General features: G+C 66.8%; 49 protein-coding genes and 1 pseudogene (1 of these 50 running past the window's edge). 33 read left to right on the top strand and 17 right to left on the bottom strand.

Annotated features, from left to right (window positions below):
- Positions 1–373: 373 nt before the first annotated feature.
- The 8 genes and pseudogenes from LRH25_RS14360 to LRH25_RS14400 form a co-directional block, all read right to left on the bottom strand.
- Positions 374–1429, bottom strand: a complete 1056-nt coding sequence (locus tag LRH25_RS14360; protein ID WP_141288153.1) for a hypothetical protein — start codon at positions 1427–1429, stop codon at positions 374–376.
- Positions 1430–1468: 39 nt separating this feature from the next.
- The gene (locus tag LRH25_RS14365) at positions 1469–2035 is read right to left on the bottom strand and encodes an XAC2610-related protein (protein ID WP_141288152.1); all 567 of its coding nucleotides are present in this window, start codon (positions 2033–2035) and stop codon (positions 1469–1471) included.
- Positions 2032–3864, bottom strand: a complete 1833-nt coding sequence (locus LRH25_RS14370) for a hydroxyethylthiazole kinase (RefSeq protein ID WP_231011432.1) — start codon at positions 3862–3864, stop codon at positions 2032–2034. Before LRH25_RS14370 ends, LRH25_RS14365 begins: the two co-directional genes overlap by 4 nt.
- A 427-nt stretch (positions 3865–4291) precedes the next feature.
- Positions 4292–4822, bottom strand: a pseudogene (locus tag LRH25_RS33310) (type VI secretion system Vgr family protein); the annotation flags it as partial.
- Between the two features lie 192 nt (positions 4823–5014).
- Positions 5015–5596: a hypothetical protein gene (locus LRH25_RS14385; RefSeq protein ID WP_141288150.1), complete on the bottom strand. Its 582-nt coding sequence runs from the start codon at positions 5594–5596 to the stop codon at positions 5015–5017.
- A complete protein-coding gene (locus tag LRH25_RS14390) occupies positions 5593–7842 on the bottom strand; it encodes a M23 family metallopeptidase (protein ID WP_141288149.1) in 2250 nt (749 codons plus the stop codon). Before LRH25_RS14390 ends, LRH25_RS14385 begins: the two co-directional genes overlap by 4 nt.
- A 13-nt stretch (positions 7843–7855) precedes the next feature.
- The gene (locus LRH25_RS14395) at positions 7856–10735 is read right to left on the bottom strand and encodes a type VI secretion system Vgr family protein (RefSeq protein ID WP_231011436.1); all 2880 of its coding nucleotides are present in this window, start codon (positions 10733–10735) and stop codon (positions 7856–7858) included.
- 26 nt (positions 10736–10761) lie between these two features.
- Positions 10762–11736: a hypothetical protein gene (locus LRH25_RS14400; RefSeq protein WP_231011438.1), complete on the bottom strand. Its 975-nt coding sequence runs from the start codon at positions 11734–11736 to the stop codon at positions 10762–10764.
- Positions 11737–11900: 164 nt separating this feature from the next.
- Here LRH25_RS14400 and LRH25_RS14405 point away from each other — a divergent pair, with 164 nt between their 5' ends.
- The 6 genes from LRH25_RS14405 (at position 11901) to LRH25_RS14430 (ending at position 20503) form a co-directional block, all read left to right on the top strand.
- Positions 11901–12869: a M15 family metallopeptidase gene (locus tag LRH25_RS14405; RefSeq protein WP_310742427.1), complete on the top strand. Its 969-nt coding sequence runs from the start codon at positions 11901–11903 to the stop codon at positions 12867–12869.
- A gap of 88 nt (positions 12870–12957) precedes the next feature.
- Positions 12958–13224, top strand: a complete 267-nt coding sequence (locus LRH25_RS14410; protein WP_141291996.1) for a PAAR domain-containing protein — start codon at positions 12958–12960, stop codon at positions 13222–13224.
- Positions 13225–13278: 54 nt separating this feature from the next.
- Positions 13279–14715, top strand: coding sequence for a hypothetical protein (locus LRH25_RS14415; RefSeq protein ID WP_231011440.1), 1437 nt, complete (start codon positions 13279–13281; stop codon positions 14713–14715).
- 54 nt (positions 14716–14769) lie between these two features.
- Positions 14770–18624, top strand: coding sequence for a type VI secretion system membrane subunit TssM (tssM, locus tag LRH25_RS14420; RefSeq protein WP_141290002.1), 3855 nt, complete (start codon positions 14770–14772; stop codon positions 18622–18624).
- Complete coding sequence (gene tagF, locus LRH25_RS14425; RefSeq protein WP_231011445.1) at positions 18621–19610, top strand: type VI secretion system-associated protein TagF; 990 nt, start codon at positions 18621–18623, stop codon at positions 19608–19610. The genes tssM and tagF overlap by 4 nt, the downstream gene beginning before the upstream one ends.
- Before the next feature lie 5 nt (positions 19611–19615).
- The gene (locus LRH25_RS14430) at positions 19616–20503 is read left to right on the top strand and encodes an OmpA family protein (RefSeq protein WP_231011446.1); all 888 of its coding nucleotides are present in this window, start codon (positions 19616–19618) and stop codon (positions 20501–20503) included.
- 20 nt (positions 20504–20523) lie between these two features.
- Here LRH25_RS14430 and tssA read toward each other — a convergent pair whose 3' ends face one another.
- Complete coding sequence (tssA, locus tag LRH25_RS14435; protein WP_231011448.1) at positions 20524–21612, bottom strand: type VI secretion system protein TssA; 1089 nt, start codon at positions 21610–21612, stop codon at positions 20524–20526.
- A 314-nt stretch (positions 21613–21926) separates the two neighbouring features.
- Here tssA and LRH25_RS14440 point away from each other — a divergent pair, with 314 nt between their 5' ends.
- Entirely contained in the window at positions 21927–23051 is a 1125-nt protein-coding gene (locus tag LRH25_RS14440) for a hypothetical protein (protein ID WP_141289295.1), read from the top strand.
- 60 nt (positions 23052–23111) lie between these two features.
- On the opposite strand, the gene LRH25_RS14445 is transcribed toward LRH25_RS14440, so the two are convergent.
- The 3 genes from LRH25_RS14445 to ychF all read right to left on the bottom strand — a co-directional run bounded on the left by LRH25_RS14445 (position 23112) and on the right by ychF (position 25969).
- On the bottom strand, positions 23112–23834 hold the full coding sequence (locus tag LRH25_RS14445; protein ID WP_141289296.1) for a site-2 protease family protein: 723 nt from the start codon (positions 23832–23834) through the stop codon (positions 23112–23114).
- Positions 23835–23853: 19 nt separating this feature from the next.
- Entirely contained in the window at positions 23854–24774 is a 921-nt protein-coding gene (locus LRH25_RS14450) for a DUF2167 domain-containing protein (protein ID WP_231011452.1), read from the bottom strand.
- Positions 24775–24877: 103 nt separating this feature from the next.
- A complete protein-coding gene (gene ychF, locus LRH25_RS14455; protein ID WP_141289297.1) occupies positions 24878–25969 on the bottom strand; it encodes a redox-regulated ATPase YchF in 1092 nt (363 codons plus the stop codon).
- 162 nt (positions 25970–26131) lie between these two features.
- On the opposite strand from ychF, the gene LRH25_RS14460 reads away from it, so the two are divergent.
- From LRH25_RS14460 to LRH25_RS14490, 7 genes are all read left to right on the top strand, one after another.
- Positions 26132–27247: an FAD-dependent monooxygenase gene (locus LRH25_RS14460; protein WP_231011454.1), complete on the top strand. Its 1116-nt coding sequence runs from the start codon at positions 26132–26134 to the stop codon at positions 27245–27247.
- Between the two features lie 18 nt (positions 27248–27265).
- On the top strand, positions 27266–28012 hold the full coding sequence (locus LRH25_RS14465) for a DsbC family protein (protein ID WP_141290716.1): 747 nt from the start codon (positions 27266–27268) through the stop codon (positions 28010–28012).
- Positions 28013–28125: 113 nt separating this feature from the next.
- Positions 28126–28599, top strand: coding sequence for a DUF3429 domain-containing protein (locus LRH25_RS14470; protein ID WP_141290714.1), 474 nt, complete (start codon positions 28126–28128; stop codon positions 28597–28599).
- 36 nt (positions 28600–28635) lie between these two features.
- A complete protein-coding gene (locus tag LRH25_RS14475; protein WP_231011455.1) occupies positions 28636–30363 on the top strand; it encodes a M61 family metallopeptidase in 1728 nt (575 codons plus the stop codon).
- Positions 30364–30452: 89 nt separating this feature from the next.
- Positions 30453–31571, top strand: coding sequence for a DUF3108 domain-containing protein (locus LRH25_RS14480; RefSeq protein WP_231011457.1), 1119 nt, complete (start codon positions 30453–30455; stop codon positions 31569–31571).
- A gap of 175 nt (positions 31572–31746) precedes the next feature.
- Positions 31747–32535 (top strand): enoyl-CoA hydratase, encoded by a 789-nt coding sequence (locus tag LRH25_RS14485; protein WP_141287012.1) that lies wholly within the window; start codon positions 31747–31749, stop codon positions 32533–32535.
- Positions 32536–32651: 116 nt separating this feature from the next.
- Entirely contained in the window at positions 32652–33239 is a 588-nt protein-coding gene (locus tag LRH25_RS14490) for a protein phosphatase CheZ (protein ID WP_141287014.1), read from the top strand.
- Positions 33240–33266: 27 nt separating this feature from the next.
- Here LRH25_RS14490 and LRH25_RS14495 read toward each other — a convergent pair whose 3' ends face one another.
- Entirely contained in the window at positions 33267–33923 is a 657-nt protein-coding gene (locus LRH25_RS14495) for a pyridoxamine 5'-phosphate oxidase family protein (RefSeq protein ID WP_141287016.1), read from the bottom strand.
- Between the two features lie 86 nt (positions 33924–34009).
- Positions 34010–35530, bottom strand: coding sequence for a lysine--tRNA ligase (lysS, locus tag LRH25_RS14500; RefSeq protein ID WP_141287018.1), 1521 nt, complete (start codon positions 35528–35530; stop codon positions 34010–34012).
- A 191-nt stretch (positions 35531–35721) separates the two neighbouring features.
- Between lysS and LRH25_RS14505 the strand changes: the two genes are divergently transcribed.
- From LRH25_RS14505 to LRH25_RS14520, 4 genes are all read left to right on the top strand, one after another.
- On the top strand, positions 35722–37005 hold the full coding sequence (locus LRH25_RS14505) for a nucleotide sugar dehydrogenase (RefSeq protein WP_141287020.1): 1284 nt from the start codon (positions 35722–35724) through the stop codon (positions 37003–37005).
- Between the two features lie 163 nt (positions 37006–37168).
- Positions 37169–38116: a Gfo/Idh/MocA family protein gene (locus LRH25_RS14510; protein WP_141287022.1), complete on the top strand. Its 948-nt coding sequence runs from the start codon at positions 37169–37171 to the stop codon at positions 38114–38116.
- 12 nt (positions 38117–38128) lie between these two features.
- On the top strand, positions 38129–38560 hold the full coding sequence (locus LRH25_RS14515) for a hypothetical protein (RefSeq protein WP_141287024.1): 432 nt from the start codon (positions 38129–38131) through the stop codon (positions 38558–38560).
- Between the two features lie 52 nt (positions 38561–38612).
- Complete coding sequence (locus LRH25_RS14520; protein ID WP_141287026.1) at positions 38613–39209, top strand: acyltransferase; 597 nt, start codon at positions 38613–38615, stop codon at positions 39207–39209.
- On the opposite strand, the gene LRH25_RS14525 is transcribed toward LRH25_RS14520, so the two are convergent.
- From LRH25_RS14525 to LRH25_RS14535, 3 genes are all read right to left on the bottom strand, one after another.
- Positions 39210–40298, bottom strand: coding sequence for a S41 family peptidase (locus tag LRH25_RS14525; protein WP_141287028.1), 1089 nt, complete (start codon positions 40296–40298; stop codon positions 39210–39212). It lies immediately after the preceding gene.
- Positions 40299–40367: 69 nt separating this feature from the next.
- Positions 40368–41078, bottom strand: coding sequence for a response regulator (locus LRH25_RS14530; RefSeq protein WP_141287030.1), 711 nt, complete (start codon positions 41076–41078; stop codon positions 40368–40370).
- Positions 41079–42452, bottom strand: a complete 1374-nt coding sequence (locus LRH25_RS14535) for an ATP-binding protein (RefSeq protein ID WP_170200815.1) — start codon at positions 42450–42452, stop codon at positions 41079–41081.
- Between the two features lie 75 nt (positions 42453–42527).
- Between LRH25_RS14535 and LRH25_RS14540 the strand changes: the two genes are divergently transcribed.
- The 15 genes from LRH25_RS14540 to rfbH form a co-directional block, all read left to right on the top strand.
- Positions 42528–43622 carry a DegT/DnrJ/EryC1/StrS family aminotransferase gene (locus LRH25_RS14540; protein WP_231011458.1) on the top strand — a complete coding sequence of 365 codons (1095 nt, stop codon included), beginning with the start codon at positions 42528–42530 and terminating at the stop codon, positions 43620–43622.
- Positions 43623–43632: 10 nt separating this feature from the next.
- Positions 43633–44889 (top strand): lipopolysaccharide biosynthesis protein, encoded by a 1257-nt coding sequence (locus tag LRH25_RS14545; protein WP_231011459.1) that lies wholly within the window; start codon positions 43633–43635, stop codon positions 44887–44889.
- Positions 44886–45485 (top strand): acyltransferase, encoded by a 600-nt coding sequence (locus LRH25_RS14550; protein ID WP_141288545.1) that lies wholly within the window; start codon positions 44886–44888, stop codon positions 45483–45485. The genes LRH25_RS14545 and LRH25_RS14550 overlap by 4 nt, the downstream gene beginning before the upstream one ends.
- Entirely contained in the window at positions 45482–46576 is a 1095-nt protein-coding gene (locus LRH25_RS14555; protein ID WP_375140589.1) for a glycosyltransferase, read from the top strand. The genes LRH25_RS14550 and LRH25_RS14555 overlap by 4 nt, the downstream gene beginning before the upstream one ends.
- The gene (locus LRH25_RS14560) at positions 46573–47889 is read left to right on the top strand and encodes a glycosyltransferase family 4 protein (RefSeq protein WP_141288547.1); all 1317 of its coding nucleotides are present in this window, start codon (positions 46573–46575) and stop codon (positions 47887–47889) included. Before LRH25_RS14555 ends, LRH25_RS14560 begins: the two co-directional genes overlap by 4 nt.
- On the top strand, positions 47886–49055 hold the full coding sequence (locus LRH25_RS14565) for a DegT/DnrJ/EryC1/StrS family aminotransferase (protein WP_141288548.1): 1170 nt from the start codon (positions 47886–47888) through the stop codon (positions 49053–49055). The genes LRH25_RS14560 and LRH25_RS14565 overlap by 4 nt, the downstream gene beginning before the upstream one ends.
- Before the next feature lie 13 nt (positions 49056–49068).
- Positions 49069–49662, top strand: coding sequence for a sugar transferase (locus LRH25_RS14570; protein WP_141288549.1), 594 nt, complete (start codon positions 49069–49071; stop codon positions 49660–49662).
- 22 nt (positions 49663–49684) lie between these two features.
- A complete protein-coding gene (locus LRH25_RS14575) occupies positions 49685–50815 on the top strand; it encodes a glycosyl hydrolase family 18 protein (protein ID WP_141288550.1) in 1131 nt (376 codons plus the stop codon).
- 22 nt (positions 50816–50837) lie between these two features.
- Positions 50838–52715 (top strand): polysaccharide biosynthesis protein, encoded by a 1878-nt coding sequence (locus tag LRH25_RS14580; protein WP_231011460.1) that lies wholly within the window; start codon positions 50838–50840, stop codon positions 52713–52715.
- Positions 52716–52861: 146 nt separating this feature from the next.
- Entirely contained in the window at positions 52862–53596 is a 735-nt protein-coding gene (locus LRH25_RS14585; RefSeq protein WP_231011463.1) for a sugar transferase, read from the top strand.
- Positions 53597–53706: 110 nt separating this feature from the next.
- Positions 53707–54078 carry a MarR family EPS-associated transcriptional regulator gene (locus LRH25_RS14590; protein ID WP_231011466.1) on the top strand — a complete coding sequence of 124 codons (372 nt, stop codon included), beginning with the start codon at positions 53707–53709 and terminating at the stop codon, positions 54076–54078.
- 19 nt (positions 54079–54097) lie between these two features.
- Complete coding sequence (locus LRH25_RS14595) at positions 54098–55087, top strand: FAD-binding oxidoreductase (RefSeq protein WP_141284129.1); 990 nt, start codon at positions 54098–54100, stop codon at positions 55085–55087.
- Between the two features lie 33 nt (positions 55088–55120).
- Positions 55121–55894 (top strand): glucose-1-phosphate cytidylyltransferase, encoded by a 774-nt coding sequence (gene rfbF, locus LRH25_RS14600; protein ID WP_141284131.1) that lies wholly within the window; start codon positions 55121–55123, stop codon positions 55892–55894.
- Between the two features lie 4 nt (positions 55895–55898).
- Positions 55899–56975 carry a CDP-glucose 4,6-dehydratase gene (rfbG, locus tag LRH25_RS14605; protein ID WP_141284133.1) on the top strand — a complete coding sequence of 359 codons (1077 nt, stop codon included), beginning with the start codon at positions 55899–55901 and terminating at the stop codon, positions 56973–56975.
- Positions 56972–57671: the 5' portion of a lipopolysaccharide biosynthesis protein RfbH gene (gene rfbH, locus LRH25_RS14610; RefSeq protein ID WP_141284135.1), read on the top strand. The gene runs 644 nt beyond the window's last position; only the first 700 of its 1344 coding nucleotides appear in the window; its start codon is at positions 56972–56974; its stop codon lies beyond the right edge, outside the window. Before rfbG ends, rfbH begins: the two co-directional genes overlap by 4 nt.

Raw genomic sequence — 57671 nt, forward strand, 5'->3', positions numbered from 1 at the left:
TGGCCAACCTGCTGCGTCACCCGCGTTCTGGCTTCGATGCCCCGTCCGCAAAGTGACCGCTGCGGCTCAAGGAATCACATGACTGCTGTCGCTGCGCTGGAAATGGATTTTGCAGGGCCGACTCCAGAACTCCCAGAAACCGATCTCCATTGGATTGATTCTCGGGAGATCTGACCATCGGATATCACCCGAAAGTCGTTTCGGGACAACGACTTGCGAGCTTCGCAAGGCCGACGAAAGAGGTCCTGAGGGCTCTCCTTGTCAAAGAGACCGAATGCCGAGTGAAACACCGCCGCGTGAGATTTTCGGTGAAATTCAAAGGCGCGACCAAAGCGTTCGACGGTGTGTCAGTGAATGGCTGCCCGTAGCACAGCTAAGGACTAACCTGGAGAGATTCCAGGACCTTCATGTACTCGTCGACATAGCGGCTTGTATAGGAAGTCGGCGACACATCCATGAAGCATGTCATGGCTTCCGCCGCGCGATTAATATTTCCATGCAAGGAGTAGATGCATGTGGCATATGAAATTTTGCCGTGATGGCTATGCGACCAGGCGGAGCGAGCCACCAAGTGCTGAGTGCTTCCTATTTTTGATACTTTAACTGGGAAGGTCTTGATGACCTTCGAGTCCCCAGCGGAGAGGGGTGTTATATGGGAATTAACGAAGAGCCCTTCGGCATTTGCTCCCACTTGCCCGCTCTTCAGCAGGCGTTCTTCAAAGCCCTGGTGGTCAAAAACGAAGAAATTGACTTTCTGAAAGTGATCATCATACTTCAGTCCCTGCGTATACAGCCTTCTAATGGCATGTCCATAAAAAACCCTCTTATCAGCTTGCACGCTCGCCGCAAGGCCAGAAACAAGATCGCCGCCGGTATTCTTCGAGCAGTCCGGCCCATCGTAGCCCGCCGTGGCCGGTACGATGAGGCTGATGCCGCATCCGTTCTTCACAACATCCGCGGCCAGCTTCCAATCAGAAGGTAGAGGAGATATCTCCAGCGGTTGGGCTGGTGCCGCATGGTCAATTGATATCTTCCCGCTGGCAATCAGTTTTCGCTTGGCTTCGTTGAATGGTTTGCCTGAATCGGCCCAAGACCTTTGCAGATCATCAGAATTTTCTGAATTGTTTGGGCTGTAGGCGTTTGGGAGAACTTCTTGGGCAAAGCAAGCGAGAGGCCATCCTGCACTGACATGGCCGACGATGCAACCGATCCAGCAAAGCCGAAATATTGACATCAGTGGGCACCCGTCTTCTTTTTGCCGGCCGATTTCGCCGCACTGGCTTCCACTTTCTTTTGCTGCATTTCCGGTGGAGTGTCTGTGTTCAAAGGCTGTGCTCTGGGTCAGTGTGCCCACCTGATCCCCGAGGGCATGGAAAGCTTTGACAAAAAAGGGCCGTTCCAAGCCCATCAACGATGACGGAATTCTCATCCACACTCTTCTCAAAAAGGTCAGGAGGTGTCTGGGAGATCAATTCGGGGACGTTTTGCAGGCGGCCATCCCCTTGGTAGGTTGCGCTTGTTTGCCCGCCAGCGAAGTTTTGCAGATACTGGGCTTGCCTTGCTTGTAGACGGTGCTGATCAGCAGGCGATTCAGCTTGTCGAGCTTCAGGTTGAGGAATTCCTCCCCACACTGCGCCGCAACTTCCTTCAGATCGTGGCTGTCAGGATCGAACAGGAAGACGCGATGAATGGTTGAGGTGCTCATGCCTTCGTCCAGGTACCAGACCGACAGATCTGGACGGCCGTCGAAGTTGTAATCTTCCACGATCAGGTGAGGCTGGCGTTCAACGTCCAGCGGCACGCTGCGGTCGACTGAGGCCTGTCCCGGAAGGGTGATCGAATAAGACAAGGCCTGCCTGGACACGGTCGCGGTGATGTCGGCCCCGCTGCAAGGTACGAAGTGGGCTTTCGTGTCCTCGGCGTCTGGCGCCGCGGCGGAAGCCATGCTGAGTGTGTTCCCCGCGCACAGAGTCGCCACGATGGCGAGATGGGCGAGTCGCTGGCGCGCGGGCTTGAGGAGGCGCTGGAGGCTCATTCGGTACGGGCCATGTTGGCGCGGACGGCCGCCTTCGGGGCAGGCGGATTGATGGTGAGGTCCGCAGAGTCGTCGGTACTGTCCGTCTTCAGTCCCTCGGAAAACGACTTGGATATCCAGTAGAAGCCGCCCGAGTCACATGCTTCGTAGGGCTGCTCACCAATGATGTCGGGATCGTAGCGCGGCGCCCATTGAGATTGCACGCCGCCATCGTTCGGGTTCGCGTTGTAGTGCTGGGACGTGGCAGTGATACGAGGGCTGGGCAGGGGGCGGCGCTCAATGTAGGCCCCTGTGTGGTCGGCCAAGTGACGGTATTCACCATACGCTTTGTAGTTGCCTGCCCACGTCAACTGCATCATGCCGCGACCATAAAATGCGGTGTAGTACTGGGTGGCAGGATTGGCAGCCGAGTAGGCGCCATAGCCCCATTCGTGCATCAGCCTGTTGTTGCCGCCGGGGTTGCGCCACTGGGCTGTTTCGAGCAGAACTTGAGACAAGAAGATCGCGATCCGCTTCGGATCCGGACCTATGTATTTCTGGATGCAGCGATTCAGCGCGTAGGCATGGTGGGCGATGCGCGTTCGGGCCGTGGCCCGCGTCAGCGTATAGGTTGCGTTGGCGGTAGTGATCGCCGTCCGGGGGTTGCCACTGCTGTTGTAGAACTGGTATTTTGGAAACGTCGAGGCCAATTCGTCGTGACTTAGCCAGCCGCATCGCCGGAACAATTCGATGAATGCTCGCGGATGGAAGCGCCACGGATTGGCGGGCAACGCTGGCGTCTGAACTGGCACCTGTGCCCAGAAGCACAAGGCCTCCGCATGCCGCTTGAACGCCGCAAAGTCGGTCTCCGTCAGCGGATCGGGGTTCTCAGGTGTGGCAGTCTTCAGCCAGCCCCAGCGTGCGTCCAATGTGCTGCCATCCCACTCCGTTGGAAAACGGCAGATCGCGTACGACAGACGCTCCGCAACGCTGGCGTCGGCCTGCGCTGCAGCGGACTCCTGTGCATCAACATGGTGGTCCAGATTGGTGTCCAACCAGCCGAGTACCGTGGCGGAGTCGCAGCGGCTGTCCTGGTCAGCGCTGTCGTCGATCAAGGACCAACGTTTCCAAGGTGGGAAGTCTGCGTCGCTGAACTTCCGCACGGTGGAGGCATTGAGGTTGACCCAGCCTTCGCCACCGGGATAGCGGACCTTGCGCCAATGGGGGAGGTCGGCGGGGGTGAGCGCTTCCTCCTCGGTGTTGACGACCCTGCCCAGGCGAAGCACCTCGTACACCGCGCTGGGGGCCGGACGTCCAGCCGCCGGATACGCGGTCGAGATGCTATTGGCGCTGGTGTATAGGGCGTACTCGGCCTCGGTTTCACGCAGCGGTGTACCTTCGATCGAGCCATCAGCGTGATAAGCGGTGACCGTGGCATCGCCCTGCTGCCCTTGGGCGCCACCGCCCTGGGCATAGCGCAGGCCGATGATCAGGTCTTGCGTGGCCGCGTAGGTTGCGGCCACGGTGGGTGTCACCACATTGGCGGCGGGTTGAGCCGCGTAGATCGTCGTGCCTGCCAGCCTGAAGTAGAGCTCGCCGAACAGCACGTCAGCACGGCCGTGCTGATCGAGAGGAAGGTCGCCTGAAGCCCGACCGACGAAGCGCTGCAGGCTTTCGTTGTCGCAAAAGATCTCGAAGTGGATGCGACTCGGCTGGCCATAGATGTAGCCGGCGTCGCCCAGTTCGGCCTTCCGGTTGATGGTGCGCCCTGCCGTCACCGTGCTGCGCACCGCATGCAGATGCATGTAGAGCGAATAGAAGGTGACGGCCACGGCCTGGCCTTTGCGCATTCGCGCCAATGTCCGTGTCATGGCGCACCAGCACTATGCCGTCGCTGGTCCAGCATTGGGCTCCTGAGGCTGCGCCGTAATTCAAGGCATGCTGCGAATCGGTGGATAAGGCGGTGGGCTGGCGAACGTGGATCACCATGCCATCTGCAACTGCACGCACGGGCAAGGCTTGGCCATTCGGGCCGTTTGGTGCGGTGAGATGCACGCCGCCGTGCCAACCCAGTTCGAGGCTGATTGGATAGCCGCCGACGATGCTGTTGTTGCCGCGTTTGGGCACATGCCCGGGGCTCACGCCGGTCATGGCGGCATCGAGCCATTGCTGTTCGGTCTGATTGGCAGTTCTGATGGGCAGGAATGGGGGGCCGCCGAGGATGCCGATGGCCTGGCCGGTATGGATGCGCAGCGCGCCGGCCACGGCATGTTCGCTGTCCTGGCCTGCGGCCAGATGCAGGTTCTCGCCAGCGGCCAGCGTGATGTCCTGCCCGGCGACCGTTGCCAGCCCCGCGCGGGCGCTGATTGCCACCACCGGATCGGTGCCGTGCGGCAACTTGGCCTGACCTGTGGTCTGCGTGAGCCAGGCGGGCAGTGGCGGGGCCTTGGTGTCGATGCTGCTCTGGCCGGCCTGCGTGCTGCCGATGTGGCCTGAGAGTTGCACCGCCTGGTGCGTCTGCGCAGCCTGGCTCAGGGCCTGGCCCAAGGTCTGCAACTGCCTGGCCAGCGCGATGCCGGCGGCGTTGTCGCCGGCGGGTTCTGCCGGCTGCGTCCCGAAGCTGCTGATCAGCACGCCCTGGCTGGCGCGCAGCGCGCCATAGGCGTCGGTGCGCAGTTCCAGCCCGGTGCCGCGGAAGCTGCCGCGGTGGTTGTCGGCCTGGTGGATCAGGTGACCCAGCGTGAGCTGGCTGGCGTGCTGGGTGCTGGCCAGCTGCACGCGCAGTTGTTGGTCGTGGTCATCGAACACCAGCTGGTTGAAGCCCTGGCCGCCGAACTCCTTGCTCTTGTAGCCTGACAGTCCGGCCGCGTTGCGCTGGCCGTCCTGGTCCAGCTCGCCCGGTGCGCCGCCGTGCCAGGCGGGCTGTGACAGGCGTGGGCATCACCGCCGCATCAACGGACGCCGTCCCACCGAGCAAAGCTGGTAGCAGCACAAAATGATTCAGCGTAGCGCGTCGATGCTTGCGATCTTCGACAGCACCGAAGCCATCTCATCGGCCGACAACTTTTCCGGTTTGGTGATCGACAGCGAAATACAGGGTATGGCCACCTGACCGTCACATATCAGAAAGTCATTGCTTCGAGTGCGCTGCCCGTCGCCGAACGAGTAGTCGACATAGGCGACTTGCGGTGACCAGTGAGCGGCCTTCACAGGTTTTTGCCAAGCGACGTGGCGGCTGTAGCGGCCCCCGGCATCTTCCTCCGCAATGAGTTCCTTGGGGCTCGCCACCGGCGCGGTCGGATCGGGTGGTAAAGCACTGGCGCCGCCGCAGTTGAAGGTCAGAGCACCTTCGATGCGCTTGCCGCCCTGCTGCCAACCGACCGCGTAGTCGATCTTGAGACCGGCCGTGCCGACAGACTCGCTGCGACCGTTTTGAATGTGTTGCCTGATGGCACTGACCTCATAGCCACATTTGCTATGCGTCGTGGCGATCAAGGCGTCCAGGTCTGGCGTGGCGGTGGCCGCAGTAGCCGTGCCGAGGAAGGCAAGGGCCCACAGCAGGCGAGGAGAGGTTGTGCTCATGTGACGGTTCTTCGAACGAAATCCGCAGGGATGCGTTGAGGGGTGCCCTGGGCGTCAGGAAACGTGGCCATGTCGTCCAGCACCATCAAGGCGTTGGCGAATGCTGTCGAACGGTCCACCAGCCCGTTCATGTCGGGTGGATTCTGGGTCACCGTGGCGGGATAGTTCACTGCCGCCGCGCAGTTGGTGAACGATTGGTTGTAGTACCAACTTTTGTTTCCTGCTGCCGTGGTTGCAATGGTGCGACGCTGATTGGCGGCTGTGACATCGGCGTACTTGTTTGCACTGTCCACCTGCGGCCGATTGGGGGTTTGCGCCGTTGGGACCGACTTGTTCGGCCATACCCAGTACGCGCCAGCGCTGTGGGCGGCGTGATACGCATCCGTGCCAATGCTGTCTCGCCAGGTGATCTCTTGGGCGCCGGGCGGCGTCACGGGGCTATGGCCCAGGAACCGGAAGTACTTGTAGTAGTTGTTGTTACCACCGTTGATGGCGCCGTTAGGGTTGGTCAGTTGCAGGTAGCCGCGTCCATACCAGCCAGAATGAAGGGTGGCTTGGGTACCGTTGGACTCGCGCAGGAAGCGAAACCACTGTGTCTCCTGTACCGCGTTGCCGAAGAAGCAAGCCTGACGAATGGGGGTGTCGATGCAGAACTTTCGCAATGCCTTGTTTAGCTCAGTTGCATGGGTGCTCAGCAGCGTATTGGCAGGTCCGATCGGCGGTGACTCCCAATGGCCTTGCGACGGGGAATTGTGAGAACCGGGCTTTCGGATGATGTTCTGCGGCACGAGTTGCAACAGCTCACGCTGCGAGCGCCAACCACATCGCCGGTAGTGATCGATGAACTGGAGTGGATGGAAGTGCCAAACGCTGCGGTCTCCCAGCGCTGCATTCCAAAACGCCAGGTGTTGCACATGCTGCTCAAATGCCTGCCAACTGGTGTCGGTCTCCAGCGGCTGGCCGGGGTCGCGCAGGCGGGCGTAGCGGGTGGCAAGGTCGCCTGCATCCCATTCCGTGGGCGCCTTGCAAATCAGGTGGCGAAGCTTTAATCGGGACGTGTCGTCGGTGGCGGTACTGAGCGCGATCGTCGGGGCATCGTCGCAAATGCCGTCAGTTGCGCTGGTAGCCTGGCCTTCGTCCCGGCGCTCCCAACCCAGCCAGTGAGGAAAATCCGCATCGCTCAGTTTGGCAATGGCGTTCGGTGCAAGGTCGATGTAGCCCACGGCATCGGGGCTGTAGCGCACCAGTTGCCAGTTCTGCCGTGTTTGCGTGGCTTCTGGCCCCAGCACGCGGCCAAAGCGCAGCCAATCCCAGCCGGCACTGGGGCAGTCGGCATAAAGCGTGCTCGAGAGACGAAAGAGTTCATATTCGTAGTCGTCCTGTGTCACGGGGGCGCCGACCTGCTCGTAAGTGCCGTTTGCGCCGGTGCGGTATGTCACTGCAGTGCGTCGCCCTTCCAGCAGACTGACACTGACAAAAAGCTGCTCGGGGTTCTGGCCGGCTTGGCCCGCGGGCACTGCAAGGTACACATCGTTTTGCGTGCCCGGCGAGTCCTGAATCAACAGCCGGCCCTGTGCGTCTGCATTGGGGTGGCTGGCAGCAAACTGCTGCTGCGCCGGTATGACAAAGTGTGCCCGGCCGAAAAAGTCGGCGCTGCCTGAGCCCTGTGTGACGCTAGCGCTGTCGCGCCAGAAAGCATTGAAGCTGGCCTCGGTGGCAAACACTTCAAAATGACAAGCCTCGCGGCCATAGAGCGTTCCCGCAAAGCCGAGCACGTCCTTGCGCCATACGAGCTGGTGTGCTGGGTGCACAACGTCAGGGCCGGACGTGGCTTGGCGCAACCAGGCAGGCAATTGCATCAGGCGATCGGCCTGCAAGCTGCTCCGGTTGGCAAGGTGCATGTATAAGGAATGAAACACCATGTCGGTGTTCTCGCCGCTCTTCGTGGTGTGTCGAATCAGCACGAAGCTGGTGTCGTAGTCGCCTTGGCCAGGATAGGTTTCGACCGCAGCTGCAAAGCGAAATGCGACAACGACGCCATCAGCGATCGCTCGGATGGGCTCACCATTGCCAGTTAGGTGAATGCCGCCATGCCACCGATGCACAGGCCCTGCGGGTGTGTTGACACTGCTGACCGGATACCGGCCTTCGTTGGCATTCACGTGGGTTGTGATCAGCCGTTCCAGGTAGGCTTCGTCACTTTCATTGGCCTGACGCGCCATCAGGATCGGGTAGCTGACAAGCATCCGGAAGCGCTCCTTAGACGGAAAAGGGGAATGAACCGTTGAGCTGGAATTCGCCTCGCGGTAACAAAGGCATCGCGTAGCTCGTGCCCTCACCACCCTCAAACGCCTTGGTTCCCGCCTTGACCGTGACCGTCCCCGGGCACTCGACGGTGATGTTCCCGCCCTCCAGCACGATGCTGGCGCCACCGGCGGTGGCCAGCGTGATCTTCTTGGCCGCAGCCCAGTCGATGTGCTGGCTCTGGCTCTGGATGGCGAGCTGGGCCTTGGCGGCGAGTTGCAGCGTGCCGGCCTGTGCCTGGATGTCCAGCGGGTCCTGGCCGGCGATCAGCGTGATGCCGGTGCCGGCCGCCTGACTGCCGGCCTCTATGGCGCCGCCGAGGATGCCGATGGCTTGGCCGGTGTGGATGCGCAGCGCGCCGGCCATGGCATGCTCGCTGTCCTGGCCGGCGGCCAGGTGCAGGTTCTCGCCGGCGGCCAGCGTGATGTCCTGCCCGGCGATCGTCGCCAGCCCCGCGCGGGCGCTGATGGCCACCACCGGATCGGTGCCGTGCGGCAACTTGGCCTGGCCCGTGGTCGTCTTGGCTGCCGCATCGCCCTGGGCCCGGCCCAGCGCCTGTTCGTCGGCCATGCCGCTGACCTGCGTGAGCCAGGCGGGCAGTGGCGGGGCCTTGGTGTCGATGCTGCTCTGGCCGGCCTGCGTGCTGCCGATGTGGCCTGAGAGTTGCACCGCCTGGTGCGTCTGCGCAGCCTGGCTCAGGGCCTGGCCCAAGGTCTGCAACTGCCTGGCCAGCGCGATGCCGGCGGCGTTGTCGCCGGCGGGTTCTGCCGGCTGCGTCCCGAAGCTGCTGATCAGCACGCCCTGGCTGGCGCGCAGCGCGCCATAGGCGTCGGTGCGCAGTTCCAGCCCGGTGCCGCGGAAGCTGCCGCGGTGGTTGTCGGCCTGGTGGATCAGGTGACCCAGCGTGAGCTGGCTGGCGTGCTGGGTGCTGGCCAGCTGCACGCGCAGTTGTTGGTCGTGGTCATCGAACACCAGCTGGTTGAAGCCCTGGCCGCCGAACTCCTTGCTCTTGTAGCCTGACAGTCCGGCCGCGTTGCGCTGGCCGTCCTGGTCCAGCTCGCCCGGTGCGCCGCCGTGCCAGGCCGGGCTGTGGCCCGTGCCGTCCGAATTGGCGAGATTGCCTTGCGCGCTGGGGCTGCTGTCGCTGCTTTGCGCAAAGGCAGACAGGTCCGACTCGGCCGCTTCGCCGCCCGGCGTGGGCGCCACACCGCCTTCGCCCCGGCCGTCGTACAGGCTGCACAGCACGATGGGCCGGTCGATGTTGTCGTCCACGTGCGCCACCAGCACCTCGTGGCCAATGCGTGGCGTCCAGTGCACGCCAAAGCCTTCGCCTGCCAGTGGCTGCAGCACCCGCACCCAGGGGCTTGCCAGCGTGGTCAGCTCGGCTGCATCGGCCTGGCCCTGGAACTCGTAGCGGATGCGCACCCGGCCCAGGCGGTCGGTGTGGACTTCCTGCTCGCCGGCGGGCGAGGTGCTGCCGTCCGGGCCGACCACGCGGGCCAACAGCGGGCCGTCCACGCGCGGCCGGGCATGCAGCCGCGCGCCGGTGTCGTCCAGCAGCTGCGGGCGCCAGGGCACGTGGGCGCGCAAGGCCTCGAAGCGATTGGCATAGCCACGGGCTGCCGCGCGCTGGCGCAGCGCCGGCTCGATCCAGTCCGGCAGCAAGGCCGGATCCTTGCCGGCGGGCGTCTTGAAGGCCTTGGCGATCGCGTCGCTCAGGTCCTTGGGCAGGTTGTTGATGCCGACGTGGGTCACGCTGGTCAGCAGGAAGCGCTTGTCTTCCTCGGGCTTGAACGGGTCCAGTGCGTCGAGCGAGGATTCGGCCAGCGCGAAGCGGGTGCCAGCCTGGAAGCTGCGCACCACGGATTGGCCCAGCCAGCGCTTGTGCCGCGCTTCGATGGCTTGCTGGGCCAGCGTCAAGGCGCGCTGGGCCTGGCCGCCGTCGGCGAACAGGCCTTCGCCCAGGCTGTCGTAGGCTTCCAGCCAGGCGGCGTTCTCGCCACCGACGATGCCGGCAGTCGGCACTTCGGCGGCGATCAGGCGGCCGCTGGCCACGTCGTAGCTGGTGGCCGAAGCCACGGCCAGGGCTTGGCGGCGCTGGCCGCCGAAGGCCTGCACCGTGTCTTGCGCTTCCTGCACGCCGTCGCGGTGAAAGCGCAGGCCCGCGCCGCCCAGTGCGCTCGCCGACGAAATGTCTTCGGGGCAACTGTCGGCCGAGGTGCTGTCGGCGAAGAAGACCACGCAAGGGCCGGGCTGGCCATCCGTGCTTTCTTCGAAACGGTAGGCGATGCCTTCCGCGGCAAGCTGGCGTTGTACGAAGGCCAGGTCGCTTTCGCGGTACTGCACGACGTACGGGCGCAGGCCACCTCCGGCCGAAGCGGCGAGGTGCTCGGTCACGCAGGATGACCAGCGCCAGCTGCCCAGCGCGCTGTAGCGGGTCAGCACGCTGTCGATCATGTCGGGGAAGGCCACGTCCTGCCACACCTGGCTGCGCAAGGTCTGTGACAGGAAGCCCAGCCAGGGCTGCACGATGAACTGGTAACGCGCCAGGCCGCCATCGCTGTCGTCGGCCATGGCTTGCAGGACGTGGCCGCTGCGCGGCTGTTCGCTGCCGTCCGACAGCCGGGTCAGCAGCGTGAGCGGTTGGCCCAGCATGGCGTCCAGGTCCAGTTGCGCGGACTCGGCCACGCAGCTCAGCTGCAGTTGCCAGGGCTGGCTCAGCGCTTCCTGCAGCGCCCAGGCTTCGACCTGAAGCTGGGCCAGCTCGCCTTCGGCTTGAAGGCGGTAGAGGCGGGTGCCGTCATCGAAAGGTGCAAGCGAAGAGGGGAAGCTCATGGGCCGGAACCGTCAGGGGCGGCAGCTCAGGGACGAGCAGAGGCCTGCGGCGAAAGAGAGGTGGGGCAGGCTTGCGCCTTGCCCCAATAGCCATCGCAGATGCGGCGGCGGCAGGCCAGCATTTCTTCGTCGGCCAGCGAATTGCATCGGCTCACCAGCTCGGCAATGCTGCTGGCCGAGTGCGTGCCGCCGGGGCTGGCTGGCGCGGCCGGGAAGGCGGCCAGCGGTGAGGCTCCGCGCTTGTCCAGGCTGGCCATGATGGCGGCCACCACGTCGGCGTCGGGGTCGGTCTCGTGCGCGCGGCGCGTGGCGGGTTTTGCAGCCGGCTTGGCCTTGAGCGCTGCCACATCGCGCTCCGCGGCGGCCCGGGTCTTGCCGTTGGCGGCGGGTGCCGCAGCGGCCACTGCGCGATCATTGCCCGTGGCCGGCTTGGCCTTCTTTGCATCCTTGCGCGGCTCGGCCTTGGCTTCAGGCTTTGCCTTGGCGCGGACTTCCGGCACATCGGCAGGAGGGGATCGCTCAGCCAGTGAGCCACTGGCCAGTGCCGTGGCAGCGCCGACTGGGGCGCCATGCACAGCAGCGGGTGCAGTGGTGTCGTTGGCGGAAGCCAGGCGTTCGATGCGTGCGGCCCCTGATGCAGCTTCCTCGGCCACGAGTGGCGCAGCGGAGGCTGGCGTTGCTGCGGCAAGCGTTTCGACTGGCGCCGAAGCGGTGGCCATCGAAGCCGGTGCCGATGCGGCGGCTGGCGCGGATGCAGCAGCCGAGACGGCAGCCAACGCGAATTCCTGCCCGCCTGTGGCGGAGGGGGTTGCGCCGCCAAGCCAGAGCCAGCCGGCGGCAGCGGCCAGCAGGCCGGTGCAGCCGAGCAACCAGCCCGTCGAGGACTTGCGGCGGCCCTTGGGCGAGCGAGCCGTGGTCTCGCGCTCAATCGCATCAAGCAGGCGGACCGAAGGGGCACTCTTGCCGGCACCGAGGCTGGGGGTGCTGTCGGACGTGCCCATCAGGCTGGGGCGCTGCGGCTTTGAGCTTGCCCCGTGTTGTTGTTTTGGTTCCATGGAGGAAACCTTCTCCCTGCAGGACCCCCGGAGGCAAGGGTCGTCAGCGGCGATTCTATGAATTCAGCTTGCGCTGGCGTCCCCCCAGTTTGTACGCAAATGCAAGCAAAATGAAACGAAGAGCGCTTGCGTTTGTTCGCGCATTTGCTCATCTGTTCGTTGATTCACTCAGACGCCGCCGCGGCGTTTCGGTTCCCTTCATGCTCCTGACTTTGGTGGTGTTTTTCGTGTTGGCCATCGGCCTGCTGGCGCTGCTGGTTTTCCCCGCCGCGCGGGCGTGGGTTCGGGGCGCTGCGGTGCATGGCCGGCAGCGCGGGGTGGCGGCACTGGGCGGTGCCGTGTCGGGCGCGCGGCGCCAGGGCGGGGTCGCAGGCACTGCGGCGGTTGGTGGCGCGCGCGCGCTGATCGATCATTTGCGGCGCCGGGCCTGGTTGCTGGGGGGCGCGCTGGCTCTGCTGGTGAGCCTGCCGCTGGCCGCCTTTTGGTTGCGCATGTGGTTTCCGGCCGACAGCTTTGACCACACGGCGGCCCACGCGGTCGATGAGCATGTCGCAATGTTGTTACAAGGGGAACAACTTGTACCGCCGCCGCCGCTGCCGCCAGCGCTGTTTTTGACGCCGGAAGTCGAGCAGGCCGTGCCGATGGTGCAGGGCGCCAGCCGCCAATGGGAACTGCTGGATGACGCCTTTCGACAGAGGTTGCTGCTGGTGTTCAAGCTGATGGCCGAACGCCATGGCTACCGCATGGTGTTGATCGAGGGATACCGCAGCCCGGAGCGGCAGGCGATGCTTGCAACCATGGGCAGTTCAGTCACATTGGCCGGCGCCGGCGCCAGCTACCATCAATACGGACTGGCAGCCGACTGCGCTTTCCTGCGCGATGGCAAGATCGCCATTTCCGAACGCGAGCCCTGGGTTGCCCGGGGCTATGAGTTGTACGGCGAGGTGGCCGCGTCCCTGGGCATGACCTGGGGGGGCGGTTGGCGCAGCCTCAAGGACCTCGGTCACGTGGAGCTGCGCCGCCCTGGCGTGCTGCGAGGCGGGGCCCAGCCGGCGACAGGAGAAGCGCTTTCGCCCTAGACTGCCACCGAGATTGTTCTGCCATCAAGGCAGTGCAACGACAGACCAACATGAGCGCGCGGAACCACCGCCGCCTTCAGGAGGACGCATGTCCAAGCCATTCATTGTTGTGGGCGACAAGACCAATCACGGCGGTGTCGTGATTGCCGGTGCGCCCACGACCACCACGTCTGGCAAAGCCATCGCCCGCGTCGGCGACCAGGTTTCCTGCCCGCATCGAGGCCATGGTGGCACCACCGTGATCGCCACCGGGGACCCGACCTGCATGATCGATGGCAAGCCCGCAGCCCGTGACGGTGACACCACCGCCTGCGGCGCCACGCTGATCGCCTCGCAGGCGGTGACCACCGATTGATCGCGGGTTGACCCCGGCTGGCGGCGGGCCAAGGCCCGCGGCACTCAAGGCGACATGAAGTCTTTTCTCAAGGGCCTGGCCCTGCTGGTAGCGACGTGCTGCGTGGTTTGGATTGCCGTGTTATGGCGATGGCAGGCCCAGCACCGCGACGTGGGTGTTGGCGACATGCTGCTCTACCTCGGGCTGCTGCCATTGGTGGTGTTCGGCCTGCTGCTGGCCTTGCGTTGGGCGCTGCGCAGCGCTTCGGCGCGGCAGGCCGCCGCCAGCGTGGCGGCCACCGCGCCTGCCGCCAGCGGTGCCGCGCAGGCGGTGCCTGCGGCGGCGCCCGCCGGGCCCACGGCCTGGTGCTTGCTGGGCCATTGGCAACAGACGCCGGCGGGCGACGACGCCGCCGCCTTGCTGGCCGCGACACAGGCCGGCGCGCCACGCCCCAGCCCCGACCGCCACTTGCGCGACGACGAAGGCCTGCCGGTGCTGAGCGCCCGCGTGGCCGAGCTCGACGAGGCCGGCATGCGCGACGAACTGGAGCAACTGCCGGCCGGCACCAGTCAGTCCATCCAGCTGCCCTTGCGCCTGGTCCGGGCGCTGGCCTGCCTGGCGCCGCTGCTGGACGCTGCCTGTGCCCAGTTGCAGGCCTGGCCCGCGCGCTTTGCGCTGGAAGATGCGGAACAGCGTGCCCGTGAGCCGGGGCGCGTGCGCGTGCTCGCGGCCTGGCCAGCGGACTGGTCCGAAGCCGAGGCTGCCGCCGCCCAGGACTGGCTGTCTCAGCGCCTGAGCCAGTGCGGCGAGCCGGTGCTGGCGCCGGTCTGCTGGGTGCTGCAGGCCAGCCGCGCCAGCGGACCCGAGCTGATGCTGGCGGCCGACAAACTGCTCGACGCCCTGGCCCGACAGCACCGCGACGATCTGGTGCTGGTGCTGGCCTGCCACAGCGACCTCGACGACAGCGCGCTGCAGCGCCTGCAGCGCGAGCGGCGCCTGTTCCATTCGGCGCGCCAGCCCAAGGGCCTGATGCCGGGCGAGGGCGCGGCCGTGCTGCTGCTGGCTGCCACCGCCGAGCCGAGCCTGCTGCAAGACCTTGCGCCCCCGCCGCAACTCGGCCGCCCGCAGGCGCTGCGCCGGGACCAGAGCGTGGATTTGCCGGGCCGGACCCAGGCCGACCAGGCGCAGCGCGCCGCCGAGGCTGCGCTGGCCCCGGCCGGCACCCCGCCGCCGGTTGCCACGCTGGTCAGCGACAGCGACCAGCACACCGCCCGCGCGACCGAGCTGTTTGCCGTGTCGCTGGCCCAGCTGCCCCACCTGGACCCGGGCAGCGACATGCGGCTGCTGGGCACGCTGACTGGCCACCTCGGCGCCGCTGGCGCGCTGGTGATGCTTGGCGCTGCGGCCGCCCAGGTGCAGGAAAGCCAGGCCCCGGTGCTGGCGCTTTCGTTGACCGACAGCCATTGGCGGCTCGCCACGCTGCTGAGCCCGCCACTTGCGGCCAGCCTCTGAGACCGCTGCCCCTCTTCCTGCCGTACCACTGACGATTTTTCGATCGCGCTTTCCATGACTCGTTTTCTGCAACTGCTTCTGGACCCGCGTGTGCTGGGCGTGCTCGGGCTGGCCGCGCTGGCGGCCTTCCTGTTCCTGGGCGCCGATGCGCTGCAGCTCGGCTTCATGGTGGCACTGGCCGTGCTGGGCGCCATCCTGCTTGTTGCGCTGATCGTCTGGGGCGTGAAGCGCTGGCGCGTGCGCCTGGCGGCCAAGCGGCTGGAGCAGGACCTGGAGGGCACGCTGGTGGAACCGGCGCGGCACAAGGCGGGCGCCAAGGCCGGTGCCGAGACGGCGGTGATCCGCGACCGGCTGCACGAAGCCATCAAGACGATCAAGACCTCCAAGCTCGGCGAGCGCACCGGCCAGGCCGCGCTGTATGAGCTGCCCTGGTACATGGTGATCGGCAACCCGGCGGCGGGCAAGAGCACGGCCATCGTGCAGTCGGGGCTGCATTTTCCTTTCTCTGGCGGTGCCGAGAACATCATCCAGGGCATTGGCGGCACGCGGAACTGCGACTGGTTTTTCACCAGCGAAGGCATCCTGCTGGACACCGCCGGCCGCTACGCGGTGCACGAGGAAGACCGGCCGGAGTGGCTGAGCTTCCTGGCCATGCTCAAGCGCAACCGGCCGAAGGCGCCGATCAACGGCATCCTGATCGCCGCCAGCCTGGCCGAGCTGACCGAGGCCAAGCCCGATGCGGTGATCCGCCTGGCCAAGAACCTGCGCCAGCGCGTGCAGGAGCTGACCGAGTCGCTGGAGGTTTTTGCGCCGGTCTATGTGCTGTTCACCAAGGCCGACCTGATCACCGGTTTTGTGGAGTTCTTCGAGGACCAGGACCCGAAGGAACGCGAGCGCGCCTGGGGCGCCACGCTGGCCTACCAGCCCGAGACCCCGAAGGACGCAGTGGAGCTGTTCGACGGCCACTTCGACGAGTTGCAGGACGGCTTGAAGGAAATGGCGCTGGCCCGCATGTCGCTGAACCGTGGCAAGGCCTTGCCGCCTGCCGTGTTGGCCTTTCCGCTGGAGTTCTCGGCCACGCAGCCTGTCCTGCGCAGCTTCATTGCCACGCTGTTCGAAGAGAACCCCTACCAGTACCGGCCGGTCTTCCGCGGCTTCTATTTTACCAGCGCGGTGCAGCAGGGCGCCGTGGGCCAGCGTGCGCGCAATGGCGTGGCCGAGCAGTTTGCGCTGCTGCCGCCGGCCCAGCGCGGCGGCGCGCTGGTCACCAGCGAAAACGGCTTCTTCCTGAAGGACTTGTTCGCCAAGGTGCTGTTCGCCGACCGCAACCTGGTGCGCCAGTACGCCAGCCGCGGCAAGACCCGGCTGCGCGTGGTCAGCTTCGCGGCCGGCGTGGTGCTGCTGGCCGCCGTGCTGGCCGGCTGGAGCTGGTCCTACCTGGGCAACCGGCAGCTGGTGGCCAGCGTGCAGGCCGACCTGGACAAGGCCGTGAAGCTGCAGGTGGGCCAGATCGACCTGGCCTCGCGCATCCAGGCGCTGGAGCTGATCCAGACCCGGGCCGAAGAGCTGGCCGCCTGGCGCGACCACCATCCGATGTCGGTCGGCCTGGGCCTCTACCAGGGCGAGCAGCTGGAGCGCAAGCTGCGCTCCGAGTATTTCAACGGCGTGCGCAAGCTGATGCTGGAGCCTGTGGCGCAAGCGCTGGAGGGCTACCTGCGCGAGGTCAACCAGCATGCCGGGCAGCTCAAGCCCTTGGGCCGGCCGGCCACGTCCAGTACCAGCGTGAGCGCCGCCGCAGTCGCGGCCAGCGCGGCGACGGCAGAGGCCATTCCGGCGGTCTCGGCGCCGGTGGTGCCGGCAGCGCCCGGTGCCGTGCCATCGCGTTATGTGCAGGCCTCGGCCACCGATGTGGAAGACGCCTACAAGGCCTTGAAGACCTACCTGATGCTGGCCGAGCGCCAGCGCATGGAAGTGGGTCACATGACGGACCAGATCACGCGCTTCTGGCGCGGCTGGCTGGAAGACAACCGCGGCAACCTGCCGCGCGAGCAGCTGATGCGCAGCGCCGAGCGCATGATCACCTTCTCGATGTCCAACATCGCCGATCCGGCCTTCCCGACGCTGAACAACAACTTCGGCCTGGTCGACCAGACCCGCGACAACCTGCGCAAGGTCGTGCAGGGCACGCCGGCACTCGAGCGTGTCTATGCCGACATCAAGGCCCGCGCGTCGACACGCTACCCGTCGATGACGGTGGCGCGCATCGTCGGCGAAGCCGGCAAGGAGAGCGTGGTCGGCAGCTATGTGGTCTCTGGCACCTTCACCCGTGAAGCCTGGCAGGGCTACGTCAACGACGCCTTCAAGGACGCCGCCAACAACGAGCTGCAAAGCGCCGACTGGGTGCTGAAGACCTCGACCCATGACGACCTGTCGCTGCAAGGCAGCCCGGAGCAGATCCGCAAATCGCTGACCGACCTGTACAAGACCGAGTACGTCACGGAGTGGCAGCGCTTCATGCAAGGTGTGTCGGTGGCCGAGTTCACCGGTTTCGACAATGCCGTGGCGCAGATGAACCGGCTGGGCGACAGCGCCGAGTCGCCGCTGCGCAAGCTGATGAACACGCTGTTCGAGCAGACCTCCTGGGACAACCCGGCGGTGCTCAACGAGCAGCTCGCCAAGACCCAGCAAGGCGTGGTCGAGTGGATCAAGCGTTCGGTGCTGCGCATGGCGCCAGCGCGGGTGGAGGTGGGCGTCAACGTGTCGGGGGCCGACAGAGGCGTGGCGATGGGCCCGGTGGGCCAGGAGTTCGCGGCACTGGCCCGCATTGCCAGCGCGCGCGACGGCGGCGCCAGCCTGCTCGATGGCTACCTGCAGTCGCTGAGCAAGCTGCGCACGCGCTTCAACCAGATGAAGAACCAGGGCGACCCGGGCCCGGCCGCGCGTCAGCTGATGGCCGCCACGCTGGAAGGCAGCGGCTCGGAGCTGGCTGAGGCGCTGCGCTTCGTCGAGGAGCAGATGCTGACCGGCGCCAGCGACTCGGCCAAGGCCACGCTGAAGCCGATGCTGGTGCGGCCGCTGATGCAGGCCTTTGGCGTGCTGGTGCCGCCGGCCGAAACCGAGCTGAACCGGCTCTGGACCGCGCAGGTGCTGCAGCCCTTCCAGCAATCGCTGGCGGGCAAGTACCCGTTCGATTCGTCCTCGCGCATCGAGGCCAGCGCTACCGAGGTCGCGCGGGTGTTCGGCCCGTCGGGTGGCGTGGCCAAGTTCGCCAGCGAGGCGCTGGGCCCCTTGGTCACGCGGCGCGGGGACGCCATCTCGCCACGGTTGTGGGCCAACCAGGGCCTGCACCTGCGCACCGAGTTCGTCAACGGCTTCCCGACCTGGGTGGCCACGCTGGACGGCGCTGCGGGCAATGCCGGCGGTGCCGCTGCGGCAGGGTCTGCGCAATCGGCCTTCCAGCTGTTGCCGTTGGGCGCACCGGGCTTCCTGGAATACACCGTCGAGATCGACGGCCAGGCACTGCGCTACCGCAACGGCGCGGCCCAGTGGACCAACTTCGTCTGGCCCAATGCGAACGGTGCGCCGGGTGTGCGCATCACCGGCTTGACGCCGGACAACCGCACGGTCGAGGTCTTCAGTGCGCCGGGCGCCTTCGGCTTCGAGCGCCTGATCGAGGCTGCGCAGGTCAGCAAGCTGCCGGATGGCGTGCGCGAGCTGCGCTGGGGCGAGGGCAAGCAATCGATCGCGGTGCAGTACCGTGCGATCACCATGCCCGGCGCTGCGGCGCCAACGGCCGCTGGCAATGGCGGCGGAGCCAAGAGCCTGCGCGGCCTGGTCTTGCCCGAGCTGGTGGCCGGCTCAGCGGCCACTGACGTGGCTTCGGCTGCATCGGCCGGGGGCGCGCAATGAGCCGCACGGCCGAGGTCACGCTGGCCTGGTTCGGCAAGCTGCCGTCGCGCGGCGACTTCGTGCGCAGTACCCAGCAAGGCATGCTGACGCAGATGCTGGACCAGTGGCTGGCGCAAGGCCTGGCCCTGTTGTCGGCCGACTCGCGCTGGAAGCAGATCTACGACGGCGCCGCGGCCTGTCCGTTTGCGCTGCTGGGCGTGCGCAGCCGCGTCGCCCTGGCCGGCTTCATGCGGCCCAGCAGCGACGCCTCGGGCCGGCGCTTCCCGTTTGTGCTGACCGGCTCGCTGGAGCTGGACGCGCCGGCTGGCTTCCTGCCGCTTGCACCGCTGGCGCTGGCGCCGCTGTGGGGCCAGCTGGAAGCGGGTTGCCGCCAGGCTGGCACCGCAGACGATCCTTCGCAGGTGCTGGGCGAGCTGGGTTGGCCGAAGTGGGAGGTCGAGGTGGAGCGGGCGCCGCTCGCGGCAACGCTGAAGGACTTCCTCGACAGCCAGACGCTGGCCTCGGTCGAAGGCCTGCTGCGCGGCGGTGGCCACGAGGCCGTGGACCTGCGGCGCATCCTGGTGGCGCTGGGCCTGCTGCTGCAGCCGGTGCCGGCCAGCGGTGTGTCCAGCCTGGACAAGGGCCTGAGCTTGCCGTTGCCGGCAGACGCGCTGTACAGCGCGCAGGTGGCGGCCTTCTGGCTGGCGCTGGTCACGCCGTTCATTTCCCGCGGGGATTTCGAGCTGTCGCTGCACCTGGCGCGCAATGCCGACGGTCACCCTGTGCTGGCGATCGGCTTTGCCGGCGCTTCGCCGAACACGCTGCACGCGATGCTGGATGCCGACCAGGCTGGCGAGACCTTCGTGGAACTGCTGGGCCCGACCTGGGTCGACGAACACCTGGAGCAGGACTACGCGATGAAGAAGCTGTCCAGCTACCTGCTGCAGCCCCAGCTTTCGCTGAGCCAGGCTTTCAGTACCTTCAAAGAATGTTTCCTCGGAGAGTAGTGGTGATGTCCTGTCCGCTCCTGAAGCCGCGCCGCGGCGCGCATCCTTCGCCGGCCCATGCGCTGACCGGCCACCTGGCTTCGACCAGCCTGGCCCTGACCCTGCTGCTCGGCGCTTGCGAGCAGGCGGCGGCGCAGGCCGGCGCCGCCGCCTTGCCCGCCGCGTCGGCGCCCAGCGTGGCCACCACGTCCGCAGCCAATGGCAAGGTGGTGGTGGCCGGTGTCGTGCCGGACGAGGCGACCCGCGCGGCCATCCTGGCCAGCGTGCGCGAGCTGTATGGCGCCGACCGGGTCGTCGACCAGCTGGGCGTGGACAAGCTGGTGGCGCCGCCGAACTGGACGGCCCATGTGCAGCGGGTGCTGTCGCCGGAGTTGAAGAAGGTCAGCGGTGGCCAGCTGCGCATCGTCGGCAACGTGGTCGAGCTCAGCGGCCAGGTCGACGGCGAGGCGGCGCGCCAGCAGCTGTTGAGCCAGGTGGCCACCCAGCTGAACAACCCGACCTATTCGGTGCGCGACGGGCTCACCGTGCCGGCGGTGGGCCAGAAATCGCTGGACGACGTGCTGGCCAGGCGCACCATCGCCTTCGAGGTGGGCAATGCGCACATCACGCCAGCTGGCGTGGCGGTGCTGGAAGAACTGCTGCCGCTGATGAAGCAGATGGCAGGGCGCCGGTTCGAGATCGTCGGTCATACCGACGACATCGGCCTGCGCGAGGCCAACGTGGCCCTGTCGGAAGCGCGCGCCAAGGCAGTCAAGGACTACCTGGTGGCCAAGGGCATTGCCGCGGCCGACATCGTCACCTCCGGCGCCGGGCCCGATCGGCCGGTGGCTGACAACCTCAGCCCGGCCGGCCGGGCCAGGAACCGCCGCATCGAGTTCCGCGTGCTGGCCTAGCCCCGGGCCGCCAACGGCCTTCAGCCGTTGTCGTCGCGGCGCTCGATGCCCAGCAGCTCTTCGACATGCGCCAGCGAGCCCCCATCCTTGACGACCGCGCGCAGCCAGTCGTGCAGCGGCATCGTGCCCCAGCGCGCGGCCTTGTCGGCCAGGTAGGCGACGGGGCTGTGCGGTTCGGTGGCGCGGAAATATTCGGCCACCAGGCGCAACTGCTCCAGGGCCTGGGCGCGCGACTGGATGCGGCCTGGCATCACGGCCCCCCCGGCGGGGCCCGGCCCCGCGGCGGCCAGCTCGGCTTGCGCCGCCTCGGAGGCATCGGCCGCGGCCAGCGGCGCGCCCACGAGCCCGGCTTCGCGACCCAGCTTGGACAGCGCATCGTGCGCCGCTTCCAGCGCCCGCCTGGGGCCCACAAACGATGGCCCGTCCTGGCCCAGGCGGGCGTCCACGGCGCGCTCCAGCGCCTGCCAGGCGCTGCGCGCGCGTTCCACCTGTGCCACCTGGGCTTCGTACGCCCGCAACCCGGCACCGCTCAGCGTGCGTTGCACCAGTTCCAGTGTCAACGGAGGCTCGCCAGCCTTGCCGGCGCCTGAGGAGGGGGATGCTGCGCTGTCCGACTCTCCGGCCAGGCGACGAGCCCTCGCGGATTCGATCTCGGCCAGGCTGTAGCCCTTGGCGCCTCGCGGCACCAGCACGATCTGGCGCGACAGTGCCTGCACCTGGCCGCTGAGCCAGCCCAGGTTGCCGATGCGTTCTTCCTGGTCGCCGTCATCAGGCAGCGGATGCAGGTGCGCCCAGTGCCGGTCCAGCAGGCCGGCGCACAGCGCCAGCCCATCGGCCAGGCCCTGGAAACCGTGCACGCGGGCCAACGCCTCGGTCAGCCAGCCAGCCACGCGCAAGTCCTTGCTGCGCTCGCGCAGCAGCGCCTCGCTGGCACGGGCCACGCCGGGCCAGTCGGCCACCTTCAGCGTCGCGACCCACTCGCCCTGGTCCAGCGTCGGGTCGTCCTCGCGCCGCATGTCCTGGATGGCGTCCACCTCGGCGGACAGCGACATGTCCACGCCACCCGGTTGGGCCGGCGACACCGGCGCCAGCAACGACTCAAGCTCCATCTGGTTGTGCTCCCCTGCAAAACAGCTGGCAATTCTCGCATCGGGGCCGGCGAAGGAGGTCTTGCAGCCGGTCGCATTCGCGCCTGGTTTCCCCTGCGGGCAGACAAGGTGCGAAGGCGCTCTGTGCGCACAGCCACGGGTGATCCCCCTAGAAAGGAAATGCCGCTTGCAGGGAATTCTCTGAGAGAACTCTTGTAGAAATTTGGTCACTTCGCTACATTGATTCGGCGCTGCATCCGGTGGTTCACCGGGCGGCAGAACACGGTTGGAGCTGGCGTGGTGCCGGCTTGTCTTGTCTTTGGAAGGTGTGAGAGATGAATACACGCAAGTTCATGCTGGGTGCAGGCCTGGTTGCTTTCTTCGCCACCCTGGCGCCCCTGGCTGTGCAGGCGCAGGAGGCGGTGGCGCAAGAGGTGTGCAGCAACTGCTACCTGGAAGGCCTGTCGGCCGACACCAAGTTCGCCACTGGCCGCATGCTGGACAACTACGAGACCTTCCTGTGGTCGCACAAGACCGGCACCACCGAGCGCCTGGGACGCAGCGTGCTGGACGTGCTGGGCGTGTCTGGCGGCCATCCGGTGATCTCGGGCGACGGCAAGGTCGTCGCGTCGATGATCCTGTCGGACGACGGCACCTACGGCACCGCCGGCCGCTGGACCCGCAAAAAGGGCTGGTCCACGATCCAGCCGCTGCCGGCCGACGGTGCGGTGATGGACGCCACCGACAGCTCGGTCTGGTCCATCTCCGGGGACGGCAAGACCATCGGCGGCCTGTACTGGCTGACCAGCGGCAAGGCGCACGGTTTCTACACCGACGCCAGCGGCATGGTGGGCCTGCCCACCGACGGCGGCTCGTCGCGCATCAACGCCATCAACCAGGACGGCACCGTGCTGGTGGGCTGGGAGGAAAGCCCGACCAGTGGCACCTGGCGCACGCTGATCTGGTCGCATGGCAGCAAGACCGTGATGGGCGCCGCGGACGACCTGCCAGGCACCGCCGAAGCGGTCAACGCCGCCGGCACGATGGTGGCCGGCCAGAGCCTGGACACCAACACCTTCTTCAACTCGGCCGCGCTGTGGCACTGGAGCGAGAAGAAGCAGACCTGGAAGAGCGAGATCCTGGGCGTGTGCCCTGGCACCACGATGGGCGGCATGGCCAGCGCCGCCGCGTTGACCGATGACGGCAAGATCGTCACCGGCATGTGCCGGCTGTACTTCAGCCCCGTGTCCAGCGGTTTCATCTGGACCCAGAAAGCCGGCATGCAGACCGCCAAGGACTACCTGGCAGCGCGGGGCTACAGCAACAGCGCCTACGACATCATGCACGTGCCGCTGGTCTCGGCCGACGGCAAAGCCTTCGCGCTGTGGGAAAAGAAGAAGACCTCGCCGTACACCATCCGCGGCGTGATCGTGCGGCTGAAGAAAACGGCCTCCGAGTGAGCCTGTGAGGGTGGGGGAAGCCGCCGGTTTCGACGGAGGCCGGCCGCCTTCCCCAGTCTTTCAGCCCGCGACGTGCGCGAGCATCTCGTGCACATCGTGCGCCATGACGGCCAGGAAACCCGCCAGTGCCAGGTAGCAAAAGCCGTATTCCAGCTTCACCGCGGTGGACACGGCGTAGTAGCCATTGGCCTCGGCGCTGTTCGGGTCGTACTTCCAAGCCTTCCATGCCTGCGGCGCTGCGAGCAAGGCCATCAGGATGAGCAGCGGGCTCGGCCGCCACAGGAACAGCGCGACCAGCACCGGCACGCCCAGCAGCCAGATGCGCGGCGACAGCACCGCGGTGATGCGGCCGCCGTCGAACGGCGAGATCGGGATCAGGTTGAACAGGTTCAGGAAGAACCCGCTGTAGGCCACCGCCAGCAGCCAGTGCGTGTCGTGGCCGTCGCGAGCGAAGAAATACGCCACCAGCGCGCCCACCGTGCCCAGCAGCGGCCCGGCCAGGCCGACAAAGGCCTCGGTCTCGGCGTTGTGCGGCTGGTCCTTCAGTTCGACCCAGGCGCCGACGAAGGGAATGAAGGTCGGCAGGCCGACGTTCAAGCCCTTGTGCCGCGCGGCCCAGAAATGGCCCATCTCGTGCACGAACAGCAGCACCACAAAGCCGGCGGCATAGCGCCAGCCGTAGACCCAGGCATAAAGCACCAAGGACAGCAGCATCGTGCCGCCGGTGGCCAGCAGCTTGCCGAACTTCAGGCCTGAGAACAGCAGGAACAGCAGCTTGATCATGGTCGGCTCCGCCGTGGCTTCAGGCTGCAGGGCCCTTGTTGCGGCGGAAGAACTTCATGATGCCGCCACCAAAGGCCAGCGCGCCGATGAAGAACAGCTTGGCGAACTTGGCCACGAATGCAAATGCCAGCGCCAGCAGCCCCAGCTTCTTCGCGCCTACGCCCAGCACCAGCGCCGCCAGGCCGTATTCGGCCACCTTGTCGGTGCTGCTGTTGAAGTCTGTGTAGCGCTTGCCTTCGTTGAAGTCCAGCGCGCCCAGCAGGCGTTGCGCTTCGACCTTGTCGGTTGGCAGGGACTTCAGCGCGGTCACCAGGTTCAGGCTGATGTAGCCCTCGCGGCCCAGCGCATAGGTGTTGTAGTTGACGCCGGGTTCGTCGCCCGCCGGCGCATCCTTGCTGCGCGAGGCCATGGCCCAGACCAGGCGGTGCGTGCCCTCGTCGTACTTCGGCGGCTCGGCCCAGCCGGTGATCTCCATCGCCGGCACGCCCAGCTTCACACGCTCCTGGTTGCTGGCTTCGGTGCCTTCGCGGTAGGACTGCAGCAGCTCATCGGCCTTCCACTCCTTGGCGTCGCCGTCCTTCACGTAGCCCGAGGCCTCGTAGCGCAGCGTGGCAAACCAGTCGCCTTCGCCCTTGGGGAAGACCAGGCCTTGCAGGTCCGAGTATTCGCCCGGGTTGCCCATGGCCCGCATGACCCTGGCGGCTTGCGGCTGCGGAATGAAGACCTCGCCGGCAGGCAGGTGCAGCGTGGCCTGGCCGGCCAGCGCGATGTCCTGCGGGCCGGCCTTGGCGACGCCGCGGGCTTCGCTCCAGGCCTGGGCGGCCTCGGTCGCGCGGGCAGATTCGGCAGGCTTGTCCTGAGCATGGGCCGTAAAAGCCGCTGCCGACAGCAGCAGGGCAGGCAGCAGGCGCTGCCACGGCGTGGTGGTGGTGGTGTACATGGGTTCCTCCCTCTTGAAAAACTGGCTTTGCTGCCCGCTGCCATCGTGGGCGATGGTCGTTGCGGGCGGCCGGCGGTTCGAGCCGCCGGTCCTTGGATCTATCTCAGACGTTGAACAGGAAGTTCAGCACGTCGCCGTCCTTGACGACGTATTCCTTGCCTTCGGCCCGCATCTTGCCGGCGTCCTTCGAGCCTTGTTCGCCCTTGAACTTGACGTAGTCGTCATAGGCGATGGTCTGGGCGCGGATGAAGCCGCGTTCGAAGTCGGTGTGGATCACGCCTGCCGCCTGCGGCGCGGTGTCGCCGATGTGGATGGTCCAGGCGCGCACTTCCTTCACGCCGGCGGTGAAATAGGTCTGCAGGCCCAGCAGCTTGAACGCCGCGCGGATCAGCCGGTTCAGGCCCGGTTCGTCCTGGCCCATCTCGGCCAGGAACAGCGCGCGGTCCTCGTCTTCCATTTCCGACAGCTCCGCCTCGGTCTTGGCGCAGATCGCGACGACCGGGGCGTTCTGCTTGGCGGCGTATTCCTTCAGGCGGTCCAGGAAGGGGTTGTTCTCGAAGCCGGATTCATCCACGTTGCCGACGAACATCGCCGGCTTGGCGGTGATCAGGCACAGCGGCTTGACCAGCACCCACTCTTCCTTGCTGAAAGGAATGGCGCGCACCGGCTGGGCCTGGTCCAGCGCGGCCTGGCACTTCTCCAGGATCTTGACCAGTGCCGCGGCTTCCTTGTCGCCCGAGCGGGCGTTCTTGTTGTAGCGGTGCAGGCTCTTCTCGACCGTGCCCAGATCGGCCAGGCACAGCTCGGTCTGGATGACCTCGATGTCGGAGATCGGATCGACCTTGCCGTTGACGTGGATCACGTTCTCGTCTTCGAAGCAGCGCACCACGTTGACGATGGCGTCCGTCTCGCGGATGTGGCTGAGGAACTGGTTGCCCAGGCCTTCGCCCTTGCTGGCGCCGGCCACCAGGCCCGCAATGTCGACGAACTCGACGATGGCCGGCAGGATGCGCTCGGGCTTGACGATCTCGGCCAGCGCCTGCAGCCGTGGGTCCGGCAGCTCCACCACGCCCACATTGGGCTCGATGGTGCAGAAGGGGTAGTTCTCGGCAGCGATGCCGGCCTTGGTCAGGGCATTGAAAAGGGTGGACTTGCCAACATTGGGCAGGCCGACGATGCCGCACTTCAGGCTCATGGGGGACTTTCGGAGAGGGAGGGGAACAGGCCTGCTGGCGGCCAGATGGCGAAACAGCCCTTTTGGGGCCTGGGCAGGCTGCGGAATTTCCGTTCGTCGCTGAAAGAAAACCGTCGCGGCACTGTCAAGAAATGGATTTTAGGGCGTCCCTACAATGACGACATGACCGCTTTCGACGTGCGCATCCTGGGTTCCGGCATTGTCAGCCGTGCCATGGCGCTGACTTTGGCCCGCCAGGGCCTGCGCGTGGCGCTGCAGGCCAAACCGCCGGCAGAAGCCAGCGAGCGGCGTCCGGACGTGCGGGCTTATGCGCTGAACCCGGCTTCGGTCACGCTGCTGGAAGGCCTGCGGGCCTGGCAGGCGCTGCCGGAAGATGCCCGCAGCGCGGTGCTGGACATGCGGGTGCATGGCGACGCGCATGGCGCGGCCATCGAGTTTTCCGCCTGGCAGCAGGCGGTGCCGGCACTGGCCTGGATCGTTGACGCGGCAGCGCTGGAAGCGGTGCTGGAATCGGCCGCGAGCTTCGCGCCGCTGGTCACGCTGCAGCCCGAACCCGGCAATGCGCCGCTGACGCTGATCGCCGAAGGCAAGGCCTCGGTCGAACGGGAGCGGCGTGGCGTGGGTTTCGAGCGCCATGCCTACGGCCACCGCGCAATCGCGGCCCGGCTGGTAAGCGACCGGCCGCACGGCGGCACTGCGCTGCAGTGGTTCCGCAGCCCGGACATCCTGGCGCTGCTGCCTTTCGACCGGCCGCAGCCGCAACATGCCTACGGCCTGGTCTGGTCGCTGCCCGAGGCGCAGGCCCAGCAGTGGCTGGCCGCGCCGGTGGCCGAATTCGAAGCCGAGCTGAACCAGGCCACGGCCGGTGCCGCCGGCACGCTGAAGCTGGCCAGCGAACGCATGAGCTGGCCGCTGGCCATCGGCCAGGCGGAGGCCGTCACCGGCCCCGGATGGGCGCTGCTGGGCGATGCCGCTCACCAGGTGCACCCGCTGGCCGGCCAGGGCCTGAACCTGGGCCTGGCCGACGTGGCCGCGCTGGCGCAGGTGCTGGCCGAGCGCGAATCCTGGCGCGGCCTGGGCGACGCTGCGCTGCTGCGCCGCTACGCCCGCCGCCGTGGCCCGGCCCAATGGGCCATGGCGCGCGCCACCGATGGTTTGTGGAATTTGTTCACGCCCGATCACCCAGGGCTGCGGGAACTTCGCAACCGCGGCCTGAGTCTCGTCAACCAGCTGGCGCCGGTGAAGCGCTGGCTCGCCAGCCACGCGCTGGATGTCTGAAGCCCACCAGGACCTGAAATGACTTCCTTCTCTCGCGCGGCCACTGCCGCATTGCTGGGCGCGCTGTCGCTGGCCTTCGCCGGCACCACGCTGGCCGATGAAGCCGCGATCCGCAAGACCCTGGCCGACCGCATGCCCGGCCTGCCCAAGATCGACGAGGTCAGCAAGACCTCGATGCCCGGGCTGTGGGAAGTGCGCATGGGCACCGACGTGGTCTACAGCGATGACACCGGCAACTACATCATCGAGGGCTCGCTGTTCGAGACCAAGACCAAGAGCGACCTGACCAAGGCCCGCATCGACAAGCTGACCGCGATCGACTTCGACCAGCTGCCGGTCAAGGACGCGCTGGTGGTGAAGCAGGGCACCGGCGCGCGCAAGATCGCCGTCTTTGCCGACCCGAACTGCGGCTACTGCAAGCGCCTGGAAAAGGACTTGCTGACGCTGAAGGACGTGACGATCTACACCTACGTCATTCCCATCCTGGGTGGTGACTCGCCTGCGAAGTCGCGTGACATCTGGTGTGCCAAGGATTCGATGAAGACCTGGCGCAACTGGATGATCGACGGCGCGCAGCCGCCGAAGTCGATTGGCGAGTGCGATTCCACCGCCATCAGCCGCAATTCCGAGCTGGCGCGCAAATACAAGGTCAACGGCACGCCGGCCATCGTCTTCGAAGACGGCACCCGTTCGCCGGGCGCGATGCCGGCAGCGGCCATCGAGAAGCAACTGGGCGCCCAGAAGGTCAGCAGCAGCAAGGGCTGAGCACCGGCCCGGAAACCTGGCCAAAGGAAGCGGTGGGAAGCCTGTCTTTTTCCCGCTTCTGTGTTGCGCAGCAGCCGCTGCGGCAGCTTGACATGCGGTCACAATGGCGGTTCATGAGCCTCCTGTCCGCCTCCGGTCCTGCCCACCCCACCTTGCCTGAGGCGGCCGAGCCGCCGCCGCGGGCCCGCTGGCTTGCCTACCTGGGCTTGCTGCCGTTTTTCCTCGGTGCGCTGGTGATCTGGAACCTGCAAGGCGAGGACCGGGACCGGCTGGCCCTGGTCCTGGCCAGCTACGCTGGGGTCATCGTGGCCTTCCTCGGCGGCATTCACTGGGGCCTGGCAATGCGTGTCGATCCTCAGGGGCCGCGCAGTTTCGGCTGGGCGGTGGTGCCGCCCATCGTTGCCGGTGTCGGCATGGCGATGCCGGCTGCGGCCGGGCTGGCCTTGTTGGGGCTGGCGCTGGTGGTCTGCTACCTGGTTGACCGCCGCTTGTACCCCGCAGGCGGCATGGCCCACTGGCTGACGCTGCGTTTTCGCCTGAGCATGCTCGCAGCGCTGTGCTGCTTCCTCGGTGCCGCTGGCGCCTGAGCTTCGGCGGACCCTCCGTCAGACACCCACTGAACGATGATTGCCTACCGCATTGACGTGGCCGACGCGGCCACGCACCGTTTTCGCGTCACGCTCAGCGTGCCGGCACCCGAAGCCGAAACCACGCTGAGCCTGCCGGTGTGGATCCCGGGCAGCTACATGGTGCGCGAGTTCGGCCGCCACCTGAGCCAGCTGCAAGCCACGCAGGGCAAGCAGCCGGTGGTGCTGGAGCAACTGGACAAGACCACCTGGCGCGCCGCCTGCAAGGGCCGCGGCACGCTCACCGTGCAGTACGAGGCCTATGCCTTCGACACGTCCGTGCGCACCGCCTACCTGGACGACAGCCGCGGCTTCTTCAACGCCACCAGCCTGTGCCTTCGCGTGCACGGCCAGGAAGCGCAGCCGCACCAGGTGCAGATCGGCACGCTGCCCAAGGGCTGGGATGTGGCAACGGCCATGCCCGTGGCCGAAGGCAAGCGCAGCTACCTGAGCGCCGACTACGACGAGCTGGTCGACCACCCGTTCGAGCTGGGCACGTTCTGGCGCGGCGAGTTCGAGACGAATGGCGCGCGGCACGAGTTTGTCGTCTCCGGTGCCTGGCCGGGCTTCGACGGCGAGCGCCTGCTGGCCGACACCAAGCGCATCTGCTCCACCCAGATCAGCTTCTGGCACGGCAAGAAGAAGCCGCCGTTCAAGCACTACGTGTTCATGCTGAACGCGGTGGAGGACGGCTATGGCGGCCTGGAGCACCGCGCCAGCACCGCCCTCATTGCCAACCGCCGCGACCTGCCGCGCGCCGGCATGGAAGGACTGCCGGACGGCTACCTGACGCTGCTGGGCCTGATCAGCCACGAGTATTTCCACACCTGGAACGTCAAGCGCCTGAAGCCGCGCGAGTTCCTGCACTACGACTACACGCAGGAAAACTACACCCAGCTGCTGTGGCTGTTCGAGGGCTTCACCTCCTACTACGACGACCTGATGCTGGTGCGTGCCGGCATCCTGGACGCGCCGCGCTACCTGAAGCTGCTGGCCCGCACCGTCAACGGTGTGGGCGCGTCGCCAGGCCGCCAGGTGCAGAGCGTGGCCCAGTCCAGCTTCGATGCCTGGGTCAAGTACTACCGCAGCGACGAGAACACGCCGAACTCGACCATCAGCTACTACACCAAGGGCTCGCTGATCGCCTTGCTGCTGGACCTGCGCTTGCGCGCCAACGGCAAGACCACGCTGGACGACTTGATGCGCCACCTGTGGACGCAGCACCTGGCCAGTGGCGTCACAGAAGAAGCCGTGTTCGCCGCGGTCACCGAGCTGGACAGCGCCGCATTGGCCGACGAACTGCGCAGCTGGGTGCATGGCCGTGGCGAGCTGCCGCTGTTGGCTGCCCTGGCCGCGGCTGGCGTCGGCCAGGGCAGTGAAGCCGCAGGCTGGGCGCCGTCGTTCGGGCTCAAGCTCAGCGAAGGGCCCATCACCGGCGTGCAGGTCAAGGGCGTGCTGGCCGGCAGCGCCGCCGCCGCGGCAGGCCTGTCGGCGGGCGACGAACTGCTGGCCATCGACGGCTGGCGCATTCGCCGCTTCGACGACGCGCGCTCGTGGGTCGCCCCGGGCGCTGCGATGCAGCTGACGTTGGTGCGTGGCCAGCGCCTGCGCGAGCTGACGCTGAAACCCGCGGCCACGCCGCTGGTCGCGCCGCTCACGCTGTCGCTGGTCGACAAGCCCGAGGCCGCAGCGCTGGCCCTGCGCCAGGCCTGGCTGGGCCGCTGAGCGCGGCCTCGGCGCAAGATGCAGGCGGGCAAGGTGGCCTCATCGGCTGCCGGCCACCTGCCGATGGCCAGTGAACAGGTGAACACCAGGTGACGTCCGCCAAGCCTTCGCGGCGGCGCCGAGCGGCGCTGTGCGTGCTGGTGCCTGCCGTGCTGGGGCTGCATTTGTGGCTGGCCAACGGGGTGTTGCGGGACCGACTGGGCGAAGGTGCGTCTGACAGGTCGCCTGCGGCCATCGAGGTGGCCTTTGTCAAGACGCTAGCGCCCAGCCTGCCGCCGGTGGCCGTGGCGCCGCCGCCCGCACCGCGCCCTCGGCCCAAGCCCGCCGCCGCCGTGCCGCGGCCTGCCGCGTCCGCCCCCGAGCCCGAAACCGCGCGGGCCGATCCGGCCATGGCGCCGGACCTGCCGGACGTCGGCGCGTCGCAGCCGGAGCTGGCGGCGGCTGAAGCGCCACCGGTGGTCGCCGAGGCGGCCTCCGCGGCCGGCGAGCCTGCGTCCGCGCCCGTGGTGGTCAGCGCCGCTTCCGCCGCCTCGGCGCCGGAGGCTTTCGACTGGCCGCCGTCGACCCGGCTGAGCTATCACCTGACGCTGTCCAACTACAGCGTGCGGCCCATCTACGGCAGCGCCCGGGTCGAATGGCTGCGCCAGGCCGAGCACTACCAGGTGCGGGTGGTTGCCAAGGTGCCGGGGCTGGTCGAGCGCCGCCTGCTCAGCGACGGGTTGCTAGGCCCCGAAGGCCTGGTGCCACAACGCTTCGACCAGGAAACCGAGGCGCTGATGATGTCCACCCGGCGCGAAACCGTGCTGTTCCGCAACGGTCGCGTGGAGTTCACCAACGGCAAGACCGCGGCCGTCGTGCCTGGCTTGCAGGACTCGTCCAGCCAGTTCGTGCAGACCTCCTGGTGGTTCCTGACCCACCCCGAGCTGCTCAAGCCCGGCCAGGTGCTGGAGGTGCCGCTGGCGCTGACGCGGCGCCTGGGCGTCTGGCGCTACATCGTGCAGCCACCAGAGATCCTGCAACTACCGATGGGCCCGGTGCAGGCCTACATGCTCAAGCCCGAGTTGGCGAACCGCAAGGCCAACGAGCTGCTGATCACGATGTGGATCGCGCCCAGCCTGCAGTACCTGCCGGTCAAGGTGACGATGCAGCAGGACCCGAACATCGTGCTCGACATGGTGCTCGAAGGTTCGCCGCTGCAGTCGAAATGACGCACCCTGTCCTGCGGGTACGCAGGCCCACCCGCCGAGCGGGTTGCGCGGTCCGCTTGGGGCGGCCCGGCGCTGGACCGCGGCGCGCTGCACGCATGGCGATCACGTAAGCCTCGCTCAATTCCTTTGGCTTCGGCTAGCCTTGTGTTTTTCGAGTAAGAGCCAGGAGACCCTGATGGACTACGAATGCATCATGACCGAGGTGCGCGGCGAGAGCGCGCTGAAGACCGGGCTGATCACGCTGAACCGGCCCAAGCAGATGAATGCGCTGAACGACCGGCTCATGGACGAACTGGGCGCGGCGCTGCTGGCCTTCGACGCCGATGACGGCATTGGCTGCATCATCGTCACCGGCAGCGAAAAGGCATTTGCCGCCGGTGCCGACATTGCCGCGATGGCCACGCTGGGCCACATGGACGCCTGGAAGGCCGGTTACATCTCGCGCAACTGGGAAACCATCCGCCAGGTGAAGAAGCCGGTGATTGCCGCGGTGGCCGGCTTTGCGCTGGGCGGTGGCTGCGAGGTGGCGATGATGTGCGACATCGTGCTTGCGGCCGACAACGCCAAATTCGGCCAGCCCGAGATCAAGCTGGGCATCGTGCCGGGGGCTGGCGGCACCCAGCGCCTGCCGCGCGCGGTCGGCAAGGCCAAGGCCATGGACATGCTGCTGACCGGCCGCATGATGGGCGCCGAGGAAGCCGAGCGGGCCGGCCTGGTTTCGCGCATCGTGCCGCTTGCCGGCCTGCTGGACGAGGCCTTTGCCACGGCAGAGCTGATCAACGCGCTGGGCGCGCCCAGCATCGCGCTGACCAAGGAGCTGGTCAACGAAGCCTTCGAGAGCGGCCTGTCCTCGGGCGTGAAGGCCGAACGCCGGGTGTTCCATTCGCTGTTTGGCACCGAGGACCAGCGCGAGGGCATGGACGCCTTCCTGGCCAAGCGCAAGCCCGCGTTCAAGCACCGTTGAGGTGCGCTGGTGGGGGTTGGGAAGGCGGGCCAGGAAATGCTGCAATTCGGCAGCTTAATCCTGCTGGGGTGAGGCCGATAAGGACTCATCATCAGACTGAGATCTGGAACATCGCCATGCAGGTCGACGCAGCCCACGCCGCCATCCCTTCCCCGTGTCCCCAAGCCTCGCGCCTGCCGGTCGCCGCCGAGCTTCGCCAGGTCAGCCGCGAAATGCCTGACGCTTGCGAGCGGCTGGAATATGTCGGCAAGATGACAGAGAAGGCCGCCAACAAGGTGCTGGCCTCCATCGACGCCGCCAAGCCGGCCTGCGAGCAACTGGTCAAGCGGGGCGAAGACCTGGCCGCGGTGATGCGCCGCCAGGCCGACCAACCCGAGATGACCATCGAAAAGGCGCGGGCCTTGATGCGCATGTGTGCCGACTACGTCGACAACACCACCAAGTTCGCCCGTCAGCAGAACGACTGCCTGACCGACATCATGATGGCCCAGGATTTCCAGGACTTGTCCGGCCAGGTCATCAAGAAGGTCACCGACATCCTGCTGCGTGCCGAGGCCGAACTGCGCCACATCGTCGAAGACGAACTGCCCAGCGGCTGGAGCGAGGCAGACATCGTGCAGCCCGAGCTGGCAGGCGTGCAAACGCCGGACCGCGCGATGCAGCAGGACGACGTCGACGCGCTGCTGGCGGCGATGGATTTCTGAACGAGGCGCCCCGTCAGGGCTTCTTCGTCACGGTTGCAGCCAGCAAGGCTCGGCACCTGCCGAGAACTGGGCGCGCCGGTGGCCGCCGGGTGCCAGGCCCAACCAGTCCAGCTTGCGGACCTCGCCCATCACCATCGCAAAGTATTCACGGTTGCTGAGCGCGGGTGCCTGCAGCGCTGCGCTGGCCGCCAGAGCGGCCGGGTCCATCGCGGTGGGCAAGTCCTGCGGCGCCAGCGTGGTACCAGGGGCGCGCTGTGACAGGTAGTCCAGTGCGGCAGGCGTCAGCTTCAGCTGGGCCCAGCGCGAAGAGGCAGCCAGGCCTTCCTCCTGCACCTCGCAATTCAACGTCAACCGCAGTTGCCAGGCCAGGCGCGGGCACCACATCAGCAGCACCGCTTGCGGCTGGTGACGCAGGTGAGTCACCTTGGGTGCGCGAGCATCGGTGAAGAAGCACAGCCGGCGCATCGCGGGGTCCACCTCGCGCAGCACCACGTTGCGCGCATCCGGCAGGCCGTCCGGCCCGACGGTGGCCAGCGCGGCAATGCGCCAGCCATGGCCCTTGGTCGCCGCCGCCAGGCTGAGTTCCTGCCACAGCCTCTCTTCCAGCGCGGCCAGGCCGTCCGGGCCTTGCCATGCGGCCTCTTCCGCCAGCAGCGGGGTGGCAATGTCGGCGTTGTGGTTCATCGGTCCTTACCCAGGTCTACTGCAAAAGGCAAAAGCACTGAATGCAGACTCGAAAACGCCGCCGCGCGTTCCCTTCTTGCGCTTTCTTAACCTTCGCGGCGCAGCGCGGGGAAGAGGATCACGTCGCGGATGCTGGGCGAATCGGTCAGCAGCATCATCAGGCGGTCGATGCCGATGCCGCAGCCACCCGTCGGCGGCATGCCGTATTCCAGCGCGCGGATGAAGTCCGCGTCATAGAACATGGCTTCTTCGTCGCCCGCGTCCTTGTTGGCCACTTGCGACTGGAAGCGTGCGGCCTGGTCCTCGGCGTCGTTCAGTTCGGAGAAACCATTGGCGTATTCGCGGCCGGTGATGAACAACTCGAAACGTTCGGTGATGGCTGGGTTGGCATCCGAGGCGCGCGCCAGCGGGCTCACCTCGACCGGATAGTCGATGATGAAGGTCGGCTGCCAGAGCTTTTCTTCGACCGCGGCCTCGAACAGGCCGAACTGCAATGCGCTGAGGCCCCAATGCTTGGGCGGCTCTTCGCCCAGGCTCTTGAGCTTGGCATGCACCGCCTCGGCCGAGTCGGCTTCTGCTTCCGTCAGCCCGGCGTGGGCAACCAAGGAGTCCCGCACTGACAGGCGGGCAAACGGCAGGTCCAGGTGCACTTCCTTGCCGGCGTAGGTCACGCGGGCCGAGCCGGTGGCCTGCTCGGCCGCATGGCGCAGCACGCCTTCGGTGAAGTCCATCAGGTCGTGGTGGTTCCAGAAGGCCGCGTAGAACTCCATCATCGTGAATTCGGGGTTGTGCCGAACCGAGATGCCTTCATTGCGGAAGCTGCGGTTGATCTCGAACACCCGCTCGAAGCCGCCGACGATCAGGCGCTTCAGGTACAGCTCGGGGGCAATGCGCAGGAACATTTCCTGGTCCAGCGCGTTGTGGTGCGTCACGAAAGGCCGGGCGTTCGCGCCACCCGGGATCGGATGCAGCATCGGCGTTTCGACTTCCATGAACTGGTTGGCCACCATGAACTGGCGGATCGAGCTCAGGGCCTTGCTGCGCGCGGCGAAGCGGTTGCGCGCCTTTTCGTCGGTGATCAGGTCGACATAGCGCTGGCGGTACTTCTGCTCCTGGTCGGCCATGCCGTAGAAGTCGCTGGGCAGCGGCCGCAGGCTCTTGGTCAGCATGCGGATGGACGTGGCCTTGACCGACAGCTCGCCGGTCTTGGTCTTGAACAGCGTGCCTTCGCAGGCCAGGATGTCGCCCAGGTCCCACTGCTTGAAGGCGGCCAGCACTTCGGGGCCGACGGCGTCCTGCGTGATGTAGAACTGGATGCGGCCGGTGGCGTCCTGCACCGTGGCGAAACAGGCCTTGCCCATCACGCGCTTGAGCATCATGCGGCCCGCCACGCTGACCTTCACCGCCTGCGGCTCCAGCGCCTCGTTGGCCAGGCTGTCGTAGGCCTCGTGCAGCGCGGCGGCACGGTGCTCGGGCTTGAAGTCGTTCGGGAACACGGCCGTGCCGGCGGCCTTGGCCTGCGTGCGCATCCCCGCCAGTTTCTCGCGGCGTTCGGCGATCAGCTGGTTGTCATCGGGCGGCACGGGAGGCTGGGTGTCGTGGCTCATGGCACAGGGCAGGCAGGCGAGGGCGCAGGGTGCGTCTCGCGGGGGAACAACAGGATCGGTGGCGGGGCTTCAAGCCGGGGCGCCACCGGAAGAACCCGCGATTTTAAGCGGCCGGCACCGGGGCGTCGCAGCGCCCGGTCCTAAAATCACTCGCTTTGACACGCCTGGGCGCCGCTTCGGCCACTTTCCTCATGCATCGCAAACTTGCCGTGGTCGGTCTGGGCTATGTGGGCCTGCCGGTGGCCGTGGCCTTCGGCCGCAGCCATCACGTGGTCGGCTTCGACATCCAGGTCAGCCGCGTGGCCGAGCTGAAGGCCGGCCATGACCGCACTGGTGAAGTTACGCCCGAGGCCCTGCGCGCCGCGGACATCCGCTACACAGCCGACATCGCCGACCTGCGCGCCACGGACTTCTTCATCGTCGCCGTGCCCACCCCGGTGGACAAGGCCAACAAGCCGGACCTGTCGCCGCTGATCTCGGCCTCGAAAAGCGTCGGCCAGGCGCTGAAGAAGGGCGACATCGTCGTCTACGAGTCCACCGTGTACCCTGGCGCCACCGAGGAAGACTGCGTGCCGGTGCTGGAGCAGGTCTCCGGCCTGAAGCACGGCGTGGACTTCTTCTGCGGCTACAGCCCAGAGCGCATCAACCCCGGCGACCGCGAGCACCGCTTCGAGACCATCAAGAAGGTGGTTTCGGGCTGCGACGCCGCCACGCTGGACGTTGTTGCCGAGGTCTACGCGTCCGTCGTCACCGCTGGCGTGCACCGCGCGCCCAGCATCAAGGTGGCCGAGGCCGCCAAGGTGATCGAGAACACCCAGCGCGACCTGAACATCGCACTGATGAACGAGCTTTCGGTGCTGTTCGCCCGCATGGGGATAGACACCGCCGAGGTGCTGGCCGCGGCAGGCAGCAAGTGGAACTTCCTGCCCTTCCGGCCCGGCCTGGTGGGCGGCCACTGCATTGGCGTGGACCCGTATTACCTGACCTACAAGGCCGAGCAGCACGGCTACATCCCGCAAGTCATCCTGGCGGGCCGCCGCATCAATGACAACATGGGCCGCTACGTCGCGCGCAACACCGTCAAGCTGATGCTGCAAAAGGGCATGGACGTGCCGCGCTGCCGCGTGGGTGTGCTGGGCATCACCTTCAAGGAAAACTGCCCGGACATCCGCAACTCCAAGGTTGTGGACCTCGTGCGCGAGCTGCGGGACCACGGCACCACGGTGGTCGTGATGGACTCCTGGGCCGACGCCGCCGAGGTGCAGCACGAATGCGGCTTCGCGCTGGCCGAGCCGGCGACCGAGGCGCCATTCGACGCGCTGGTTGTCGCCGTGGCGCACCGCGAATACCGCGCGCTGACCGTGCCGCAGTTGCGCGCGATGCTGCGCGGCGATCAGCCAGTGCTGGCCGACGTGAAAGCCCTGTTCCCGCGCGACGAACTGGCCGCCGCCGGCGTCAGCGTCTTCCGCCTATAGAGGTTGACAGTCTCTCGACCATGCCCGCTCGTCACGCCATAACGCGCCCGCTCGGCGTTGCAAATGCTCGCCATAGCGCGAGCTATGGCTGTGCTTTGCGCCTTGATCGGACACGTTCTGGCGCACCGCTCGGACACGTCCGAGAAACTCTCAACCTCTTGCCATGACCCAGAAAAACTTCGCCCTGATCGGCGCCGCCGGCTACATCGCGCCGCGCCACATGCGGGCCATCAAGGACCTGGACCAGACGCTGGCCGTGGCCTACGACATCAACGACTCGGTCGGCATCATCGACAGCCTGCACCCGCAGGCCGAGTTCTTCACCGAGTTCGAGTGTTTCCTGGAACATGCGAACCAGCGCAAGCGCACGCCGGCTGAGGCGCTGGACTTTGTGGCCGTCTGCAGCCCCAACCACCTGCACCATCCGCACATCGCCGCCGGCCTGCGCCTGGGTGCCGACGTGATCTGCGAAAAGCCGCTGGTGCCTACCGTGGCGCTGCTGGATGAGCTGGAGCGTGTCGAGGCCGAGACCGGCAAGCGTGTCTTCAACATCCTGCAGCTGCGCCACCACGACGCGATCCTGAAGCTGCGCGACAAGGTCGCCGCTGCCCCCAAGGACACCAAGTTCGACGTCGAGCTCACCTACATCACCTCGCGCGGCAAGTGGTACGCGCAGAGCTGGAAGGGCGACCCGCGCAGGAGCTTCGGCGTGGCGACCAACATCGGCGTGCACTTCTTCGACATGCTGCACTTCATCTTCGGCAACCTGCAGCAGAGCACGGTGCACCTGAACGAGGACGCTCGCGCCGCTGGCTTCCTGGAGTACGAACGGGCGCGGGTGCGCTGGTTCCTGTCGATTGACTCGAACGACCTGCCGTTAGAAGTCCAGGGCAAGAAGACCACCTTCCGCAACATCGACATCTCCGGCGAGCAGCTCGAATTCTCCGAAGGCTTCACCGACCTGCACACCGTGAGCTACCGCGAGATCCTCGCCGGCCGCGGCTACGGGCTGGCCGATGCGCGGCATTGCATCGAGACGGTGGCGGCGATCCGCACGGCGAGCCCGGCCGCGCTGGGCGCGGATGCGCATCCGTTCCTGCACAAGGATTGAGTTGGATTCTTCATGCGTTGCCTGATCACATTGCTCCTTGCCGCCATGTTCCCTCTTCTTTCAAATGCAGCGGACCTGCAGGCAGGTCAGGTTTGGACATACAAGACACGAGCCGGCGAAGCCTCTTCAACCCTCACCGTTCTGAAGGTTGAGCAGTACAACGATCTGGGCCGGGTCGTTCACATTCGAGTCGACGGAATTCACATGACGAATCCTGTCAAAGGAAACGTCGTGACCGATATCCCGCATTTGCCGTTCAAGGATTTGGCGCTGCAAGGCAGTGTCGTCAAGCAGCTTCGCAAGCTTTCCTCCTTGCCGGATTTTCAGGAAGGCTACGACACCTGGAAGAAGGCATATCTCGCTGGACAGGCCGGGGCGTTTGAGACGCCAGTGAGCACCACGCTTGATGCCATGCTCGGTGCGAAATGGGAGGAGAAGAAGTGAATGGGCCTCTTCTATCGACAGGCAAGTCATTGGTCGTGACCGATCTCCGACCATGAGTGACGCTGCCTGGCACCACCCCAGCGCCATCGTGGACGACGGCGCCACCATCGGTGCCGGCACCAAGGTCTGGCACTTCAGTCACGTCTGCGCTGGTGCGCGCATTGGCGAGAACTGCTCGCTGGGCCAGAACGTGTTCGTGGCCAACGACGTGAGCATCGGCCACGGCGTGAAGGTCCAGAACAACGTGTCGGTCTATGACGCGGTGACGCTGGAAGACGATGTGTTCGTCGGCCCCAGCGTGGTTTTCACCAACGTCTTCAACCCGCGCGCCGCGGTGCCGCGCAAGGCCGAGTACCGGCGCACCCTCGTCAGGCGCGGCACCTCGCTGGGCGCGAACAGCACGCTGGTCTGTGGCGTGACGGTGGGTGAATTCGCCTTTGTCGGCGCTGGTGCGGTTGTCACCAAGGACGTACCGGCGTTTGCACTGGTGACCGGCGTGCCGGCCAAGCAGACCGGCTGGATCAGCCGCCATGGCGAGAAGCTGGCGCTGCCAGTGCGCGCGGTGGATGGCGCCGAGGCCGTATGCCCGGCCAGCGGCGAGCGCTACCGGCTGGTGGGCGGTGCGTTGGCGCTGGTCGAAGGCGGCTGATCAGTCCAACTCGGCCAGCCGGCGCTTGAGCCGCTGCTGCCAGTCTGCGTCTTTCTCGGCGGCGATCAGCCGCTTCAGGATCTCGACCTGGGCCACGTCCAGCGCCTTCTTTTCAGAGACCTCAATGTCCGGCTTCACGCCCACACCTTCCCAGTCGGTGTGCGTGACCGGGCTCACGCTGAGTCCGGCCGGCACGTTCATCATGAAGTGCGCGGTCAGCCGGCGCCGGTCGCCAGGGTGGGCGCCACCACCGGTCACTTCGCCGACCAGCGTCGCGCGGCCGGTGTCCTTCAGCGCCATCGCGAAATCCTCGCCGGCCGAGAAGGTGTCCTCGCTGGTCAGCAGGTAGACCGGGCGCGACTGGCCGTAGCGCTTGCCGGGCACCTGCGCGGTGGTCCAGCGCGCATCGGTGCGGTGGTTGTCCCGCGGCCAGACGATGTCGTTCAGGTGCGTGGGCTGGTCGAACAGGTAGCTGGCCAGCAGCATCACGCTGTCCGGGTCGCCGCCTTCGTTGTGGCGCAAGTCGATGATCAGCGCCTGCGTGTCGGCCAGCAGCGTCATCGCGGCATCGATCCGGCCGGCGACGAATTCCGGCCGGCCGAACTGGCGCAGGTCCAGGTAGCCGATGTTGCCGCGCAGCCGGCTCAAGCCGGCAAAGCCGAAGTTGAAGCGCTGCCATTCGACGAGGTCCCTGGCCTGGTCTTCCTGCGTCTGGTCCTGGCCCGTGTCTTCGGAAATGGCCTTCTCGAAGTAGCGCACCTCCAGGTGCTTGTCGTGCAGTTGTTGCTGCATGGCCTCGGTCAAGGTTTCGGCCAGCTTTTGGGCGCTGGTGATGCGGTCGAAATCGCCTTGCTGCAGGCGTGCCTGCAGCGCCTGCGCCAGCTGCTTCGCCTTGGCCTCGTCCACATAGTGACGCTGCATCTGTGCGCTCAGCTGCGTGACGACGTCCTGCCGCATCGTCGCGTCCAGTCGCATGTCTTTTTGCGGCGGTCCGGTTTGGGCCATGCCCTGCTGCCAGGCCAGGCCGGCGCCGGCCGCGGCCAGCAATACCGCGACTGCGGCCGTCAACTTCTTGGTCCTCGATTGCATTGCGCTGCTCCAGTTGAGACCGCGTGATGGCGGTCGACAACAGGAGCTTCGCGGCCGAGTGTGGAGAAACTATGGAGATGAGGGCGCGGGCAGTGCGGCAGGCGGCGCTGGCAGTTCGACCCGGTAACCCAGCCCGTAGACCGACTGCACCACGTCGGCCTCGGGCCAGTGCACGGCGATCTTTCGGCGCAGGTTCTTCACGTGGCTGTCGATGGCGCGGTCGGTCACGTCCAGCGCGTCTCCGCGGATCAGGTCCAGCAACTGCGCACGCGACCAGATGGCGCCCGGCCGCCGCGCCATCGCCGCGAACAAGGCGTATTCGGTGGGTGTGAGCTGCAGCGACTGCGAGCGGATCGTCACGCTGCGGGTCTCGTCGCTGACGATCCAGGCCGGCTCCGGCTCCGGCGCTGCCGTCACGGGCAGCCTGCGCCGCAGCACGGCCTTGATGCGCGCCACCAATTCGCGCGGACTGAAGGGCTTGCAGAGGTAGTCGTCGGCGCCCACGTCCAGCCCATGCAGCCGGTCGATCTCCTCGACACGCGCGGTGACCATGATGATGGGCACGTCCGAGCGTTCGCGCACCGCCTTGCACAGCGACAGGCCGTCCATGCCGGGCAGCATCAGGTCCAGCACGATCAGGTCCGGCATCTGCTGCTGCACGCGGGCCCAGGCCTCGCGGCCATCGGTCAGCACCTGGGCCTGGTGGCCTGCGGCGGTGATGTAGTCGGCCACGATGGCCGCCAGGTCCGCTTCGTCTTCCGCGACGAGGATGCTCGCCATTCAACAACTCTCCAGCGGCAACACAATGCGGGCCCGCAATCCGCCCAAGGGCGACGAGCTGAACAGTAGCCGGCCGCCATTGGCTTCAATGATCTGCCGGCTCAGCGCCAGCCCCAGTCCTGCGCCGCCGGTGCGCCGGTCACGCGAGGCTTCGACCCGGAAAAAACGCTCGCCCAGCCGCGGCAGCTCGGCTGCCGGCACGTCGGGCGCGCTGTCGTCGATGTCCAGTTGCAAGGCCTGGTCCTGCACCTGGCCGTGGACCTCGATGCTGCCCCCGCGCTCGGTGTAGCGCACGCAATTTTCCAGCAGATTGCCCAGCACCTGGCGCAGTCGCTCCGGATCGCAGCGGACTCTGCTGGCTGCGGGTGCCATGCCTGCGCGTGACTGCAGGCCAGCTTCCGAGAACCGCGGTGCAAAGGCTCGCAGGACTTCGACGGCCAGCGGCCAGGCATCCATCGGCACAGGTGCGTTGGCCAGCCGACCGACGTCTGCCCTGGCCAGATCATGCAACTCGTCGACCAGCCGGGCCAGTGCCAGCACCTGTCGGTGCATCAGCGCCAGGTGCTCGGGGGTCGCGTGGCGCACGCCGTCCTGCAGTGCCTCCAGCTGGCTGCGCAAGACGGCCAGCGGCGTGCGCAGCTCGTGCGAAGTGTTGGCCACCCACTGGCGGCGGCTGTCCTCGGCCGCCGCCAGCTGCGCGGCGAGTTGGTTGAAGCTGCGTGCGAGCTCGCCCAGCTCGTCCTGGCGGCTGTCGACCAGCCGCGCATCGAAATGTCCGGCGCCCAGCTGTCGTGCGCCGTCGACCAGTTGCCGCACCGGCCGTCGGAAATTGGCCGCCAGCGCAGCAGCTGCAAGCGCTGCCAGCAAAAGGCTGATGCCCCCGAGCACGGCCAGCGGGCGCTGCTGCTGGACCAGGAAGGCGACCGCCAGGTTGTCGGCCGGGTTCTCGGCGCGGGCCAGCAGCAGCGAGCCGACCTTGGCGCCATCGACCATGACGGGGCGCTCGATGGTGTCGATGGACGCGACGACGATCAGGCCGCGATGCGCCTTCACACCGGCCAGCAGTTGCCGCTGCGCATTCAGCAGGCCCAGGCGCTCACCGAGCGTGGCGGGGGCCAGCGTGTCGCGCAGCCAGGCCTGGCGCTGGGCCGCGTCGGCTGGCAGGAAGGACCAGTCGCGGTGCTGGCTGAAACGTTCGGCCAATGTGCGTGCCAGCAGGTCCAATGCAGCCCGGTCTGGCGCAGACGACGCTTGGGCCCCGCCCGACAGGCTCCAGCGCACCAGACCCACCCCTGCAGCGCCCACCACGAGGAAGGCGGCCAGGATGGACGCGAACAGGCGCTGCCCGATCGAGAGCTTCAGGTGGGTGGACACGGGGCGAGGCGGTGCGCGAGCTGCGTTGAAAAGGGTCGCATCATCGCGGGCCTTGGCTTGTCCGACAATCCGCCCATGCAATTCACCGACCTGCAGGCCCAGTATGCGGCGCTGAAAACCGAGATCAACGCCCGCATGCAGCGTGTGCTGGACCATGGCCAGTACATCATGGGCCCCGAGGTGGCCGAGCTGGAAACGGCACTCGCGGCGCGCACGGGGGTGCGCCATTGCATCACGGTGGCCAGTGGCACCGAGGCGCTGCTGATCGCGCTGATGACGCTGGATCTGAAGCCCGGCGACGAGGTCGTCACCACGCCGTTCACCTTTGCCGCGACGGCCGAGGTCATCGTGTTGCTGGGCGGCGTGCCGGTGTTCGTGGATGTGGAGCCGGACACCGGGCTGATCGACGCAGCACGCATCGAGGCGGCCATCACGCTGCGCACCCGCGCGCTGATGCCCGTCAGCCTCTACGGCCAGGTGGCCGACATGGCGGCGATCCAGGCCGTCGCCAACAAGCATGGCCTTTCGGTGATCGAAGACGCCGCGCAAAGCCTGGGCGCGACCTTCGGCGGCCACCAGTCCTGCGGCCTGTCCACCTGGGGTGCGACCAGCTTCTTCCCCAGCAAGCCGCTGGGCTGCTATGGCGATGGTGGCGCGCTGTTCACCAACGACGACGCGCTGGCCCAGGCCGCGCGCGAGATCCGCGTGCACGGGCAGAGCGCCCGCTACACGCACACCCGCCTGGGCGTGGGCGGCCGCATGGACACGCTGCAATGCGCCGTGCTGCTGGCCAAGCTGCCGCGCTTCGAGTGGGAGCTGCAGCGGCGCGCGGCGCTGGGCCAGCGTTACCGTGAAGCGCTGGCGGGCCTGCACCTGGACCTGCTGGCGATGCGCTTCGGGCGAACCTGCGTCTGGGGCCAGTTCACCGTGATGGTGGACAGTCGCGACGAGGTCGTGGCCTCGCTGAAAGCCGCCGGCATTCCAACCGCCGTGCACTACCCACGCCCACTGCACCGCCAGCCGGCCTACGAGCGCTTCGCCGCGGCCTGCCCGGTCAGCGAACAGCTGGCTGCGCGCGTGCTGAGCCTGCCGATGAGCGCCGATCTGACCGAGGTCGACCAGGACCGCGTGATCGCGGCGCTGGCGGCTGCTGTGGGCCAGCGCGCCTGATTCGGCCTGGATGCGCGACACCGCCACACCGCCGCTGCAAGGCCTGCTGCGCGCCAGCCTGACGCTGCTGGCCGGCGGCGCGCTGGCGCAGGCGCTGCCGCTGCTGCTGGGGCCGTTGCTGACGCGGCTGTTCACGCCGGCGCAGTTCGGTCAGTACCACCTGTTTGCCGCGGTGGCGACCAACTTGGGTGTGGTGGCCTGTGCGCGCTATGAATTCGCATTGCCGTTGGCCCGTTCGGACGATGAGGCCCAGGCGCTGCGCGTGCTGTCGCTGCGCATCCTGCTGGGCGTGGCGCTGGCCAGCGCACTGGGTGCGCTGGGCTGGGCCGCGCTGGGTGGCGGCGCCTGGGTCGCCTGGCTGCCGCTGGCCGTGGCGGCAGCGGGTGTGGTGTCGCTGGCGACGCTGTGGGCCACGCGCGAGCAGCGTTTCTCCGCGCTGGCCGCGGCGCGGGTGCTGCAGTACGGCGGTGCGGCGCTGGCGCAGGTGGCGGCGGGCTGGGCCGGCGCGGGTGTGGCCGGGCTGATCGCCGCGCCCATCGCGGCGACCTTGCTGGCCACGGTCTGGCTGCGGCTGCCGCTGAGCGGCAGTGCGCCTGGGCTCGGCGCCGTGGCGCGCCAACACCGTGTCTTCCCGCTGCTGAACACGCCGCATGCCTTCACCGGCGCGCTGCAGGACACGCTGGGCGTGGCCCTGATCGCCGCCAGCCTGGGCCCGGCGGCGGCTGGCTTCTGGGGCCTGGGCCTGCGCTACCTGAAGGCGCCGGCCACGCTGGTGGGCAGCGCCGTCTCGCAGGCGCTGTACCCCAAGCTGGCGCAGGCCGGCACGCGGCCCACGCGCGCCGCGCGCGCGGCGCTGCGACGGGTGATGCTGGTGCTTGCCGCGCTGGCGCTGCCGCTGGTGGCGCTGCTGTGGGCGCTGGCGCCCTGGGGCTTTGCCTGGCTGTTCGGGGCCGAATGGCGCGAGGCTGGTGAGCTGGCGCGGGCGCTGGCGGTCTACATCGGGCTGCATTTCGTCTCGGCGCCGCTGGCGGTGGTGACCATGGCCTGGCAGGCGCAAGCCTGGGCGCTGAAGCTGGCGTTGGTGGGGCAGGTGGCCTTCGTGGCCGCGCTGGCGGCCGGGCTGCACTGGGGCGGGCTGACCGGGGCGGGCTGGGCGGTTTCGGGCGCGATGCTGCTGTACTTCGGCTACTACTTGCTGCAACTGGCGTTCTGGCCGGTGGACGATGACACGGCCACCGAGCCGGTGGTGGAAGAATCGCGGCCGTGACTTCGTTCAATGCTTTCCTGAATCGCTGCCGCCGGCGCCTGGTGCGCTCGCTGCTGTTTCGCATCGTCTTTGGCGAGCGCTCCGGCGGCAAGCTGCTGCCTCACACGCGCATCTCCCCCGCCGCGCACCTGGAGGCCGAGGACAAGCTGGTGATGGGCGACCACGTCTACATCGGCCCGTTCAACTACCTGGAAGCCAGTGGTGGCATCACGCTGGGCGAGGGGGTGCAGATCACCAGCCACTGCGCCATCGTGACCCACAGCTCGCACCGCTCGGCACGGCTGATGGGCGAAGGTTTCGTGCGCTGGCCGGCGGCGGGCTTCGGTGAGCGGCCGGGCTGGATCGCCGGGCCTGTGGAGATCGGCGCCTACAGCTTCATCGGCCCGCATTCGCTGATCGAGGCCAACACCAGACTGGGCCGCGGCACGCTGGTCTGTGCCGGCAGCTTTGTGCGAGGGGAGTTCCCGGATTTCGTGATCCTCGAAGGCCGGCCGGCCCGTGTGGTCGGCGATAGCCGGCGCGCTGACGAGCGGCTGCTGGAACGTTTCCCCGAACTGCGCCCGCTGTACGACGCCTGGGCCGGGCCCGTGACGTGAGTCCCTTGCGAACGCCACTCCGTCTGGTGCTGATCGGCGACGGCGAGAGCCCGCACCTGCTGAAGTGGGTGCGGGCGCTGGCCGCGTTGTCGCAGCAGGTCGAGCTGCATGCTGTTTCCAGCCGCGGTTTCCTGCCGGAGATCGAGGCCTTGCTGCCGGCCGAGCGCCGGTTGGCGCTCGGCCATGCGATGCAGTTCGAAGGTGGCAATGGCGGGCTGCTGCGCCAGCTGCCGCGGCTGGCGCGTTGGCTGAAAGCCGTGCGGCCCGACTGGCTGGCGCCGCACTACCTGACTTCGCACGGCACGCTGGCCTGGCTGGCGGTGCGGGTGTTCGGCGTGCAGGCCCGCATCGCCGGCTCGGCCTGGGGTTCGGACATCCTGGTCACGCCTGGGCGCAGCGCGCTGATGCGCTGGGTCACCGGCCGCGTGCTGCGGGCCTGCACGCTGTGCACAAGTGACTCGCAGCACATGACGGCGCGCATGCGGGCACTGGGCGCAGGGGAGGTGATGATCTTTCCATTCGGCCTCGAAGCGCTGCCGCCGGCACCTGGCGCGAAGGATGCAAACCTGTTTTTTGCCAACCGCGGCCTGGAGCCCATTTACCAGCCGCAGCGCGTGCTCGCGGTGTTCGCCGCGCTGGCGGCGGACTGGGCCGAGGCGCGGCTGGTGCTCGCGCATGACGGCTCGCTGCGCGCCGGGCTGGAAGCACAGGTGGCCCGAGATCGCCAGTTGCAGGGACGCGTGCGCTTCGTGGGCCGGCTGGACGCCGCCACCCAGGCCCGCTGGTATGCCCGCGCTGGCTGGTACCTCAGCCTGCCGCAGAGCGATTCGGTCTCGGTCTCGGTGCTGGAGGCCATGGCCCACGGCTGCGTGCCCATCCTGTCGGACTTGCCGGCCAACCGGGAGCTGGTGGCCGATGGCCGCAATGGCGTGGTCCTGGCGGATGGCGAAGTGCTTTCCCGCCCGCGATTGGCCGCGCTGGCACTGCGTGGCGGCGAGGTCGCCGCTGCCAACCGCGAATGGGTCGTGCAGCACGCCTTGTTTCCACGCAGCGTTGCAGCCTATGTACAGCGACTGCAAGCCCTGTCATGAACATCCTGTACCTCAATCACTACGCCGGCTCGCCCGCGCTGGGCATGGAATACCGGCCGTACTACCTGGCGCGCGAATGGGTGCGCGCCGGCCATGCCGTCACGATGCTGGCGGCCAGCTTCTCGCATGTGCGGGCGAAGCAGCCACAGCTGGACCCGAACGCCGGGGCAGACGGCACGAGCGAGACGATTGACGGCATTGCCTACCGCTGGTTCGACACCCCTGCCTATCAGGGCAATGGCATGGGCCGCATGCGCAACATTGCCAGCTTCCTGGCCCAGGTCTGGCAGCAGGCGGACGCGTTGGTGGCCGAGCTGAAGCCGCAGGTGGTGATCGCTTCCAGCACCTATCCGATGGACATCTGGATCGCCCAGCGCCTGGCGCGCAAGGCGGGGGCGAAGCTGGTTTTCGAGGTGCATGACCTGTGGCCGCTGTCGCCCATCGAGCTGTCGGGCATGTCGCCGTGGCACCCGTTTGCGCTGATCTGCAGCAGCGCCGAGCGCGCGGCTTACAGGGATGCGGATGTCGTGGTTTCGATGCTGCCCAAGGTGCACGAGCACATGGCCTCGCGCGGGCTGGACCTGAAGAAACTGGTGATCGTGCCCAACGGCATTTCGCCGGAGGAATGGGATGGCAGGCCCGAGCCGCTGAAGGCCGAGGTGGCGGCCTGCATCGGCGCTGCGCACAGGGCCGGCCGCCACGTGGTCGGCTACGCCGGCTCGATGGGCCGGCCCAACGCGCTGGACACGCTGCTGGACGGTGCCAAGCTGCTGGCCGATTCGCCGGTCGAGTTCGTGCTGGTCGGCGACGGGCACGAGCGTGAGCGGCTGGTCAGGCGCATCGAGCAGGAAGGTTTGTCCGCCCGCGTGCACTGGTGCGGGACCATCCCGAAGGCACAGATCCCGTCCTTCCTCGCTGCCATCGAAGTCGCCTACATCGGCTGGCAGCGCGTGCCGATCTACCGCTTCGGCATTGCGCCGAACAAGCTGATGGACTACATGATGGCCGGCTGCCCGGTGCTGCATGCGGTGGAGGCGGGCAACGACCCGGTGGCCGAAGCGGGCGCAGGCATCACCGTGCCGCCCGAGTCGCCAGAGGCGGTGGCCGAAGGCGTCAAGCGACTGCTGGGCCTGCCGGCTGCCACGCGCAAGGCCATGGGCAAGCGGGGCCGGACCTTCGTGCTGGCCGAGCATGCCTACCCGGTGCTGGCCAAGCGATTCCTTGCAGCCTGCATGCCGTCGGCGCCGCGCCCGGGTCAGTCCACAATCCAGGGTTTGCCGCCCCGTCCCTCCCAATCCCCTCGTCGTCCATGAGCACTGAACCGTTGCCCTTCCTGCCGTTCGCCTTGCCCGAGATCGGTGAGGAGGAAATTGCCGAGGTGGTGGACACCTTGCGCTCCGGCTGGGTGACCACCGGCCCCAAGGCCAAGCGCTTCGAGGCGATGTTCACCGAATTCTTGGGCGATGCGTCGCTGCAGTCCATCGCGGTGAATTCGGCCACTGCCGGCCTGCACCTGGCGCTAGAAGCGCTGGGCGTTGGCCCCGGCGACGAAGTCATCACGACCACGCACACCTTCACCGCAAGCGCCGAGGTGGCCCGCTACCTGGGCGCGGACGTGAAGCTGGTCGACATTGATCCGGCCACGCTGTGCATTGACCCGACCAAGATCGAGGCCGCGATCACGCCGCGCACCAAGTGCATCATCCCCGTGCACTACGGCGGCCTGGCCTGCGACATGGTGGCGATCCTGGCGATTGCGAAAAAGCATGGCCTGAAGGTGGTCGAAGATGCGGCGCACGCGCTGCCCACCACGCTGAAGGGCGAGCTGATCGGCACGCTGCAGAGTGACGCAACCGTCTTCAGCTTCTACGCCAACAAGACCATGACGACCGGCGAAGGCGGCATGTTGGTGACGCGCGACCCGGAGCTGGCCGCGCGCGCCAAGGTCATGCGCCTGCACGGCATCAGCCGCGATGCGTTCGACCGCTTCACCGCCAAGGTGCCGAGCTGGTACTACGAGATCGTCGCGCCCGGCTTCAAGTACAACCTGACCGACATAGCCGCGGCGTTGGGGCTGCATCAGCTGGGCCGCGCGCGTGGTTTCCAGCTGCGCCGCGCCGAACTCGCCGCGCAGTACAACGCGGCGCTGGCCGAGTTGCCCGTCGTCCTGCCGCCGCAGCCGCCGGCGGGCGAGCTGCACAGCTGGCACCTGTATGCCATCCGCCTGGCCGAGGGCACCCGCATTGGCCGTGACGCCGTGATCGAAGCGCTGTTCAAGGACGGCATTGGTTGCAGCGTGCACTACATCCCGCTGCACCAGCAGCCGTACTGGCGCGACCGTTACCAGTTGCGCGCCGAGGACTTTCCGCAAAGCCAGCTGGCCTATGAGCGCATGCTGAGCCTGCCCCTGTACACGCGCATGACGGACGCTGACGTGCCCCGCGTGGTGTCCTCGCTGCGGCGCGCGCTGGTGGACTGAGGGCTTGGTTGCGGTGGCCAAACGGCTGTTCGACCTGCTGGCTTCGGCACTGGGCTTGGCAGCGCTGCTGTTACCTGGGCTGATCGTGGCTCTGCTGATCAAGCTCGATTCGCCCGGCCCGGTGTTCTTTCGCCAGCAGCGCGTGGGCCGCTTCGGCGTGCCGTTTCGCATCCACAAGTTCCGCACGATGCGCGTGGACGCCGAAGCCGCCGGGCTGCTGACCGTGGGCGCCGATGCGCGCATCACCCGCGTCGGCGCCTGGTTGCGCTCACACCGCGTGGACGAGCTGCCTCAGCTGATCGACGTGCTGCAAGGCACGATGAGCCTGGTGGGACCGCGCCCCGAGGTGCCGCGCTACGTCGCGCTGTATCCCGAAACGCTGAAGGCCCAGGTGCTGTCTGTGCGCCCCGGCATCACCGACCCGGCTTCGCTGCGCTTTCGCAACGAAGGCGAACAACTGGCCGCTGCGGCGGATCCCGAGCGTGAATACCGCGAGGTGATCCTGCCGGCCAAGCTGGCTTGCGCGGCCGAGTATGCGGTGAGCGCGTCGCTGTGGACCGATCTGGGCGTGCTGCTGCGCTCGCTGCGCGTCTTGTTGCGAGGCTGAAGCCTTGCCGTCTGGAAACCCAATGACCTCCACCCAATTCATCGGCCAACCGACCCGGCGTCAGCTGCTTGGTGCTCTCGCCGCAATGAGCGTTGCAGGCGTGCTGCCGTCGCAGATCTCAGCCGCAACGGCTGCGCCACTGGTGCTGGCCTATACCGACGGCCAGGTGCCCGTGGCCTACACCAACCTGCAGGCGTTCTACGCGCAGCTGGGTGCCGTCGGGCTGGGCTCGACTTGGTCGCTGCTGGCCGACGGCTCGCTCAGCGACGTGGGCATGAGCAGCACTACGCAGAAGATCATCAAGTTCGCGAAAAAGAAGGCGCTGCCGCTGTACCCCACGGTGTCGGACTACAGCGACGCGCTGGGCGAATTCGACCCGGCCGTGTCGCGCGGCATCCTGGCCAGCGCGGCGACGCGGGAAGCTTCGCTGAGCGCGATGCTGCAGCTTGCCGTGGGGCAAGGCTTTGCCGGCATCGACCTGGACTGGGAAGCGGTGGAGGAAGGCAATGCCACGGCGTTCTCGTCCTTCGTGGCGGACCTGGCCGCGCGCCTGCATGCGCAAGGGCTGAAGCTCATCCTCAGCGTGCCGCCGAAGTTCGACGACACATCCTCGCCCTGGCTGGCCGGCTACGACTACGCGGCACTGGGCGTCTCGGTCGACTGGCTGCAGGTGATGACCTATGACGAGGTCGGCCCCGGTTGGTGCACCACCGGCTTCAACCATGGCAAATGGCCGGGCCCGGAGTCCGGCCTGGACTGGCAGCAGGCGGTGCTGGGCTACACGCTGGCGCGTGTGCCCGCGGCCAAGGTGCTGTCCGGCCTGCCGGCCTATGGCTACGACTACAGCACCGGCAAGGTCGTGTACTGGTCCAAGTATGGCAAGACCATCGCTGCGCACGCTGGCGCAGTGATGGTGCGAGACAGCGCCTCGGCCACGCCGTCCGCCAGCTGGGGCACTGTGACACCGCAGCGCGATGGCAAGCCCTGGAGCAAGGCCACCCGCCAGCCCGTGCTGTGGTTCGACGACGCGCAAAGCCTGGCCGTCAAGACCGCGCTGGTGCGCAGCCTGGGCCTGGGCGGCACCAGCGTCTGGGCCATGGGCTATGAAGACGCGGCGTTCTGGGATGCCGTGACCGCCGGCCTCAAGCCCTGAGCCTGCGAAACCACTGAAGCCGATGACTGTCCCCACTGCTTCGCGCTGGTTGCGCCTGGAACAACTGCTGGCCCGGCTGCGGCCGCACCGCGCGCCGCTGAGCCTGGCGATCGACGCGCTGATGGTGGCACTGGCCTGGAACGCCACCTACTTGTTCCGACTCGGCTTCGAGCGCTGGTGGGATGCGCGGCCGTGGTATGACGGCTGGGTGCTGCTGGGTGTGGTCGCGGCTTATCTCGCTGCTTTTGCGCTGCTGAAGGTGCCGCAAAGCATGTGGCGCTTCTCCGGCTTCGGCGAGGTCAAGCGGCTGACGTTTGCGTGCGGCGCTGCCGGCCTCGCGAGTGCCGCAGCCGTCATGGGCCTGCAGCTCTACCAGGTGCCGCGTTCCGTGCTGGCGTTGCACCCGCTGTTCAGCCTGATGGCCGTCTGCATGGTGCGCGTGGCCTACCGCATGCTGTACGAGCACGCCCGTGCCCGCATTGCCGGCAGCAACGGCACCGAGCCGCGCCGCGCGCTGGTGCTGGGCGCAGGCGAGGCGGCAAAGCGTTTGCTGGCCGGCATTCAGCACCAGGGCTGGATCGTCACTGGGCTGCTGGACGATGACGCCGCCAAGCAGGGTGCGCGCATTGCCGGCGTGCCGGTGCTGGGGCCGCTGGAAGCCATCCGGGATCGCGGCGTGCGCGGCGATGCGACGCACCTGATCATCGCGCTGCCGTCGGCCACTGCGGCCCAGCGCCGCCGCGCGGTGGAACTGGCCAGCGCGCTGGGCCTGCCGGTGCTGACCGTGCCGTCGGCCGAAGAGCTGCGCAGCGGCGAGGCCGCGGTCGACCGCGTGCGCGACATCGAACCCGAGGACCTGCTCGGCCGCGAGCCGGTGCAACTGGACGAAGCCGGCATCGGCGAAGTGCTGCGTGGCAAGACAGTGCTGATCACCGGCGGCGGCGGCAGCATCGGCTCGGAGCTCTGCCGCCAGGTGGCGCGCTTCCAGCCGGCGAAGCTGGTCATCGTCGAACTCTCCGAGTTCAACCTGTACACCATCGAGCAGGACCTCAGCCTGCGTTTCCCTGCGCTGCCGCTGGTCAAGTTGATTGGCGACGTGAAGGACCTGGACGGACTGCGCGCCATCTTCGAGCGCGAACGCCCGCAGGTCGTCTTCCACGCGGCGGCCTACAAGCACGTGCCTCTGATGGAGGTCGACAACGCCTGGGCTGCGCTGCGCAACAACACGCTGGGCACGTACCACGCCGCGCTCGCTGCGGCCGAGGTCAAGGCGGAGCGCTTTGTGCTGATCAGCACCGACAAGGCCGTCAACCCGACCAACGTGATGGGTGCCACCAAGCGGGCTGCTGAGTTGGTGGTCTCCGCGATGGCCGCCGAACACGCCGGCACCCGCTTCATGGCCGTGCGCTTCGGCAACGTGCTGGGCTCGTCCGGCAGCGTGATTCCCAAATTCAAGCAGCAGATCGCTGCGGGCGGTCCGATCACCGTCACCCACCCCGACATCATTCGCTATTTCATGACCATCCCCGAAGCCGCGCGCCTGGTGCTGCAGGCCGCAGCCATCGGTGAAAGCGGTCAGGTGCTGGTGCTGGACATGGGTGAACCGGTGAAGATCGTCGACCTCGCCAAGACCATGATTCGCCTGGCCGGCCGCAGCGAACAGGAGATCCGCATCGTCTTCACCGGCTTGCGGCCGGGGGAGAAGCTTTACGAGGAGTTGCTGGCGGACGGGGACTTGACGGTGGCCACCGCAGTCAAGGAATTGCGGCTGGCACAGCTTGACGACTCGCTTGAAGGTGCGCGGCGATTGCTGGCCTGGGTCGCAAGTTCACCGGTGCAGTCGGCCGATCTGGTGCGCGATGCGTTGAGCACCCTTGTCAAGGAATACAGGCGGCATTAGTCGACGGGAATGCACCGAATGCCCGACAACAGTGTTGTTTTCATTTCTTAACCTTTGGGTCGGCAGCGATAATGCTCGATTTTGGGCCTAACCCGCCCGATCCGAGGGCTTGTTGCGCACCGAGTCCCTTTGTCGAGAGGAACGACATGTACGTAGATGATGGCGCCCGCGATTTGGGTGGCTCGCATCCGGCATCCAGCGCAGGTGTTTCGGAAGCATTGAGCCTGGATGATGTCCAGGAAGCGCAACGGATTGGCCTCGGTCCCTTGAGCTTCGCGCTCAAGCGTTTGTTTGACCTGATCAGCATCGTCGTGATCCTCGCCCTGTTCGGCTGGATCATGGTGCTTGTGGCCATCGCGGTGCGATTCAGCAGCGGGCCCGGTGTGTTCTATGGCCACCAGCGTGTGGGAAAAGACGGCAGGCTGTTCAACTGCTACAAGTTCCGCTCGATGGTCGCGAACTCGGATCAGGTGCTGAAGGATCTGCTCAACAGCAGCCCCGAAGCTCGCGCCGAATGGGAGCGCGATTTCAAGCTCAAGGACGACCCCCGCATCACGCGTGTGGGTCGCTTCATCCGCAAGACCAGCCTGGACGAATTGCCGCAGCTGTGGAATGTGGTTTGCGGCGAGATGAGCATCGTCGGGCCACGCCCTGTGGTGCAGGCCGAGCTTGATCGCTATTACGGCGATGCCAAAGCGCATTACTACAGCGTGCCGCCCGGCCTGACCGGCCTGTGGCAGGTGAGCGGTCGAAACAACCTCGACTACGACCAGCGCGTGCAGCTCGACAAGGCTTACGTGGAGAACTGGAACGTGTTCTCAGACTTCATGATCGTGATGCGCACGGTGAAGGTCATGGTGGGGCGCCACGGGGCTTATTGAGGGCAGGCGTTTGTGTCGGACTGCGCGCGGGTCAGCAGGCGACGTCAGTTGATCCTTGTTGATGACAGCGTCATCCAAAGGGCTACAATCTCTGTTCAATGGTTGAACACTTGCCTTCCGACGAACCGGAAACCCAAGGCGCGCATCTCGAACTGCTGAGCCTGATCGAGCAGCACCCTGAGTACTCTCAGCGGAGGCTGGCCCAGGCCATGGGCATCAGTCTGGGCAAGGCGCACTATCTTTTGAAGGCGCTGTTCGACAAGGGTCTGGTGAAGGCGGGTAACTTCAGGCGCAGCGACAGCAAATTGAGCTATCTCTATGCGTTGACGCCTGCCGGGGTCCGTCATCGCATGCAGTTGACCCAGAGTTTTTTGCGACGAAAAGAGCAGGAGTTCGAGTTGCTTCGCGCTGAGATCGACCGCCTGCGCACCGCTTTGGGCCAGCAGGCCGCAGGTTCGCGTTCACCCGATACCGTCAGCTGAGTCGCGCGGTTTTTTATTCATGACCACCGTAACCCTGGCCAGCGGCCTGCAGTTTTCCTCGGAGCCTGGCAACACCGTGCTGGATGCCGCGCTGGCCCAACAAGTCGTCATTGAGCACAGTTGTCGCACAGGTCGTTGTGGCAGTTGCAAGGCCAGGGTGATGTCGGGCGACGTGGGGTTGCTGCGTGAAGCTACCGCCTTGTCGCAGCAAGAAGCGGAAGCGGGCTGGATCTTGACCTGTGCACACGAGGCTTGCAGCGACTTGCTGTTGGACATTGAAGACCTCGGTGCATTGGCTGGTATCACGCCTAAGACCTTGCCTGCTCGCATCGCCTCGCTGGATCGTCTGGCGCCGGACGTGTTTCGCGTGGTGCTGCGCCTGCCGCCAACCGCGGCTTTTCGCTTTCTGCCAGGGCAGTACATTGACCTGACCAGCCCGACAGGCGTTCGTCGCAGCTACTCGATCGCAAGTGCTGCAACGAAAGCAGGTCAGCTTGAACTGCAGATCCGGCAAGTCGAACATGGCGAGTTCAGCCACTACTTGTTCGAGCAGGCCAAGGCCAACGACTTACTCCGCTTTGTCGGGCCGCGTGGCACGTTTTTCCTTCGTCCGGTTACCGGCCTAGACCTTGTGTTGTTGAGCACTGGCACAGGCATTGCGCCGATGCTGTCCATGCTGGCGCAAGTGGCCGAGATGCCGGCCGAATTGCAGCCGGCCTCCGTCACGCTCTATTGGGGCGGTCGCCAGCCTGCCGATCTTTACCTGGATCCCGCTGCGTCGCTCGCCACGCTGCGCTACGTGCCGGTGTTGTCGCGTGCGGATGCAGGTTGGACGGGGGCACGTGGTCATGTGCAGGACGTGCTGCTGGCCGAAGGCCGGGACTTGATGAATGCAGCGGTTTACGCATGTGGCTCGGAACAGATGATCCACGGCGCGCAACAGAAGCTGTTGGCGGCCGGACTGGATCCCAAACGGTTTTTCTTTGATGCCTTTGTCAGCTCCAACTGAGCCGGCATCTTTCCCCTGCAGGTGAGGACTCCAATGAAGGCAGTGATTCTGGCCGGCGGCCTGGGCACCCGGCTCAGCGAAGAGACGGCGACACGTCCCAAACCCATGGTGGAGATCGGCGGCAAGCCCATTCTTTGGCACATCCTGAAGATGTACTCCCACCACGGCATCAACGACTTCGTGATCTGCTGTGGCTACAAGGGCTACGTGATCAAGGAGTACTTCGCCAACTACTTCCTGCACATGTCCGACGTCACTTTCGACATGGCGCACAACAAGATGGAAGTGCACAGCAAACGCGCGGAGCCATGGAGCGTGACACTGGTCGATACCGGTGATGACTCGATGACCGGCGGCCGCTTGCGCCGCGTGGCCAAGTACGTTGAGAACGAGGAGGCCTTCTGCTTCACCTATGGCGATGGCGTGAGCGACATCGACATCTCGGCGTCGATCGCGTTCCACCGTGCGCACGGTAAGTCGGCCACGCTCACCGCCACCTTCCCCCCCGGCCGCTTCGGCGCGCTGGACATGAAGGACGGCCGCGTCAACAGCTTCCGCGAGAAGCCCAAGGGCGACGGCGCAATGATCAACGGCGGTTTCTTCGTGCTGTCGCCCAAGGTGCTCTCCGAACTGAAAGACGACTCGACCATCTGGGAGCAGGAGCCGCTGGTCAACCTGGCCGACCGTGGCGAGCTCATGGCCTTCGAGCACGGCGGCTTCTGGCAGCCGATGGATACGCTGCGCGACAAGCACCACCTCGAAGAGCTGTGGGCTTCCGGACGCGCGCCATGGAAGAAGTGGGACTGAGCCCGTGAGCGTCGATGCATCGTTCTGGCGCGGTAAACGCGTCTTCCTGACCGGTCACACGGGCTTCAAGGGCAGCTGGCTGAGCTTGTGGTTGCAAAGCCTGGGCGCCGAACTGCATGGGTTCGCCTTGTCGCCACCCACAGATCCGAGCCTGTTCAGGGAAGCGCGTGTGGCTGCAGGCATGGCCGGTACCACCGGCGACATCCGTGATCTTGCCGCGTTGCAGACCGCCATCAGCGCTTTCCGGCCGGACATCGTGATCCACATGGCTGCTCAGCCGTTGGTGCGCCTGTCGTATGCGGAGCCGGTAGAGACCTACGCCACCAACGTGATGGGAACCGTCCATCTGCTGGAAGCCGTGCGGCAAACGCACAGCGTGCGCGTGGTCGTCAACGTGACCACCGACAAGTGCTACGAGAACAAAGAGTGGGCCTGGGGCTACCGTGAAGACGAACCCATGGGCGGCTACGACCCTTACAGCAACAGCAAGGGTTGCGCCGAGCTTGTCTCCAGCGCCTATCGCCAGTCCTTCTTCCAGCAGGGCGGTCCCGCGCTGGCAACCGCACGCGCGGGCAATGTCATCGGCGGCGGCGACTGGGCGTCCGACCGCCTGGTGCCCGACATCCTGCGCGCATTCGAGCGCAGTGAGCCGGTGGTGATTCGCAACCCGCATTCCACGCGCCCCTGGCAGCACGTGCTGGAGCCGCTGGCCGGCTACCTCGTGCTGGCTCAGCACCTGTGGGACGGCGGCGCCTCGTTCGCCGAAGGCTGGAACCTGGGGCCGCGTGACGAGGATGCGCGCCCGGTGCAATGGATCGTCGAGCAGTTGGTCGACCAGTGGGGTCGCGGTGCCCGCTGGCAGCTCGACGGCGGCGCCCATCCACACGAGGCCAACTACCTGAAGCTGGACATCTCCAAGGCCCGCGCGCGCTTGGGCTGGCAGCCGAGCTGGCGCCTTGCAGACGCGCTGCAGCACATCGTCACCTGGCACCAGGCCTGGCTGGCCAAGCAGGACGTGCGCGCCCTTTGCCTGCAGCAGATAGCCCAATACACGAACGACTCGAAGACCATCGCATCATGACCGAAGCCCCGATCAATTTCGTCAAGAAGACCCCCGACCAACTGCGCGCCGAGATTTCCGCGCTGGTGCAGCAATTCTCGGACGTGGTCCACGCGCCGAAGCCCTTTGTTCCAGGCGAAAGCGCAGTTCCGGTCTCGGGCAAAGTGATTGGCGCCAAGGAGCTGCAACTGATGGTCGAGGCCAGCCTTGACGGGTGGCTTACCACCGGCCGCTTCAATGCGATGTTCGAGGAACGCCTCGCGAAGTTCCTAGGCGTGAAGCACTTGATCACCGTCAACTCGGGTTCGTCGGCGAACCTGGTGGCGTTCTCGACGCTCACGTCCGATCGGCTGGGCGACCGCGCGATCAAGCCGGGTGATGAAGTCATCGGCGTGGCCGCCGGCTTCCCGACCACCGTCAACCCAATCCTGCAGTTCGGCGCCGTGCCGGTGTTCGTCGACGTCGACCTTGCCACGCACAACATTGACGTCTCCAAGATCGAGGCCGCCATTTCGCCCAAGACCAAGGCGATCATGTTGGCCCACAGCCTGGGCAACCCGTTCAACCTGGATGTTGTCACCGCGATCTGCAAGAAGCACGGCCTATGGCTGGTGGAAGACTGCTGCGACGCGCTCGGTGCGAAGTACAACGGCCAGTTGGTCGGCACCTTCGGCGACATCGGCACGCTCAGCTTCTACCCGGCGCATCACATCACGA

The sequence above is a fragment of the Ideonella azotifigens genome, from assembly GCF_021043325.1.
In the GTDB taxonomy this organism is placed as follows: domain Bacteria; phylum Pseudomonadota; class Gammaproteobacteria; order Burkholderiales; family Burkholderiaceae_C; genus Ideonella; species Ideonella azotifigens.

Bases quoted from the DNA above. Each gene is read 5' to 3' on its own strand.
- LRH25_RS14360 (WP_141288153.1), bottom strand. From the start codon at position 1,429: ATGAGAATTCCGTCATCGTTGATGGGCTTGGAACGGCCCTTTTTTGTC.
- LRH25_RS14365 (WP_141288152.1), bottom strand. From the start codon at position 2,035: ATGAGCCTCCAGCGCCTCCTCAAGCCCGCGCGCCAGCGACTCGCCCAT.
- LRH25_RS14370 (WP_231011432.1), bottom strand. From the start codon at position 3,864: ATGCGCAAAGGCCAGGCCGTGGCCGTCACCTTCTATTCGCTCTACATG.
- LRH25_RS14385 (WP_141288150.1), bottom strand. From the start codon at position 5,596: ATGAGCACAACCTCTCCTCGCCTGCTGTGGGCCCTTGCCTTCCTCGGC.
- LRH25_RS14390 (WP_141288149.1), bottom strand. From the start codon at position 7,842: ATGCTTGTCAGCTACCCGATCCTGATGGCGCGTCAGGCCAATGAAAGT.
- LRH25_RS14395 (WP_231011436.1), bottom strand. From the start codon at position 10,735: ATGAGCTTCCCCTCTTCGCTTGCACCTTTCGATGACGGCACCCGCCTC.
- LRH25_RS14400 (WP_231011438.1), bottom strand. From the start codon at position 11,736: ATGGGCACGTCCGACAGCACCCCCAGCCTCGGTGCCGGCAAGAGTGCC.
- LRH25_RS14405 (WP_310742427.1), top strand. From the start codon at position 11,901: ATGAAACGAAGAGCGCTTGCGTTTGTTCGCGCATTTGCTCATCTGTTC.
- LRH25_RS14410 (WP_141291996.1), top strand. From the start codon at position 12,958: ATGTCCAAGCCATTCATTGTTGTGGGCGACAAGACCAATCACGGCGGT.
- LRH25_RS14415 (WP_231011440.1), top strand. From the start codon at position 13,279: ATGAAGTCTTTTCTCAAGGGCCTGGCCCTGCTGGTAGCGACGTGCTGC.
- tssM (WP_141290002.1), top strand. From the start codon at position 14,770: ATGACTCGTTTTCTGCAACTGCTTCTGGACCCGCGTGTGCTGGGCGTG.
- tagF (WP_231011445.1), top strand. From the start codon at position 18,621: ATGAGCCGCACGGCCGAGGTCACGCTGGCCTGGTTCGGCAAGCTGCCG.
- LRH25_RS14430 (WP_231011446.1), top strand. From the start codon at position 19,616: ATGTCCTGTCCGCTCCTGAAGCCGCGCCGCGGCGCGCATCCTTCGCCG.
- tssA (WP_231011448.1), bottom strand. From the start codon at position 21,612: ATGGAGCTTGAGTCGTTGCTGGCGCCGGTGTCGCCGGCCCAACCGGGT.
- LRH25_RS14440 (WP_141289295.1), top strand. From the start codon at position 21,927: ATGAATACACGCAAGTTCATGCTGGGTGCAGGCCTGGTTGCTTTCTTC.
- LRH25_RS14445 (WP_141289296.1), bottom strand. From the start codon at position 23,834: ATGATCAAGCTGCTGTTCCTGCTGTTCTCAGGCCTGAAGTTCGGCAAG.
- LRH25_RS14450 (WP_231011452.1), bottom strand. From the start codon at position 24,774: ATGTACACCACCACCACCACGCCGTGGCAGCGCCTGCTGCCTGCCCTG.
- ychF (WP_141289297.1), bottom strand. From the start codon at position 25,969: ATGAGCCTGAAGTGCGGCATCGTCGGCCTGCCCAATGTTGGCAAGTCC.
- LRH25_RS14460 (WP_231011454.1), top strand. From the start codon at position 26,132: ATGACCGCTTTCGACGTGCGCATCCTGGGTTCCGGCATTGTCAGCCGT.
- LRH25_RS14465 (WP_141290716.1), top strand. From the start codon at position 27,266: ATGACTTCCTTCTCTCGCGCGGCCACTGCCGCATTGCTGGGCGCGCTG.
- LRH25_RS14470 (WP_141290714.1), top strand. From the start codon at position 28,126: ATGAGCCTCCTGTCCGCCTCCGGTCCTGCCCACCCCACCTTGCCTGAG.
- LRH25_RS14475 (WP_231011455.1), top strand. From the start codon at position 28,636: ATGATTGCCTACCGCATTGACGTGGCCGACGCGGCCACGCACCGTTTT.
- LRH25_RS14485 (WP_141287012.1), top strand. From the start codon at position 31,747: ATGGACTACGAATGCATCATGACCGAGGTGCGCGGCGAGAGCGCGCTG.
- LRH25_RS14490 (WP_141287014.1), top strand. From the start codon at position 32,652: ATGCAGGTCGACGCAGCCCACGCCGCCATCCCTTCCCCGTGTCCCCAA.
- LRH25_RS14495 (WP_141287016.1), bottom strand. From the start codon at position 33,923: ATGAACCACAACGCCGACATTGCCACCCCGCTGCTGGCGGAAGAGGCC.
- lysS (WP_141287018.1), bottom strand. From the start codon at position 35,530: ATGAGCCACGACACCCAGCCTCCCGTGCCGCCCGATGACAACCAGCTG.
- LRH25_RS14505 (WP_141287020.1), top strand. From the start codon at position 35,722: ATGCATCGCAAACTTGCCGTGGTCGGTCTGGGCTATGTGGGCCTGCCG.
- LRH25_RS14510 (WP_141287022.1), top strand. From the start codon at position 37,169: ATGACCCAGAAAAACTTCGCCCTGATCGGCGCCGCCGGCTACATCGCG.
- LRH25_RS14515 (WP_141287024.1), top strand. From the start codon at position 38,129: ATGCGTTGCCTGATCACATTGCTCCTTGCCGCCATGTTCCCTCTTCTT.
- LRH25_RS14520 (WP_141287026.1), top strand. From the start codon at position 38,613: ATGAGTGACGCTGCCTGGCACCACCCCAGCGCCATCGTGGACGACGGC.
- LRH25_RS14525 (WP_141287028.1), bottom strand. From the start codon at position 40,298: ATGCAATCGAGGACCAAGAAGTTGACGGCCGCAGTCGCGGTATTGCTG.
- LRH25_RS14530 (WP_141287030.1), bottom strand. From the start codon at position 41,078: ATGGCGAGCATCCTCGTCGCGGAAGACGAAGCGGACCTGGCGGCCATC.
- LRH25_RS14540 (WP_231011458.1), top strand. From the start codon at position 42,528: ATGCAATTCACCGACCTGCAGGCCCAGTATGCGGCGCTGAAAACCGAG.
- LRH25_RS14545 (WP_231011459.1), top strand. From the start codon at position 43,633: ATGCGCGACACCGCCACACCGCCGCTGCAAGGCCTGCTGCGCGCCAGC.
- LRH25_RS14560 (WP_141288547.1), top strand. From the start codon at position 46,573: ATGAACATCCTGTACCTCAATCACTACGCCGGCTCGCCCGCGCTGGGC.
- LRH25_RS14565 (WP_141288548.1), top strand. From the start codon at position 47,886: ATGAGCACTGAACCGTTGCCCTTCCTGCCGTTCGCCTTGCCCGAGATC.
- LRH25_RS14575 (WP_141288550.1), top strand. From the start codon at position 49,685: ATGACCTCCACCCAATTCATCGGCCAACCGACCCGGCGTCAGCTGCTT.
- LRH25_RS14580 (WP_231011460.1), top strand. From the start codon at position 50,838: ATGACTGTCCCCACTGCTTCGCGCTGGTTGCGCCTGGAACAACTGCTG.
- LRH25_RS14585 (WP_231011463.1), top strand. From the start codon at position 52,862: ATGTACGTAGATGATGGCGCCCGCGATTTGGGTGGCTCGCATCCGGCA.
- LRH25_RS14595 (WP_141284129.1), top strand. From the start codon at position 54,098: ATGACCACCGTAACCCTGGCCAGCGGCCTGCAGTTTTCCTCGGAGCCT.
- rfbF (WP_141284131.1), top strand. From the start codon at position 55,121: ATGAAGGCAGTGATTCTGGCCGGCGGCCTGGGCACCCGGCTCAGCGAA.